This window comes from Pedobacter sp. R-06 (assembly GCF_049913135.1).
GTDB lineage: Bacteria > Bacteroidota > Bacteroidia > Sphingobacteriales > Sphingobacteriaceae > Pedobacter.
In genome coordinates this window covers 5,593,931-5,651,601 of sequence record NZ_CP183977.1, presented here as the reverse complement: position 1 = coordinate 5,651,601, position 57,671 = coordinate 5,593,931, and the positions used below count along the sequence as shown (strand labels likewise).

Sequence of the window (57,671 nt, the reverse complement as noted above, 5' to 3'; positions counted from 1 at the left end):
TGATTTTTTTAGTCTTCATGGATTAAACGGTAATAAACATTTATCTCTTAAAGATAGTTAAAGGCAAAACGGATTATCACATGTATTTAAAAATTGATTTTTTCAAATCTTTTTATCCTGCCCAGCCATCTCTATCCAAACTCCGATAATTAATCGATTCGGCCAAATGCTCGAGTTCTACATTTTCACTTCCGGCTAAATCGGCAATGGTTCGGGCCACTTTTAAAATCCTATCGTAAGCACGGGCTGATAAGCCTAACCTTTCCATAGCTGTTTTTAATAAATTAGTACCTGCTTCGCTGATCTGGCATACTTTACGCACCATTTTCGGGCTCATTTGGGCGTTGCAGTGCAGTTCTTCTTTATCAAGAAAACGTTTGTCCTGAATTTCCCGGGCTTTAATTACACGTTCCCTAATGAGGTTGCTTCTCTCTGTATCAACTGTGGAGGCTAGTTCTGTAAAATTAACCGGCGTTACTTCTACGTGAAGATCAATCCTGTCCAGAAGCGGTCCGGATATTTTACTCAGGTACTTTTGAACTACGCCTGGTGCGCAAACACAATCTTTCTCTGGATGGTTGTAAAAACCACATGGGCAGGGATTCATTGAGGCCACCAGCATAAAGCTGGCCGGATATTCTACCGAAAACCTTGCCCTTGCTATGGCCACTTTACGGTCTTCTAAAGGTTGGCGCATTACCTCTAAAACAGTGCGTTTAAACTCAGGTAGCTCATCTAAAAACAAAACGCCGTTATGTGCCAGCGATATTTCTCCAGGCTGTGGGTTCATTCCCCCGCCCACTAAAGCAACATCGCTAATGGTATGGTGTGGGGAGCGGTACGGACGGATCGTCATTAAAGCATCGGCAGCAGAAAGTTTTCCGGCAACAGAGTGGATTTTTGTAGTTTCTAAAGCTTCGTTTAAATTTAATGGTGGTAAGATAGTTGGCAGGCGCTTGGCTAACATGGTTTTGCCTGCCCCTGGCGGACCGATTAAAATAACATTGTGACCACCGGCTGCGGCAATTTCCAATGCTCGTTTAATATTTTCCTGGCCTTTAACATCAGCAAAATCGTGCTCGTAATTATTGATGTTTTTTAAGAATTCTTCTTTCGTTTTGATTTTAACCTGTTCCAGTGTTTCACTCTTATTAAAGAAAGCAATTACCTGAGCCAGGTTTTCTACGCCATATGCAATCAAATCGTTTACAATGCCAGCCTCGCGAACATTTTGTTTCGGTAAGATGAAACCTTTAAAACCATCTAGCTGTGCTTGGATCGCGATTGGTAAGGCGCCTTTAATGGGTTGAATGGTTCCGTCTAAAGAGAGTTCGCCCATTATGAAATAGTCGTCCAGTTCATCACTTGGGATCTGTCCAGATGCTGCTAAAATGCCTATGGCTATTGGGAGATCGTAGGATGAACCTTCTTTTTTGATATCTGCAGGCGCCAAATTGACTACAATTTTCTGCTTCGGCATACGGAATCCCGAAATATTAATGGCGCTGGCCACACGTTGAAGACTTTCTTTTACCGCATTATCTGGCAGGCCTACCATATAGTATTTTGTACCCGCACTAATATTCACTTCGATTGTTATGGTTAGTGCATTTACGCCATAAACAGCACTCCCGTATGTTTTTACAAGCATTGACTTTAATTAAAATAAATTTGGATGTAAATTATTCGGGATGAATATTGATTCTAATATACAGATTATTTAAAAAAGATCAAGTTTTAGTATCTATTGGTGAGTCGGTTTCACCAACTGCTGTTAAATAAATCTGATTGGACGATCCCGACTTTATGTCGGGACAGGGAAAGCAGGGCTGAAACTCCTATGGAATACTGAACCCCCATTTCCAAAACTTATAAAACAAAAATCCCGACCATTACTGATCGGGATTTGTATTTTCTCGAGGAATAAGACCTTCGCTACCCTAAACCGGCTAAACTACCTGCCAAATGGCATCTTAGGCATGCCTTTCATCATTGCTGCTGCGGCTGCCGGGTTCGAAAACTGCTTCATCATTTTACGCATATCTTCAAACTGCTTGATTAACTTGGTAACTTCTTCTACCTTGCTGCCCGAGCCTTTTGCAATACGTAAACGGCGGCTTTGCTGGATACTATCTGGGTTTTCTTTTTCAAACGGCGTCATTGAGTTGATAATCGCTTCAATTGATTTAAAGGCATCATCCTGAATATCTACGTTCTTCATCATTTTACCTACACCAGGAATCATACCCATCAAATCTTTCATGTTACCCATTTTCTTGATCTGCTGAATCTGGTTGTAGAAATCGTTGAAATCGAATTTATTCTTACGGATTTTCTTCTGCAATTCTGCTGCCTCTTTCTCATCGAACTGCATCTGTGCACGTTCAACAAGCGAAACCACATCACCCATGCCCAAAATACGCGATGCCATACGATCTGGATAGAAAACATCAAGTGCTTCCATTTTCTCGCCGGTACCGATAAATTTAATCGGCTTGTTTACGACCGATTTAATGGAAAGCGCTGCCCCACCGCGGGTATCGCCATCTAATTTGGTTAAAACAACGCCCGTAAAATCAAGCCTGTCATTAAATACTTTGGCTGTATTTACCGCATCCTGACCGGTCATCGAATCCACCACGAATAAAATCTCGTGAGGCTGGGTTTTGGCCTTAACTTCAGATATTTCGTTCATTAAAGATTCGTCGATCGCTAAACGACCTGCAGTATCTATAATGATTACGTTATTTCCATTTTGTTTACCATGTGCAATACCTTCTAAAGCAATGCCAACAGGATCGTTTGATGCACGGTTAGCATAAACTGAAACACCAACCGAGGTTCCTAAAACCTCCAACTGATCTACAGCAGCGGGGCGGTACATATCGCCTGCAACCAATAAAGGTTTTTTCCCCTTGCCTTTTAAATGCAGAGCCAGTTTACCTGCAAAAGTAGTTTTACCCGCACCGTTTAAACCAGCAATTAAGATAATGGTAGGATTTGCTTTAGTATCTAACTCTGTAACTTCGCCACCCATTAAGGCTGCAAGTTCATCGTTCATTATTTTAGTAAGCAATTGACCTGGAGAAACGGCCGTAAGCACATTTTGCCCCAAAGCTTTTTGCCTCACATCATCGGTAAATGCTTTTGCTGTTTTATAGTTAACATCGGCATCTAATAATGCTTTACGGATCTCTTTCATGGTTTCTGCCACGTTGATTTCCGTAATACTGCCTTGCCCTTTTAGTACTTTAAATGCTCTGTCTAGCTTGTCCTGTAAATTATCAAACATCTTTTTTTAAGCTAAAAGCTTCATGCCGAAAGGCAAAAAGCTAGTTGTTTTTAATAAAAGGCAAATGTATCAAATTTTGCTTGTAAATCTTAGCAACTCAAAGTCAAAACTTTAGGAAGATGAATATTAAATTTTCTTTTGGTGCAACATTTTGTTTAAGGCATAGTCTTATACCTAACTAACCTAAACGAATGAAACGCTGCATCCTCCTTTTTTTTATATTTATTTGTGCTTTTTCCCAGGCGCAGGATATTTCGAAACAGCGCCAACTGGAAGCAAAAAGAACACAACAAAGCCCCAAAATAGACGGTATTTTAGATGATGAGTGTTGGAATAATGTTCCAATTGCTACTGATTTTATTCAGATCAGGCCAAATCCGGGAAAGATAGAAACCCATGATCGGCGTACAGAAATGAAGGTACTTTATGATGATGTTGCGATTTATGTTTATGCCCGGATGTATGATCATCCTGACAGTGTTTCACACGAGCTGGTATCAAGGGATAATATTGGCAACGCCGATTTCATTTCGATTATTGTAGATCCCTTTTACGATAAGATGAACGGAAATGGCTTTTTTGTTACGGCTGCAGGTGTTCAGTTTGATGCCAAATACTCGCAGGTGGGTGATGAAGATGCAAACTGGAACGCAGTATGGGAAAGTGCAGTTAAAATTGATGATAAAGGCTGGACCTGCGAAATGAAGATCCCTTATTCGGCCTTGCGTTTCTCTAGTAAGGATGTCCAGAACTGGGGTTTGAATTTTAGCCGCAGGATGCAACGGAAAAACCTTCAAACCTTTTGGAATTTTGTAGACCCTAAAGTAAATGGCTTTATCAATCAGGAAGGATTGTGGATGGGAATAAAAGATGTTAAACCTCCGTTAAGATTATCTTTTTCGCCATATATTTCAGCCTATGTAAACCATTATCCGGTTAATTTGCCCGGGGTAAAAAACACAACGGCACGGTTTAACGGGGGGATGGATGTTAAATATGGGATTAACAACAGTTTCACACTGGATATGACCTTAGTACCCGATTTTGGGCAAGTACAATCTGATAACCGGATATTAAACCTCACTCCTTTTGAAGTGAAATTTAATGAAAACCGGCAGTTTTTTACCGAAGGAACAGAATTGTTTAACAAAGGCGATCTGTTTTATTCGAAGCGCATTGGTTCCATTCCATCTTATTATAATTACAGCGGGGTGGGCAGCAGTGATAAAATTGTAAAAGATCAAACTGAAGCCAAGGTATTAAATGCCACAAAAATTTCAGGACGGACAGCAAAAGGCCTGGGTATCGGGATATTTAATGCCATTACCAATAGCATGGAAACCGAGGTAGAGGATGCTCAGGGTAACCTTCGCATGGTAGAAACGCAGCCCCTCACCAATTATAATATTCTGGTTTTTGATCAATCTTTAAAAAACAACAGTTCGGCTACGTTTATCAATACAAATGTGCTTAGACAAGGTTCTGCTTACGATGCCAATGTAAGTGCCCTGCTTTTCAATTTAAACAATAAAGGCAATAAATATTTCGTAAACGGCGGGGGTAAAATGAGCTATTTAAGGGGTGAAGAGTCGAGCACGGGTTATAGCTACACCTTACGGTTTGGAAAACAGAGCGGCAATTTTACCTGGAGCTACAATCAGGTATATGCTGATGATAAATTTGATCCATCAGATATGGGTTTCTTTACCAATAACAACTTCTTAGATCAGCGGATAGGTATTGGTTACAACATATATAAGCCAAGCAAATGGTATAATCAATTTGAAAGTTGGCTTAATCTAAATTATTCCCGCAGGGCAATACCGAGTGCTTATCAAAAAATAGGTACAAATGCAGGGTATTGGGTTCAATTTAAAAATCAATGGTCGGCAGAATTAGACTTAAGCTGGGATAGAGAAAGTAACGATTTTTATGAGGCACGAAACGGGCAGCTATACCGTGCGCCAGAAAACTATGGCATAAGCCTCTATATAAATCCTAACCGCGCTAAAGCTTATAATTTCGGTGGAAATGTGCGCTATTTTGAACAGCATCTTTTCGGCGGGAAACAGTATAATTTTTACCTTTTCCAGAACCTGAGGTTAAATGATAAGATTGCCTTTGGTTTAGACCTGAATTTTAACCCAAACTATGATTATGTAAACTGGGTAACCGCACAAGGCGATCAGGCTATTTTTTCTAAATACGACCGCAGAACGGTAGAAAACTCATTTGATGCTAAATACACCTTTACCAACTTAATGGGACTAACGGTTGTACTAAGACATTATTGGAGTGATAGAAGAAATAAAGAATTTTATCTGCTTCAGCCTGATGGCCATTTAACCGATTATCAAGGACCAACATTAACCGGGATGGATAGAAACTATAATGTGTTTAACATTGATTTGATTTATACCTGGCAGTTTGCACCCGGTAGCACCCTTTCTGTTTCGTACAAGGATGCAGCCGAAACTTATGATACCTTTTACACACAACGTTACAACAAAAACCTAAGCGGAATTTTAAATGCCCCTCAGAATAACAGCCTTTCGGTGAAGGTTTTATATTATGTTGATTATCTCGATTTAAAGAAGAAAAGGAAAAAGGGATAAGTTAGGGTGTTCCTAGCCTTGGGTTTAAACCCAAGGCTAGGAAATGTGCACCTAAGACTAAAGATTGTGAACTAAGGACTAACCTTACCTTGCTTTGCCTGGGCTTACACCAAATTTTTTACTAAAAGCACTGCTGAAATGCTGTACGGAAGAATAGCCCAGTTCGTCGGAAATATTCTTGATATTTTTGCTGCTATCGGCCAGAAGTTCTTTGGCCCGCATCAATTTATAATCACTTAAATAGCCAAAAACGGTGTTTTTGAAAATTTCTTTAAAACCATGTTTCAGTTTAAACTCGTTTATGCCTGCAACCTTAGCCAATTCGGTTAAACATGGCGGATGGATGGCATTGGCTAACAGGTATTCTCGCGCATAATAAATGCGATCTTTATCGTAGGACGATTTAATGGTGAGGGTGTCGGTTTTTTTTGCTGCGAGTTCAAAAGCCTGAGCTTGCAATGCCAAAAGTTCGAGGCATTTAGATTGAAGGAATAACAACTTTAATCCGCCTGTAAAATGACAGTTCATAATATCGCTGATGCAGCTGTGCATTGCCAGACTGATCGGTAGGTTTTCTGCAGAAATTTCTACTGCACGATTGTTCATGATTTTTTCGGCAAAGTTTTTTAGCAAAGTGCTGCTTTCGCTGGTTAAATCAATAAAGCGGCCTCTTTCAAAGTTCACTTCAAAAAATTTATGCGGACCATTGGTGGAAAATTCCGCCATGCCATCAAAATCAGGACTATAAATAATATTGTGCTGATTGGCTTTTATATCCAGGCGTTTGTTGGTGAGGTAATTTTCCATAATCCCGCCGCCTGTGATTGAAAAATGAAGCTCAACCATATCGGGCTCATCAAAAGATTTAATACGCAGACGGTTCTTTTTCACGAGCATATCGCCGTAAACAATATAAATACCTGAAAAAGAGATCTCTACAATCTCTGCATCGCCAAAGGGAAAGCTGTATTTGTCCCTTCTTTCGGTTACCAGTGCCTGATTAAATTCGTTATTGTCGAACTTGTTACCAACAATATAGTATTTTTCGTCACCATCGTAAATGTTTAAAGCCATAAAATCCTTTTGATATAAACTTTAATCCTTTTGGTATAAAAAGATGCGTTTGTTAGACAATTACTTTTGTTCAAAGTTACTAAACAAAAGAATACGATGTCAAAATTACCATCATGGCTGGCCAATACTATGGAAAAAGTGATCAGCAATAAAATATATCAGGTAGAAGTTATAGAAACTAAAATGTTAAGCAGCAACTTAAAGTGCGTAACCTTTAAAGGAGATTTTTTCGATGCGAAATTTATTCCTGGAATGGAAGTGCTGTTTAGGGTTAATGCAAACGAGTACCGACATTATACCCTATCTGCCTTTGATCAAACGAGCGAAACCTGCGAGGTTATCTTTTATTTAAACAGACAGGGCCCTGGGCACAATCTTGCCGTGAACATTCAGAAAGGAGACACTTTAAGGCTTATTCTAGACCGTGCGCGGATTAAATATAAGGAGGAATCTAATCAGCATTTCTTTTTTGGTGATGAAACCAGCCTGGGTTTGTACGAATCGCTTGGAAAAAAAGTGATAGATGAAAATGTGGAATATTTTGGCATTTTAGAGCTACAGGAAGAAAACCTTTGCGCTGCTGAACAGCTAAAATTGTTGATCGATGTGGTGCCTTCTGATCTAAATACTCCAGCTAAAAATGCCATCAATTGGATGGAAAATATGCACCCGATGTGCTGGGAAATGTGGCAAAATGCTACTTTTTATCTAACCGGAAGAGCAAAATCGATACAGCAGTTTAAAAGGTACCTAAAGCAAAGGGGGGTAAGCTTCAGGCAGATTATCACGATGCCATATTGGGAAATCGGTAAAGTTGGAGGCGCCTAACCTATCTGGGAAAGGTAAAGCCAAAACCTAGCGCCAAAGTCTGGTTTGCCTGTATTTTATTTGTACCTGTATCATCATCGAATAAGAGTACGCCTGTTAAACTGGTGTTCATAAAACGGTTGATTTTTGCAGTTAAAGCGATATCTAGCCTGTGATCAATTTTACTTGCCTTAAAATCTTTATACGGAATGAACATGGCATATCGCGCTTTTAGATTTGTATTGGTAAAAATATCCTTATCGAAAGCACTTACAATCTGAAAAGCCAGCTCGTTTTTAAAGTTTTTTCCTTTTTCAACTGCATAAACCTCGTTTTTATTGTCATAAACCGCTGTGTCGAGTACAAAAGTTTGTCTGGCTGTACCTGTACCAATCCGGGTTGAGAAATATTTAACGGGTTTATACTCAAAACCGATTGATTCGGTTAAATAACCCGGTGCCATAAATTTAGAAATCAAAACCTGTTGTTCATCTCCATTCCCATCCCTAAAGTACCTGAAGCCTTTATCAAACTGAGATTCAAAACTTATCGATCCGAAGAAGAACCAGCTTTTGGAGAGTTGGAAAGAGGCTTTGTTATCCCAAAAAATACGGTCGTTGGTTTTCTTTTGCAACTGATCTTTATTTTTGATTTTACCATATTGCAAAACAAGTTCACTGATATAACTATAGCTGTTTTTATTATATTCTGCTTTCCAGTTTAACAAACCGCCAACCGCTACAGAGTTGGTACCCCCACCTTTCCAGTTGTTACTGAACTGGGCTTGGTTAACATTGATGCCGATGTTGGTTTTTGTTTTCCAGTAATTAATCTTAGCATTTACAACCAGGGGCTTAATTTTTACAGGTTCAAAGTTTAATGGCCCTTGTCTACTTGGCAAAGGACTACGCTTTAACTTTATATTCAGGTCTTTTGTATTGATCGGAATAGTATCAATTTCCTGTGCATATAATTTTGTAGAGCAGAAACTTAGAATCAGGATTATGGCAGCTAAACAGTTCTTCATTACCTACAAAGAAAAAGAAAAATTTTAGAGATAAAAAGCATTTAACAAAATGATTGTCAGATTGACAATTGAATTGGAGGCGAAAACTATTGTTTCAGATCTTTTTAAACCAGCCGTACCAATTACCCTTTTTTAGGTATTTTAAATCATTTTCATGGTCATAGGCTTCCTGCTCAAAAACGATGTTACGATAGGCTAAATCATGATTCCGGCATTTAATAAGATTAACGAGGTAGTTAATCAGGTATAAAATATAAAAAGGTAAAATAAGCAATTCTAATTGCTGACGTAAATGGATTTTTTCGTGGTTAATAATGATCGGATCGCTTTTAAAGCGCGGCGATTTTAACAGGATAAATGGAAAAATTGCCATGCCCGCTGCCGGGAGTTTTTTAACGATGATGATTGGCGTCCTCACAGCTTATCAATGGTTATTTTAGGCAATGGAGGTAATTGCAGTGCCTTTGGGTTTAATCTGTAGCTTTTATAGGCGTTTCTGATAAACAGATTAAATGAATAATCAGTAGCATCGAGCACAAACTGGTAAGTTGGACGGTATTGCTGCATAAAATCAGTGAGTTCAGCATCTTTTATACCTAATACCTGGCTAACCAGACTGGCGCTGAAACGATAATCGATCAGATCTTCACGATAGTCTTTTTCTAGAATTTTTTGAAGGTGACGGGCATTTCTTCCTTGCTTGCTTAACAGATTATAGATTGCATCGATGCCTAAACCAACACCACCGTTACCTAAATTCAATAAATCTTTACTACTTCCTTTCATGGTTTGGTAACGATATTCCTGAACATTTTTTTCGTATTGCTGTTGCGGACTTAACCTTTTTTGTTGAATAACTACGTCGCGCAGTCTTATGCCCAACGATCTGAGTTGAAAGTATGCGGCTGTTTGTCCCTTAAAAACAATAGTATCTACCCCGTAGCCCGATAAAGCTGCAACTAAGGTATCCCCGGGTAAAGCAAAAGTGCTAAACTCGCCTTTCGTATTGTTGTATAAGCCATCGCCTGTGCGGATGTTATAGATATAAACTTTGGCCAAACGCTGCTTGGTTTCTTTATCAATAACAATTCCCTGCACAGGTTTATTCTGCGCATGAAGCAACGTAGAGAAGCCGAAAGCAAGTATAAAGGGAAGAAAAAATTTCATTAAGTTACAAAACTACAAATATCTGGCAGGCTATGTTTGTACTTAACATTATTTAACCTTAAGTATTTGACCCAGTTTAATGGCGTCAGTACTCATTTCGTTCAACATTTTTAACTGATCAACCGTTAAATTAAAACGCTTTGCAATATTGTAGAGTGTATCTCCTTTAACAACGGTATAAGTACCATCGGCAAGAATGGGTTTAGCCCCTGCAGGTGGAGTTTCCACTGGCGTAAATTTAACCTTTTCCTGCGGGATATTCTGATTGATTTCTGAAAAGACACGATCCTCCCTGGCAATCTTTTGCTTTTCGCTTTCCGGTTGATCGTATTGGTAAAGCTGGTATTTTTCGATGGTATTGATCAATAAATCTGGATATTTTGGATTGGTGGCATATCCGGCTGTTTTTAACCCCTGCGCCCAACTTTTGTAATCGTTCTTATCCAACTGGAAGAGAAAGCTATAACGTTTGCGTTTTAAAAATTCAGAGTGATCCCTGAAAGATTCGCGGGCATCCTTATACACCCTAAAACAGTCGTTTTTTTGATCATCGTCCCGGAAATAGTTTTTTCCCTTCCAGTCTGATGTACATTTAATACCAAAATGATTGTTTGCATATTTGGCCAGGTCGCTATTTCCACTGCCCGATTCTAAAATTCCCTGCGCCAAAGTAATACTTGCCGGGATACCATTGGCATTCATTTCTTCAACTGCTACTCCCTTGAACTCATCAATATAACTTAAGGTATTGTAACTTTTGTACGAATTGTTATTGGCTTTGTTGGCTGCCTTTTCGATCTGTTTGTTGTTTTTGGAAAATTTTCGCGTGCCGCAAGAGCTAAAAAAAACAAGGGTAGCTACTATAAAGATGTAATGACTGTATGAACGCATTGATGTTGTGATTATGTTTAATCGGTTAATTGTTGGAATTGGTTAACTGTATGGCTTTATCGACTTTGGACTCACGACTCAAAACTTCAACTTCTGTCCAGGTTTTAAGTTCGCTTTTTTTATGCCGTTTTTCTGCATAAGGGCTTTAACGGTGGTGCCTTTCTTTTTGGCAATTATACTCAGGTTGTCTCCAGATTTTACGGTATAAGCTTTAGCTGTTCTTCTGCTTTTGCTGCGGTGGCGAACTGGCGCTGCATAAACAGGTTCTTCATATCCCTCTGGCCTTTCATCATATTGGTAGAGTTCATATTTTTTAATTAAGCCAATTACCTGGCTGGCCCAGCTTCTGCTACTGGCATAACCGCAACGGCGTATTCCGTAAGCCCAGCCTTTATAATCGTATTGGTCGTATTTTTCGAAAAGATTATTAAAAGGCTCGCGGGTTTCCATAATTTCTACAAAATGGCTGTAAGATTCATCCGCATTTAAGTAATCGCGATAGGATGAACGAATTTCGGTATTGTTGTTGGGGCCTTTTACTCCAAAATGATTGTTAAGGTGCTGTGCTATCTTGCTGTTTCCTGAAGCCGATTCGTGGATGGCAACAGCGAGGATAATGCTGGCTGGGATTTTATGATCACGCATTAAATCCTGTGCATATTCTACATGTTCAGAAATATATTCGTCAGTATCTTGTGCTCTTGCAACAATCCCTGTTAAAAGGAGCAGACAAAAAGTAAAGATTTTTTTAGTCATGGTTAACTGTACAAATTGTTTAATTGGTTAACTGTAGGATTAACCGATTAAAACAATTAACCGATTAACCATAATATGTTAAGCTTTCTTCCTAATTACAAACAAACCATCCCGAACAGGTAAAATCAATTTCTCAACCCGTTCATCTGCAGCTATTTTATCATTAAAACTAGTAATATTTCTGGTGTCTTTATCCTGTTTCTGCTGAAGTACTTTTCCACTCCATAACACATTATCCACAATGATAATTCCGCCCGGACGAACGCGATCAAAAATCAGATCGTAATAGGTGCCATTATTTTTCTTGTCGGCATCGATAAAAACAATATCGAAAACTTCGTCTAAACCCGCTATTGTGGTGGTGGCATCACCTAAGATGTAGTTGATCTGATCGTTAAATGCAGATTGGGCAAAGTTACGGCGGACCATATCTTCTAGCTCCTCATTAATATCCAGTGTATACAACAGGCCATCTTTGGTTAAGCCTTCAGCAAGGCATAAAGTGGCATAACCAGTAAAAGTGCCGATTTCTAAAATCCTTTTAGGGGAAATCATTTTGCTCAGCATGCTCAAAACCCGGCCCTGATAGTGACCGGATAACATACGTGGCATTAAAACTTTAAGATTGGTTTCGCGGTCTATCTGCTGTAGCAGTTCGCTTTCAGGTTCGCAATAGGCAATTAGTAAATCCTGTAAATCGTCGTTTATTAGGCTCATTTGTTGGTTATAAACGGTTACTTTCCATAAAATATTGTAAAATGATGGTTGCAGCAATGGTATCAACCCGGTCTTTATCTCTTCTGTCCATTTTTTTTAAGCCGCTTTGCATAATGGCCTGATGGGCAAGTTTAGAGGTAAAACGCTCGTCAACCCAGTGCCTGGGGATATCGGGGAATGATTTTTTTAACAGCGTAGCAAAACCCTTTACATGTTGTGCCGAATCGGATGGGGAGCCATCCATCTGTTTAGGATCGCCAAGTACAAAAGCCTCAACCTGCTCGCTGAGCATATACTTTTTAACATATTCGATCACATCTTTAGGATGTACCGTGTCCAATCCTGTTGCAATAATCTGCAAAGGATCGGTTACCGCAATGCCGATGCGTTTTGTTCCATAATCAAATGCGAGGATCCGTGCCATATATGCTAATCGTTTGGTGTAAAGCGTTTACCACCGTTTGAAAAAATAAAAACCAAAGGTAAGGTTTTTGAAATAATCGATAAGCTTAAGATGTAATGCTTTGGTAACGTGTGTGTTAGTGGTATTTGTGGCAAAAAAAAGATTTGTTCCATTTTTTGGAAAGCAAAACCTGTGGTACTTGGGAATGTCGGGCCTGCTGTATGCTTTAGCCCTCATGCTTCGGGGCTGCCGCTTCCATCAGGTTTAGTTGATGATACAGGTACGGTTTGGGTAAATTTGCAGGGTGTACTATTAGGTATTTCCGAAGAATTACTGACTTAGCTAAATAAACCTGATAAAGCATAGAGCCCGCAGCGTAGCGAGGACTTGAAGCGATAGCAGGACTTTCGGAACCGAAAAGCATGAGGCCTTGCTTTTCAAAATAATATTGACCAAAGTTAAACGGAAGTCATGACCTTTATTTAACGCTAAAAAATGTGGTTCAAAAGTAAGATCGTAACGACGAATGTGTGAATCTCATATCTATTTCTTATTTTGCACCAAATGCAGTTTAAAGAAATCATCGGACAGGAAAGAGTGAAGCAACAATTGGTGCAAACGGTTAAAGAAAACCGCATTAGCCATGCGCAACTGTTTTTGTCGCCTGCTGGTTCTGGCGCTGTACCGCTGGCTATTGCCTACGCACAATACATTAATTGCCTTAACAAAGGCGAAAATGATAGTTGTGGCGAATGTTCGAGCTGTAGAAAATACGAACGTTTAATTCATCCCGATCTCCATTTCTCCTATCCATTTTTTGCTTCTGCGAGTGTAAAAACAGCTGTAGATGTGTTAGAAGAATGGCGGGGCATGTTAATGCAGGATCCTTATTTCGATATCGATATATGGCGGTCGAAACTCGATGCAGCCAATAAACAAGCTAATATTAATATTGCCGAGTGCCACGATATTATTAAAAAACTAAGTTATAAAGCCTTTGAGGCAGAGACTAAAGTTTTAATTATGTGGCTGCCCGAATATTTGGATAAAGCCGGAAATGCGCTGCTTAAATTAATTGAAGAGCCACCTGCAAATACTTTATTTATTTTAATTGCGCAAAGTCAGGATCAGATTTTAACCACCATTTTATCCCGGACACAAATCGTGAAGATCCCAAAGCTTTCATCGGAAGAGGTTACCGGATATTTGTTAAATGCGAGTGGATTAACCGAGCATCAGGCCGTCGATTATTCATTTTTGGCTGATGGAAATCTAATTGAAGCAAAAGCATTGGCTGCGGATACGCAAAGCGACAGTTCGGGTACGTTTACGGCCTGGCTGAGGATGGGATTTGGGAATAAAGTACCCGATCTGATCGAGTTTACCGACGAGGCAGCAAAGTGGGGAAGAGAGAATCAGAAGAATTTTTTAAAATATGGCGTAAATTATTTACGCGAATGCTGTTTAATTTTAAGTGGTGCTGAAGAATTGGTGAAATTGCCTCCCCTAACCTTCGAAACGGCGAAAAAACTCAGTACACACGTCCTTACCCTGCCTATGGCGGAGGCTATAATAGGCGAACTGGAAAAGGCACATTACCACATTGAAAGAAACGCAAACCCGAAAATTCTGTTTTTAGATGTATCTTTACAATTGGTAAAAATTATCAAGTTTAAAACGCTCCCCGCGGGGACTCAATATATATATAATTAATATGGGATGTGGAAGTTGTTCAACAGGTGGTGGTTGCACCCCTAATGGATGCAAAAGTAATGGCTCATGCGGCACCGGTGGTTGCCAAACAATGGAAGTTCACGATTGGCTATCTAATTTGGATATGCCTTCTAATTATAAACCTTTTCAAGTTACAGAAATCAAATTTAAAGGTTCACGCAAAGAGTTTTTCCTCAATAACGATAATATTTACCTCGAAATTGGGGAACTTGTTGCCGTTGAAGGGCCAACTGGTGGTTTTGATGTGGGGCACGTTTCGCTTACTGGCGAATTGGTAAGGATCCAGATGAAACGCCGCAAAACTACGCTTGATCAGGTAACCAAAAAAATCTACCGTAAAGCTACCGAAGCCGATGTAGAAAAATGGAATGCTGCCAAAGGGATGGAATGGGAAACCATGCACAAAGCCCGTAAACTGGCATTGGATTTACGTTTGCAGATGAAAATCAGCGATGTAGATTACCAGGCCGATAAAACCAAAGCCACTTTCTTTTATACAGCGGATGGACGTGTGGATTTCCGTGAGCTCATTAAAAAAATGGCGGAGAGTTTCCGCATCAGGATTGAAATGCGCCAGATCGGGATGCGCCAGGAAGCTGGCCGTTTAGGCGGAATTGGCTCCTGTGGTAGGGAATTATGTTGCTCAACCTGGTTAACCAACTTCAAAACTGTATCTACGGCTGCGGCGCGTTATCAAAACTTATCATTAAATACTTTAAAGCTTGCGGGGCAATGCGGTAAATTAAAATGCTGTTTAAACTATGAGCTGGATACCTATCTGGATGCTTTAAAAGATATTCCCGATAGAATTGAAAACCTTGATACTGAGGCTGGTTATGCCCGTCACCAGAAAACTGACATTTTCAAAAAAATCATGTGGTTCAGTTACCAGGGTGACGAAAACTGGATCCCGGTGAAAGCTGCGCGTGTAAAAGAGATCATGGCGATGAACAAGGCAGGCAAAAAAGCGCCTAACTTAAAAGAAGAGGCCGTTCAAATTGCTGTGCCGGTTGTGGTAGAAAAATCTTTCGATTACGAAAATGTAGTCGGTCAGGATAGTTTAACCCGTTTAGATGAACGCTCGCGAGGTAAAAACAACCAAAACAAAAACAATAATCAGAAAAACAACCGCAACAACAACCAAAATAAAAGAGAAAGAATTCCTGCCGGAGAGAAAAATACAGGACCTAATAATAGGGCCCAGCAACCTCAACAGGGCCTACAGAAAGCTCAACAAGGCGGAAAACAACAGCATAACGGACCAAAGCCACAACAGGCGGTACCTAAACCACAGCATGTTAACGGGCCAAAACCGCAAAACAATAAGCCAAAACAACAGCAGTCACAAGGACAAAAGCCTGTAGTAAAAGCTGAAGGAAACGTAGCTGCGGAGGGTGTTAGGCCAGAACAGAGCAAAAATAAGAATAGAAATAACCGTAGGAAAAACAATAACCGCCGAAACAATAATAATGGCTCAGAAAATAAACCTGCTGCTGAATAAAAAGCAAATAATTTTGCTTGGCTTTTTATTAATGGTTACCCTATTTATGGGCTGTACGGTTAGCGTAATTGATAGTAATGTAGAAATTGCCAACCGCAGGTGGACCTACCGTAACCATATTTCGACACCTTTTGAGATTAAGGATAATACTAAGGCCTACAACATTTATTTTAAGCTTAGGCATACCGCCGATTATAAATATGCCAATATTTTTATCCTTGCCCATTTTAGAGATGGCAAAAAGATGATAACCCGGCGTTATCAATACAAACTCGCCAAAAATGATGGCGAATGGCTGGGAAGTGGTTCCGGAAATGTATTCAGTTATAACCTGCCGATGTTAACCAACTACCATTTTCCCCGAAATGGTAAGTTTGAGATCGAAATCGAGCAGAATATGCGCGATAATCCACTTTTAGAGGTAAGTGATGTGGGTTTATTGATTGAAGAGGCAAAATAAGTTTTGTTTTCCCTTAGGATTTCATTGATTATTTAATCTATTGTCATTGTTTATTTGTCTTTGAGTGTGTTTTTCGAAATTTTATTTGGAAAAATTAAATATCACGCTAAATCTTTGTAATAAAATTGTTATTATTGTTTATAAACCTATGAACTATGATACGAATTTTACTCAAAAACATCCTTCCCCTTCTCTTCTTTTTAATTTCTACTCAATTATTTGCCCAAGGCTTAAAGGGTAAGGTAACCGACTCTGCAGGGTTAGCTATTCCAGGTGCTACTGTTCAGGTAGTTGGCTCAAAAATTGGAACATCTTCTGATGGAAATGGGCTTTATGCCTTAAAGTTTCCTTCACCCGGGGCTTATAAAGTCAGGATTTCTTTTACCGGTTATCAAGTTTCCGAAGTAGCTGTTCAGATTGATAATACGGTAAAAACCATGGATTTTGCGCTGCAGGACACAAAAGAATTGTTAAGTGATGTAGTTGTGGTTGGATCAAGATCAACGCCAAGAACGAACATCGAAAGTGTGGTCCCTGTTGATCTGATTTCTGCAAAAGATGTTAAAGTGTTTGCCCAAACAGATTTAACGCAGATTTTAAACTTTGTAGCGCCATCTTTTAGCTCTAACCGGCAAACGGTTTCTGATGGAACCGATCACATCGATCCTGCGTCTTTACGCGGTTTAGGTCCAGATCAGGTTTTGGTGCTGGTAAACGGAAAACGCAGGCATACTACAGCATTGGTAAACATTAACGGTACTTTCGGTCGGGGTTCTGTTGGAACCGATTTAAATTCCATTCCAGTTTCGGCAATAGAACGCATTGAGGTGCTACGTGATGGTGCTGCGGCACAATATGGTTCAGATGCGATTGCAGGGGTAATCAACATTGTATTAAAAAAAGTTACTCCTTATAATTTTTCTACCTCTTTCGGGCAATCTTCTTCAAGTGCCCTGGGGCGCGATTTTAGCGATGGCAGAACCTTTCAGGTTGATTTTAGCAAGGGATGGGCATTTAAAAACGATAGAGGTTTCATCAATTTTGCGGCACAATACCTCCAAAGAGGTTATACAAACAGGGGTGGCTTAGATACCCGTCCGTTATTATATTCTGCGAGCCCAACTAAAGGTTCAACAGAAACAGAAGCCGCTTTTCAGGCCCGTTTTGCAAGTTTAAAGGCCGCTGATGATGCAAGGGCAAAAGCGAACGGTTTAGATAGAAACAACATGCGGGTGGGTAACTCCGATTCAAAAAATGGAGGAGGTCTCTTAAACGGACAGTTTAATTTTGGAAAAACTACCCAATTGTACTACGCAGCTGGTTTTACCCACAAAACAGGAAGTGCCGCGGGTTTTTATCGCTTACCCTCTCAAGCTGCGCAAGTAGATCTCTCTTTATATCCAAATGGTTTTCTTCCTTTTATCGATACCAAGATTAATGATTATTCATTCTCAGCAGGATTGAGAGGTAAGATAGGAGCTTGGGATTATGACATCAGTAATACCAGTGGTGAAAATACCATCGCATTCAATATCAATAATACGGTAAATGCTTCTCTGCCTACTGGAACAAGTCCTACATCGTTTTACGCAGGGGAATTGCTATTCAGACAAAATACCAGTAATCTTGATTTAAGCAAAAAACACACTTTTGACAATGGATTTTTAACTTCGTTAAACACTGCATTTGGTGCTGAATTTAGAGTAGATAATTATCAGATTAAGGAAGGAGAATTGTTATCCTATTCAAACGGTGGAAGATTGATCGGCATCGCCCCGACGGCATCGGGCGCTCAGGTATTTCCAGGATTTAAACCAAGTAATGCACTTGATAAATCGAGGCACAATGTTGGTGCCTATGCCGATTTAGAAGCTGAATTTGGACCAAGAGTAACTTTAGGGGCAGCCGGCCGTTACGAAAATTACAGTGATTTCGGTTCCAACTTCTCGTATAAATTTACGGGCAAGGTTAAACTTTTTGATGATATTTCTCTACGTGGGGCTTATGCCACAGGATTTAGGGCGCCATCTTTACACCAACAATATTTTAATAATGAGAGTACACAGTTTGTGGGCACTGATGCGACTCAGGTGTTAACAGTAAATAATGCAAACCCTATTGTTGCCCAATTTGGTGTTGGCGCATTAAAACCTGAAATATCTAAATCAGGAAGTTTGGGTTTAGCTGGCAAAATCGCCAAAACCTTTACTTTTACCATCGATGCCTATAACATTGATATCAGCGACCGTATTGTTTTCTCGAGCCAATATGCCCGTGAGCGAGTAAATAATATTCCGGTGCCAACAGGTGTAGTGAACCAGATTTTAAATACAGTAGATCCTACAGCGCAGATTAACAGTGTACAGTTTTTTACCAACGCCATTACCACCAATACCGCAGGTATCGATGTGGTATTAACCAACAGGTTTAATTTGGGTGCAAAAAGCAGCTTAATTTTAAGTATTGCTGGCAACGTAAACAAAACCGTGGTAAGAAGTATACAGGGTTCTGATAAAATTGAAAGTGATCCTACATTAAAAGCTAAACTTTTCGATCGTTTGGAACGCTCCCGTTTCGAAAGTTCAGTGCCTAAAAACAAACTGAATATTACCGCAACCTATAATGTAAATAAACTATCGTTTGTGGCAAGGACAGTTCGTTTTGGCGAGGTTACCTATTTAAATGCTATTGATCCAAATATTCCTGCCAATGGCTTACCAATACAATTGGATCAGACTTTTGCGCCGAAATGGGTAACTGATTTCTCGGTAAGTTACGCCGCAAGCAAAACCTGGTCGGTAACTGTGGGAGCGAATAACATTTTTGATGTTTACCCAGATAAATTATATATCAATCCACGTAATAATGAAAATAATTTGAGCGGAGACACTGCCAGTAATTATTCAGGTGGATTAGACAATACCTCGAACGGTAGATTTTTATATCCCAGGGCAGTAAGCCAGTTCGGCTTTAACGGACGCTATGTTTATGGTAAAATTGCCTGTACATTTTAATGTTACCTAAAATAAAAAAGTGTTTCGGGGTTAAATCCGGAACACTTTTTTGTTAATAATTTAAGGCTATAAATACTGTAATAAATTTTCAAGTTTCATTCCCCTCGAACCTTTCAGTAATACCAAATGATCCTGAACAGGATTTTCTTGTAAATATTGAGCTGCTTCTGCTGGGGTTTCGAAAAACACACCTTTAATCGCATCTCTAAATGCATAAAAATCTTTTCCAATAAAAATTATCTGGTTTAAACCGATTTCACTGGCCTGTTTAGCAATTATTTCGTGCTGACCAAGGGATTCTGGTCCCAATTCGAACATATCGCCCAGAATGGCGGTCTTTTTATCAGCCGATAATACAGCGATATTTTTCAGCGCTGCTGTCATGCTGCTTGGGTTTGCATTATAAAAATCGCAGATTACAGTATTCTTTTCTGTTTTGGTTAATTGAGAACGGTTATTCTTGGGCTGATAATTAGCAAGGCCAGAATTAATTTCGTCGGGGTTCATATCAAAGAAATCGCCAATACAGATTGCAGCAAGAATGTTTTCGAAATTATAGCTTCCTGTTAAATTGGTTTTTACTGATGATGAAATTTCATGATTGGTCCAGGCTACCTCAATAAAAGGATCGCTGCTTTTTAATTCGCCTTTAATGGTGTTGCCATTTTCTGTTCCATAATAAATAAGTTTGTTTAAGCCTGCAGCCGTACTCATTTCAAGCAAGTATGGATTGTCTCTATTGATAAAAGTATAACCATGGGTTTCTTTTAAATAGGCATAAAGTTCTGCTTTGCCCTTTTTTACCCCTTCAAATCCGCCGAATCCATCTAGATGTGCCATACCCACATTGGTAATAATGCCATGGGTGGGCTGGGCAATGGTACAAAGCAGCTCTATTTCCTTTTGGTGGTTTGCACCCATTTCGATTACTGCAATCTGCACCTCACCGGTGATGGATAAGATAGATAATGGAACACCAATGTGATTGTTTAAGTTGCCGAATGTGGCAAAGGTTTTATATCGCTCTGCTAAAACAGCATTTACCAATTCTTTGCTGGTTGTTTTGCCATTACTGCCTGTTAAACCGATTACCGGGATATTTAATTGTTTGCGGTGATGGCGTGCCAGATCCTGCAAAGTGCTTAATACATCTTCAACCAGCAGACATTGATTGTTTGTAGCATATTTTTCTTCATCTATAACTGCATAAGCTGCGCCCTTTTCAATAGCTTGAGCAGCAAATTCGTTGGCATTAAAAAGGTCTCCTTTAAGCGCGAAAAAGATACAACCTGGGCTAATGTTTCTTGTATCGGTAGAAATAATGTTGTGCTGTAAATAATGCTGATAAAGGGTTTCTATATTTGCCATTTTAAATAAGTTGCGAAGGTAAAATTAAGAATCAAGCTCAAATAAAACACTCTTTTTCGAATCTTCATTATTTCTTCATCGATTTTGCGAGAAAAAGTGAGTATATTCATATACCAATAAGAAAATTTAGGTTTGCTTATTGGTCATTATTAACTAAACTAGACATAAAACATGAAGAAACTATTACAAAGTTTGTTCGTTCTGCTGCTGTTTGCATCTATTGCGATGGCGCAAGAAAGAACTGTTGTGGGCACGGTTACATCAAAAGAAGATGGTGCGCCAATCCCCGGGGTAAGTATAAAAGTAATCGGTACCAATATAGGCGTATCAACCGGAGCAGATGGGAAATTCTCCTTAAAAATTTCCTCGGAAGCGAAAAGTTTGCAATTCTCTTCATTAGGATTCTCTACACAAACTGTAAGTATCGGAGCTTCCAATATAATTAATGTTGTGTTACTCACAGATTCGAAAATTTTAGGAGAGGTGGTAGTAACGGCTTTGGGTATAAAAAGAGAGAAACGGACACTAACTTATTCTACACAAGAGGTTAGTGGAGGCGCTTTGGTAGACGCGAAAGAAAACAATCTGGTTAATGCCTTAGCGGGTAAAGTGGCGGGTGTTCAGATTACAAACTCAAGTGGTGCAGCCGGAGGATCTTCAAAAATTGTAATCCGGGGTAATACATCATTGACGGGAGAAAATGGAGCACTTTTTATTCTGGATGGCGTGCCTATTGATAACTCTGAAGCAGGTAATCCTGATGGTGCGCTAAGTGCCGGAGGAACATCAAACCGTGCCATTGATATTGATCCGAATATTATTGAAAGCGTAACAATATTAAAAGGAGCAGCAGCAAGTGCTTTGTACGGTGCTGCGGCAGCTAGAGGTGTAGTAATTATTACAACTAAAACAGGAAAAGGAAAACCATCTGTAGCCTTAAGTTCTGGTGTAACGTTTGATAATCCTATATTTCCTGAGTTTCAGGACAAGTATGCGCAAGGTAGCAATGGCGTTTATGTTGATGGAAATAATGGCAAGCTAAGTTCATCTTCATGGGGACCACTTATCGATGGTTTAATGGTAAACGGACAGCCTGTAGAGAAACATGATCCCAGAAAGGAATTCTTTAAAACAGGTTTTACAACAGATAATACTTTAGCTGTAAATGGTTCAACAGATAATTCAACTTATCTCGTTTCTTACTCCTATTTAAAAACTAATGGAACGGTACCATCGACAGATTTTGGACGACATTCATTGTTTACAAAATTTTCTAACAAAATAACAAAAGACATTACCCTTACCGGTCAGTTTAACTATGTTAATTCTGTAAATAACCGTTTGGCTGAAGGTAATGGATTAGCTAGCCCATATTGGACTGTTTATGCTGCTCCTATCTCATGGAATCCGTTCCCGACAACAAATCCTGATGGTTCACAGCGGGTATACCGGGCGGCCAGGAATAATCCATACTGGTTGGTGGATAATACCAAGTTTGTTTCTGCGGTTAACCGTTTTTTACCGGTACTTACTGTGAGCTACAATCCTTTACCATGGTTAACCATAACCGAACGCGGAGGCGCTGACATTTACAATGATGTTAGCAACTATCATGAAGCACCAGGAATAGTAGGTGGAGAATCTGCAGATGGTAAAATGTATAACCGTGAAATAAATTACAAGCAGTTTAATAATGACATTATTGTTGAGGCCAAAAAGAACTTTAATGAAGATTGGTTTGGTAGCATACTTGTAGGTAACAATATTTTAAGCAATTCTCAAAGGAATGTGTTCGATAAAGGAGTAGGCTTATCTGTTACTGATTTTTACAACATCAATAATGCCTCCACTCAAATATCATCTATAAATAATTACACCAAAAGAAAAGTTGGCTATTATGCTCAGTTAACAACAGAGTATAAAAGAATGCTATCGTTATCATTAACTGGGCGTTATGACGGAACTTCGGTGTTAAGCCAGGATAAAAACTATTATCCTTACGGCTCTGCCTCTGCAGCCTTTATTTTTACGGAACCACTTCATCTAGAAGATAATGCCATATTGAATTTCGGTAAAATCAGGGTGTCGTATTCTTATGTAGGAAATGATAATGTAGGTCCTTATGCTTTAAATACCACTTATGTACACCCGGTAATTTCAAATATAGAATTCCCTTACCAAGGTCAAAATGGATTTTTGCTAACCAATACTTATGGTGATCCAAATCTTAAAAATGAAGGACTAAAAGAGTTTGAAACAGGGCTTGAGCTAAAGATGTTTAGAAGTAGATTAAGTATAGAAGCCACTTATTTCGACAAAAAAAGCGTTGATTTAATCACAACTACACCCATTACACCATCTTCGGGCTTTAATGCAGCTACGATCAATGCAGCAAGTATGTACAATAAAGGGATAGAGTTAATACTTAACGGCACACCGGTTAAAACAAAGGATATTACCTGGAATATTGGCCTTAATTTCTCTAAAATCAAAAATGAGGTTACTGAAATTGGCCAGGGCCTTGATAATATACAATTTGCAGGTTTTACAAACCCAGGTATTTTTGCCTATAAAAACCAACCATATGGAGTAATATTCGGTTCCAGGTATAAAAGGAATAATGACGGCAAAATGCTAATTGATGATGAGGGTTATCCAATTATTGATGACCAACTTGGCGTAATTGGAAATACAACACCAAAGTGGAATGCAGGGCTAACAACAACTTTCACTTATAAAGGATTGAGCCTGTCTGCAGTATTTGACATGAGGTATGGTGGTGATGTATATAATTTAGATGGCCATTATTTAGATTTTTATGGAACAACCAAAAAAACTGAAGATAGAACAGCAACTAAAGTATTTGATGGAATTAGAGAAAGTGATGGTGCGGTAAATACAACTGTGGCAAAGCTTGATCAGGGGTATTATCAAAATAATGAAAGTGTAGTTGATGAAACTGGTGTGGAAGACGGTACTTATTATAAATTAAGACAGGTAACGTTAGCCTATACCTTTAATCCGTCCTTTTTAAAGAGAACGCCGTTTAAAGGATTAAGTATCTCAGCTACAGGTAGAAATTTATGGCTTTACGCACCACATTATACGGGTTCAGACCCAGAGGTGAGCTTGTATGGAACGGGCAATGGGGCAAGTTTTACCAATTTTGTTACGCCAACCAACAGGAGCTATAATTTCGCTATAAAAGTTACTTTTTAATTTCGAAGAACATGAAAATCATATATTATTCAATAACAATTTTATTACTGCTTTCTGTTACTAGCTGTAAGAAATTTCTTGATGTTAATCAAGACCCAAATAATCCGACAAAGGTGCAGGAATCGTTGATTTTGTCACCGATTGAGCTTTATACTACTACTCAAATTGCGGCTGGTTACCCGTCGGTTACTACAGCTTATTGGACACAGCAGTTGGCCTTAAATCAGGAATCGCCAAACATCGACACTTACCGCATTACCCCGACAGACGTAAACAATACCTGGAGTTTTGATCTTTACCCAGCTATCTTTTATAATTTACGTACGATGATTAGTAATGCCGATCAGAAAGGTAACACAGGCTATTCGGGTGTAGGAAAAGTATTACTAGCTTATAATTTAGCTGTTTGTACTGATTTATGGGGAGATGTTCCTTATACACAGGCTTTCCAAGCTTTAAATGGTGTAAAACCAGCATACGATTCTCAAGAAAGTATCTATAAAATTATTCAATCAACTCTTGATGAGGCTATTGCTAAATTGAATACACCTCCTGGAGGCAAACTTGTAGGTTCTGATGATTTTATTTATGGCGGAAATTTAGCTGCGTGGAAAAAGTTTGCCTATACACTTAAGGCACGATACTATCTTCGATTAAGCAAAGCGGCAGGTTACAATGCAGCAACACAAGCAGATCTGGCGCTAACAGCCCTTCAGAACGGTTTTGCTTCAAATGCAGATAATGCTTCACTAACCTATGCAGGAACGGCGAAAGCTGAAAACCCATGGTATCAGAATACATTACCAGGTGCGGGAGGGGTTGTCTTATCTTCGTATTTAGTTAATATTCTACAATCAAATAATGATCCAAGACTACCGATATTGGCAAATCAAGGCTCGGGGAGCAACTATATTGGAAGAACAAGTGGTACTGCTGCTGCAACAGATCCAACTATATATGCGACCGTGGGAACATTTTACGGTGGATTTATAGATGGAAACGATAGCGGCTCAGCAGCTCCGGTATTCCTGGCAACCTATGCTGAAGCATTATTTATTAAAGCAGAGGCTACACTTTACAAATCAGGAGCAGCTGCGGCCACACCGATATACAATAGTGCCATTGCCGCTCACATGGATATGCTAAAAGTTGCTGCAACAGATAAGGCTACTTATCTTGCTGCTCATGCAACACTTGATCCTTCAGTGCCTTTAAAAACAATAATTGGCGAAAAATACATTGCCGATTTTTTATCGCTGGAGGTGTATAACGATTGGCGTAGAACAGGTTATCCTGCCTTATCTGTGGTTCAAAATGCATTTAAGCCTTATATCCCACAGCGCTTTCCTTATCCTTCGCAAGAAATCACCTCAAACCCGCAACCACAGCAAAGTATAGCCACTTCAACTAAGGTTTGGTGGGCTAATTAACTTTTTTTGACCTTTTTTAAAGGCAATCCGGTTCTGGATTGCCTTTTTTTGTTTCAAGGTCTACTTATACTGAGTTTAAACCACAAGAATGATATAATTTGCCAGATTAAAATCAAGATTATTTTATGTATAATTGATTCAACAATTAATTTTTCATGAGATACGTTCTGTTTTGCATTGCATTATTCATTAATCTAAGTGTTTATGGCCAAATAAAAAGTCCCGACGATTTTTTGGGATATGAGCTAGGTTCGCACTTTACTCCTCACCATAAAGTAGCCGATTATTTTAGGCAAACTGCTGCAGCTGCTGCTAAAAATATGAAGCTGATAGAATATGGTAAAACCAATGAAGGCAGACCGTTAATGGTTGCAGTCATTTCTTCGGCAGAAAATATAGCCAGACTGGAACAGATCAGAAATAACAATTTAGTTTTGGCAACAGGTACAAATAATAGCGTCGATTTAACAAATCAACCTGCCATACTTTGGTTAAGTTATAATGTGCACGGTAATGAGGCAAACTCAACTGAAACTTCAATGAAGATGCTTTATACCTTAGTTTCGGGTAATAATAAACCCGCAACAGAATGGTTAAAAAATACAGTTGTTGTGATTGACCCTTGTTTAAACCCCGATGGAAGAGACCGTTATGTGAATTATTTTAATAGTGTAGTGGGTAAAACACCCAATTCCGATCCATTATCCAGAGAACACATAGAGCCGTGGCCGGGCGGCAGGCCAAATCATTATTATTTCGATTTAAACCGCGATTGGGCCTGGCAAACACAGGTTGAAAGCCAGCAAAGGTTAGCGCTGTATAACCAATGGATGCCTCAGGTACATGTCGATTTTCATGAGCAAAGCTATAATGAGCCTTACTATTTTGCACCGGCAGCAGAACCGGTTCACCAGGACATTACACCTTGGCAAAAAAGTTTCCAGGTGGTAGTAGGTAAAAATAACGCCAGGTATTTTGATGCAGAAGGTTGGCAATACTTCACCAAAGAGCGTTTTGATTTGCTATATCCATCTTATGGTGATACTTATCCCTTGTACAACGGATCAATAGGTATGACCTATGAGCAGGGTGGAATCAGGGCAGGATTATCGGTAGTAACCAATGATGGCGATACCTTAACCTTAAAAGACCGTATCGCGCACCACTTTACAACAGGAATGTCGACCCTTGAAGTAACCTCCTTAAACCATCAGAAATTATTAGAGGAGTATAAAAAATATTTTCAGCAGGAATTAGCCAATAGTCCTGGGGTTTATAAAAGTTATATCATAAAAGCGACGAATTTGTCCCGCTTAAAAAAATTGGCCGAACTGCTAAGCAAAAATAAAATCGAATTTGCTTTTGGTGGCGATAAAACGGGAAGAGGTTATGACTATGATACCCAAAAGGAAGAAAATTTTAGCATCGCGCGTAACGATTTAATTGTTAATATTCAGCAGCCAAGGGCAGTTTTGGCTAACGTTTTATTAGAGCCCCAAACCCTCGTAACCGACTCTAATACCTATGATATTACAGCATGGGCCCTACCTTATGTGTATGGATTAAAAGGCTATGCCAGTAAAGAAAGTATTAAAGGAAAATATTCAGCTATTGAAGAGCCAAAGATAATCAATAATGAACTTGAGAAGCCCCTAGCCTGGTTATTTAGCTGGGGAACAAGCGAAGATGTTCAGGTTTTAACGGCACTGCAAAAAGAAAATATAAAAGTTAGACAGGCCGATCAGCCTTTTTCTGTAAATGGTAAAGACTATCCTGCCGGAACCCTAATTGTGTTGAGGGCAGAAAATGAAAGGCAGATCAAAGGGATGAAAGATAAGGTTGCATCGATCGCCAAAACCTTGAACAGGCCAATTCAGGCAATTAGCAGTGGTTTTGTAGAGAAGGGAAAGGATTTTGGCTCTAATGTTTATCCATTGTTAAAACAGCCTAAAATTGCCATTGTATCTGGTATGGAGGTTTCTTCTCTCGCGTTTGGCGAAGCTTGGTTTTTTCTTGAACATGATCTAAATCTTTCACCAAGTATTATTAATGCTAAAGATCTGAATAACCTGGATATTAATAAGGTAAACACCTTGATTTTGCCGGATGGAAGTTATAGTGCTTTTATTGGTGATGGTTTAACCGCATGGCTAAATAAAGGAGGAAGATTGGTTTTGATGGAAGATGCAATCGAAAGTGTATTCGAGAAAAAAGGATTTGATATTAAAAAGAAGGAAGCGGCTGTGAAAAAAGATGAAAAGCCAGAGGCAAACAAACTTCTTTTCAAGGATAAGGACAGAGATGATTTCGAAACTACCATACCCGGTGCAATTTATCGGATTAATCTCGATGCTAGTCACCCGTTTTCCTATGGTTTGGGTAAAACTTACTACAGTTTAAAAACAGACCGTAAGATTTATGAACCTTTTGTTAAAGGTTGGAATGTGGGTTTAATTAACGAAAAAAGTTTAATGGCCGGCGTAGTTGGTAAAAAAGCAAGGGAAGAGCTTAAAACCGGGCTTTTAATTGGTGTCCAGGATTTCGGGCGGGGTCAGGTAGTTTATTTGGCTAACGACCCACTGTTTAGAAACTTCTGGGAGGGTGGAAAAACCTTATTCGGGAATATAATTTTTTGTGGATATTAGTCATTTTTAATCAATTATACCAAAAATAACCACTAAAATAATACAAATGTATCTTTTTGATTATTAATGAGATATGCTTTCAGTAAGTGGGTTATGTTAAAAAATGTTAAAAATATCTTGGCTTGAGCGATAGCAAAGCCTAAATTTACCGAACATTTAACTAACCTATTTAAAACGATGAAAAAACTTCTACAGAGTTTGTTCATGCTGATGCTGCTTGCGATTTCCGCGAATGCACAGGATCGAACAATTACGGGGACAGTTACGGCGCAAGATGACAAATTGCCCATTCCTGGAGTCAGCATTAAAGTACTAGGAACAACATTAGGAACATCGACTGATCCTAGTGGAAAGTACACATTAAAAGTTCCATCTACAGCAAAATCATTAGAATTTTCATCTATTGGTTTTGCAACTCAAACACGGGAGATTGGCTCTCAAACTGTAATTAATGTAGCTTTATCTTCAGATTCTAAACAACTTGGAGAAGTAGTGGTTACCGCTTTAGGGGTTTCCAGAGAAAAGAAAACCTTAGGTTACTCTTCTACTCAAGTTGGAACAGACGACATCAACAGGGGTGCCCCAACCAACGCGGTTGCAGGCTTGCAGGGTAAAGTTGCCGGGGTAGACATTTCTACTACTTCAGGCTCTCCGGGCGGATCGAGTAAAGTGATCTTAAGAGGCTTCTCTTCGGTTGGTGGTAATAACCAGCCGCTTTACGTAATTGATGGGGTTCCAATCAATAACTCAAGGCCAGGAGGTACGTCAGCAGATGGTTCTGTTGGAGATATTTCTGAGAACTACGACTTTGGAAATGGTGCGAACGATATCAATCCAAACGATATTGAGACGATCAGTATCCTTAAAGGAGCAGCAGCAAGTTCATTGTATGGATCTAGGGCATCAAATGGTGTAATCTTAATTACCACTAAAAAAGGCAAGGCAGGCGCGTTAAAAATTGACCTGAGCTCGGCAGCTTCTTTTACTAATGTTGCTATTGTACCAAGTATTCAGGATCAATATGGTCAAGGTTGGAGCAAGCAGAACTGGTTAGCTGAAAACGGAAGCTGGGGGCCGAAATTGGATGGTATGACCAGACCCTGGGGCCCAATTGTTAACGGCGATCAGGAATCAAAACCATTTGTAGCTGTTAAGGATAATTTCCGTGATGCATTTGATACAGGCCAGGAGTTTAACAATACTTTGGCACTGAGCGGCGGTAACGAAACCTCAACTTTCCATTTTTCTTACGGTAACATCTATAGCGATGGTATTTTACCAGGATCGAACGACATGTATAAGCGTAATAACTTGTCATTAAATGCTTCAACCAAGTATAAAGGACTTACTATAACCGCTTCTGCAAATTATGTTGGCAAGAATACCAGGGCCGTTCAAACTGGTCAGGCAGTATCTGGTATAGGGTCGTCATTTTATGAAGATTTATTACAAATTCCTGTAGATTATCCGTTTACCAATTTTAAAGATTACAATAATAAATTCTACAATGTAGATAATTATTTTAGTCCATTTGCGCAAAACCCGTATTACTCTATTTACGAAAATGGCTCGCGTTTTAAAAGTGATCGTTTTTATGGGAACGTAGATGCTAAATTTAAAGTAACAGATTGGCTATCGTTCCAGTTCCAACAAGGAGCCGATCTAACCAACAACGCAACTAAGTTCTGGAACGCAAAAAACAATCCTGCTATTGGTAGCTGGGCTGGCGGTGGAAATGATGAAGGTGCTGTTAGGCAAGAGAGTGTTGGTAACGTAGTTGAAGGCGCAGAAAGATACTTTGAATACGATTCGAAATTCAATGCCCTTTTTACTAAAAAGTTCGGAACCGATTTTGATCTCAATGGCTTAATAGGTGTTAACTATAACGATAGAGGCTACCGTTCGCTTTATACTGGAGTAGAGAATTTAGCTATCCCAGGTTTTTATCAGATTAACAATAGTGCAAACGATCCAACTAGTACAAGTGCAGAAAGTGAAAGAAGATTATTTGGTGTATATGCTTCTGCTACATTAGGCTATAAAAACTATGCCTTTTTAACTTTAAATGCCAGAAACGACTGGAGTTCTACCCTTCCTGCTAATAACAGAAGCTTCTTTTATCCTGGCGCAAACTTAGCTGTTGTGGTATCAGATGCTGTAGATTTATCATCTGCAAACATCAGTTTCCTGAAAGTTAGGGCTGCGGTTGGTCAAACCGGTAGTGATACTGATCCTTACCGCATTTTCAATACTTTATCCAGAACAAGCGCAGCATTAGGCTTTGGTAACATCATCTTCCCAATTGCCGGCGTACCAGGCTACTCTGTTTCTAACGTGTTAAATAATCCGGATCTAAGACCTGAGATCAGTACAGAAACAGAGTTTGGTGGAGAGATCAGATTCTTTAATAACCGTTTAGGTTTAGATGTTTCTTATTATAACCGTGTAACTAAAGATCAGATTATCCCTGTTGTTACTGCGCCATCATCAGGTGTAACTTCAAGAGTAGTAAATTTTGGTAAGGTTCGTAACCGTGGTGTGGAGATCGCATTAACAGGTACACCAATTAAAAACGAGAACTTTACCTGGGATATTGGCTATACCTTTACAAGAAACCGCAACCTGGTATTGGAGCTGCCTGATGGATTAGATAAACTAATTTTAAACACCGCATACGATGCTCAGTTTGTGGCAAGAGTAGGACAGCCATTAGGCGTTTTAGAAGCCCCTGTTGCAAAATACGATCCACAAGGTAGAATCGTTGTAGGCAGTAATGGTTTCCCGTTGCTTGCTGACAATAATGGAAGTTATGGAACTTCACAACGTGACTTCATTATGGGTTTAACCAACTCTTTTAAATTTAAAGAATTTACCTTAGGTTTTACCTTAGATTATCGTAAGGGTGGCGTGTTTTATTCAGGAACAGCAGATTTGTTGAATTTCGTGGGTAATGATATCAAAACCTTATACAACGATAGAAGAACATTTATTATTCCTAATTCGGTTGTTCAGGTTAATAACCCTGGAGGTGGAGTAAGTTACGTAGAAAATACAACGCCTATTACTGAAGGAAACGTAAATGCATTATATTATACCAATAATGGTAAAGCAATTGCCTATCAAAACAGAATTTTAGATAAAACCTTCTTAAAAGTAAGAGATATCACATTATCTTATTCATTGCCAAAATCGATTGCTCAAAAAATCAGAGCAGATAGGGCTACACTAACTGTTTATGGCCGTAACCTGATTACCTGGTTGCCAAGAGAGAACAGGACTATTGATCCAGAGGTTTCTAACTTTGGTAATGATTTAACCAGTGAGTTTGGAGAGTTCAGAACAGGGCCATCTGTTCGTAATGTTGGTCTTTCTTTAAACTTAACCTTTTAATCGCATCTAAGTATGAAAAATATAATAAGAAAAACGCAAGTTTTAGCTTTTTCGACTTTGTTGATTGTTGCGAGTTGTAAGAAACTCGACATTAACCAAAGTCCGAACAACCCCCCTGTTGAATCTGCTACGGTTGAGACTCTGTTTCCCTCTGCAGTTATTTCGACAGTATCCAGAACTGGTGGCGACTTGTCGATTATTGGAGGCTTATGGGCACAGTTTTGGACCCAAAACAGTAATTCAAGCCAGTTCAGAACCGTAGATTCTTATGACGTTCAGGCAACATCTAATTTCATTAACGGACCTTATTCTGAATTATTTGCAGGTGCTTTGACCGATTATCAATTGGGTATTACCAAATCAGTGGAAATGCAAGACTGGAGATATAATCTGATGAATACGGTAATGAAAGCCTATACTTACGAAGTATTGGTCGATTTGTTTGATAAAGTTCCTTATTCGGAGGCGCTTAAGGCTGGTGCAAATCTTCAGCCTAAATTTGATGACGGTTATACTATCTACACTTCATTAATTGCTGAAATTAATGCTGCGCTGGCTAAAGATTATAAAACAGCGCCACTTACAGATGCCCAGATTAAAACAGATTTTGTTTTCGGAAAAAAAGGAACATCTGCTGATGTTATGGCTAGCTGGGAAAAATTTGCAAATACCTTAAAACTGAAAATGTATTTAAGAATGGTTAATGCTAAACCTGCTGAAGCACAAGCTGGCATATTAAAGCTTTACCAGGATGGGGCTAAATTTCTTGATGAAGATGCAAAAGTGGATATATTTACAGATGTACCTAATAAGAGTAATCCTTTTTATGAGTATAATTTCAGGAGGTTAAATACACCTGATAACTTAAAAGCAAGTGTTACATTTACTTCATGGTTAATTAAAAACCAGGATCCAAGAGTAGAAGTGTATTTTGGAGAGGCCACCCCGATTTCTATCAATCAGGGAGATTACCTTGGAGCGGCAGCTCATCCCGAGTACAATAATGCTGTTAATGTTGTAGTAAACGCAACAGATGCTGTTCCGCTAATTTCCAGAGACGAATCTTATTTTATGCAAGCCGAAGCACGTTTGCGCTATTTTGGTGGTGCCGGAGCTGAAGTACTTTATAACGATGGGGTTAAAACAGCATTTAGTAAACTTGGTTTAGATGGAACTACTTTACTATCGACAACATATAAATATCCGGCATCAGCTGATAAAGAAGTAAATCTGGAAGCGATTATTGTTCAGAAATGGGCATCCTTATTTGGCTCGCATGCTTTAGAGGCTTTCTTTGAGCAAAACAGAACCGGATATCCTAAAACCACCACAGTCTATTCGACAGAAGCAGGTTATACCCCGGGTCAATTGGTTTATACACCAAATGGCGTAACAGGTGCAGGCAATTTTCCGAGGAGATTTGTGTATCCTGATTTTGAGAGAAGCAGAAACTCTAATACACCTGCACAGGTTCCTATTTATACAAAAGTTTGGTGGGGTAAATAATTGGTTTAATAATAAATTGATATCATGAAAAAGATTAATATAATATTCATTTTTATAGCACTCATCACGGTTGCAATAAGTGCTTGTAAAAAAGATCCCGAACCGGGCGGTACAGCAGTTCAGGATATGGCTGGCGACTGGCATGTTAAAGTAAACGAGGCAGGTGCTTATTCTACCTTATATACTTTTAACACATCAGAAAATACACCTAATGTAATGTGGGTACAGGCCGCAGGATTAAAATCTGGGGCTACAGTTTTGGCTATTAAGGGAAAAACCGGGGTAGATTATCCAAATAAACTTTTCTCAGGTGCAAACATCGCCAATGTATCTACCACTGCCGGGAAGCCCGCAAGTTTTTCCATTGCAAATGGAAAGATTATTCCGAATGGTACCAAAGGCCCTGTTTCTAAAAGCCCAACAGATTCAATTTATTTTGAATTAAATGTAAGCGGAACTGTATATAAAGTAAGCGGCTACCATAAAACGGGATTTTTGGAAGACCTTCCTTAGATGCTAGTTAATTATAAAGCGCATTGATGAGCAGTTGTAAAAAAAGAGATTTCCTTGATGGAAATCTCTTTTTGTTTATAGTAAGAGTTGTGTAATGAGTTTTACAAGAATTATATTTTGGCACAGTTTTTTGAAAATGTATTAATTGCGTTTAAAATGTCTAAATGGCAATTTTCGCTAATTTTGAGGTAAAATATGATTATAATATGTTACATTTTGTAGATAATCTCCCCAAATCCGCCTTTTTAATCAGACAATAATATTGTCAAAATAAGGTCATTATGTGCGTTTGTTTTGTTAAATTTTGTTAAAATGTTAGTTAACTCAGTTATATTTAACGCTTCAAATAACTATATCATTAACTAACTTAAATTTCATGAAAAAACTTCTACAAAGTTTGTTCGTTCTTTTGTTTGTAGCGTCGGCTGCATTTGCGCAGAACAGAACAATTACAGGTACAGTTACATCTGGAGACGATGGATTACCTTTACCTGGGGTAAGTGTTAAGGCTGCCGGAGCCAAGATTGCTGCTCAAACAGGATCTGATGGAAAGTTCTCTATCAGTTTACCTGCCAACATTACCTCTTTAGAATTCTCTTACCTTGGTTTTATTTCTCAAACAAAAGCAGTTGGGGCATCGGGGGTGGTAAACGTTATTTTAGCTGCTGATTCTAAAACATTAACAGACGTACTTGTTGTGGGTTACGGAGTTAAAGCTGTAAAAGACGTTAACGGTTCAATCTCAAAAGTAAAAGGATCTGATCTTGCAAGCCTGCCTATCGAAAGTTTTGATAAAGCTTTATCTGGTAAAGCAGCTGGTGTACAGATTTCTAGTTCCGGTGGTACTTTAGCTGATGGTGTTTCTATCCGTATTCGTGGTATTAACTCAATCTCAACAAGTTCATTGCCTCTAGTCGTAATTGATGGTATTCCTGCTAATACACTTGAAAACTTGAACCTTTTCAACGGAGGTAATGGTACACGTTTCGATCCATTAGCTTTGATCAATCCAAACGATATCGAATCTATTGAAGTATTGAAAGATGCGGGTGCATCTGTACTATACGGATCAAGAGCTGCAAATGGGGTAATCTTAATTACAACAAAGAAAGGTAAAAACGGAACTACTCTCTTTACTATCGATTCTAAAACTAATTTTGCAACGGCTTCAAAAGTTCCAGATCTTTTAAATGGCGATCAGTTCAATTTGATCAACAATGAAAAAGCAACTAATAGATACGGTGCTGCTGTAGGTGTTATTGCTAAAGATAGTGATATTGATGGCGACGGCGCCCCTGATAGAACGGACTGGATGAAACAAATTTTCAGAACAGGTAAAACTTTTGATAATACCGTATCTATTTCGGGTGGTACTGATAAGGCAACTTATTACGGTTCTGTTAGATATGCTGATCAAGAAGGTATCCTTTATGGTAATAAATTAAAAACAGGATCTGTTAGAGCGAACGTTGATGTTAGGCCTAAAAAATGGTTAAGATCTGGAGTTGAAATTTCTTACACAAAAAGTATTAACTATGGTGTATTAACTGATGGTTACTTGGCTGGTGCTTCTATTTCTGGTTATAATGCTGCTCCTACTGTTGCCGTATTCAATCCGAATGGACCTAAAGGTTATAACTTAACTTCAACTTCACCTGTAGGTTATTTAGGTTTAGGAAATAACGTTACTTCTTATTTAGGAACTAGTTTCATTGGAAACCGCGTTTACAATCCAATTGCAACTGTTGATTTACAAAGAAATCAAAATACACCACAAAACTTTGTTGGAAATGCTTATGTAGAAATTCAACCAATTAGTGGTTTAAAAATTACATCGAAATTTGGTGTTGATTATCAAAGCAATTTTGAAGATCAGTACTCTAACCCACTTATTGCTGGTTTAGGTCTGTCGTACTTAGGTTTAGTTCAGGATTATATTTTAACTAGAAACCAATGGGTTTGGCAGAATTTTGCAACATATGATAAAACAATTGCTCAAAAACACCGCATTAGCTTAACAGCAGGTGCCGAATATCAGTATACTAAACAACAGCAAATTTATGCTTCGGCAAATAACTTTGCTGATCCATTCTTTCAGAACATTATTGATGGTGCTTATACAGGTGCAGATCCTTCATCTGGTACTGTATTACTTGCATCAGGTGGTAGTTTGTTCTCAAATGGCCTAGAGTCATATTTTGGTAGAGCTGGTTATACTTATGACGACAAATACTTTATTGAGGGTGCAGTGAGAGCAGATGCTTTCTCTGGTTTCGGTGCTGCTTACCGTTGGGGTAAATTCCCAAGTGTATCTGCAGGCTGGATCGCCTCTCAAGAAAGTTTCTTAAAGGATAACAAATATATTAATTACTTAAAAATTAGAGGTAGTTATGGTTTAGTAGGTAACTCTAGAGGTGTAGGTTCTTATGCAGCTAGAACACTTTATTCAGGTGGAAGTTATACTACAGTTAACGGTTTTTCAAGCAGCCAGTTAGGAAATGCTGATTTAAGATGGGAAGCCTCAAAGAAATTAAATGTTGGATTTGATGCAAACATCCTTAACAGCAGAATTGGTATTACTTTGGATTATTTCAATACCAATGTATCTGACTTAATTTTAGCTGCTCCGGTTCTTTATACTGTGGGTGTGCCAAACTCATCAATTACAACCAATATTGGTTCGATGAAAAATGCTGGTATTGAGGTAACTTTAAACACCAAAAACATCCAGACTAAAGATTTTAACTGGACTTCATCATTCAACTTTACAAGAATCAAAAACAGAATTACAAGTTTAGTTGCTTCTAACAACAATGCAGATATTGCTTCAGCAAGTACAGTTGCAAGTGTTGGCCGTGCATTAGGAACTTACAAATTGGTTCAATGGGCGGGTGTAGATCCTCAAACTGGTTATCCAACCTGGTATGCAGCTGATGGTGTAACTAAAAAAATATGGAACCAGGCTACTCAAAAATATACTTTAGCAGACGGAACAGCTACATCTCTTACTGCTGCAGATCAGGTATATTTAGATGGAAAAACTGGCGCACCTAAATGGTATGGTGGTTTTGATAACACTTTTACTTATAAAGATTTTGATTTCAATATCTCATTGGTTTACCAAGGAGGTAACTACATCTATAACTCTACACTATCTGGTTTATTGGTAAATACTTTCCAAAACAATGATGCCAGAATTTTAGATCGTTGGACCACCCCAGGTCAGATTACTGATATTCCGAGATTGAATATGTTGGATCAAACAGCCAATCAAGCTTCAACCAGATTCCTTGAAAAAGGTGATTTCTTAAGAGCAAGAGCAATTTCATTAGGTTATAGATTAAAAGGCCAGTATCTTCAGAAATTGGGTATGACTAATTTGAGAGTATCTGCGCAAGTATATAACGCATTTCTTATTACAGGATATAGTGGTATAGATCCTGAGGTTAACAGTAACAGAAATAACACAAATATTGCTGTTGGTTATGATAACAGAGCCATTCCTCAGCCAAGAACATATACTATCGGTTTAACAGCAACTTTCTAAGAAAAATATCATGAAAATAAATTATAAATTCAGAAATATAAAGACTGCGCTATTTGCAGTATCGATTTTGGCACTTTCATCTTGTCAAAAAGATATCTTCGAAGAGCCTTTAACCAGTCTTTCTCCTTCTTCGGCTTTTGAGACAGCTGATCGTGTAGAAAAAGCCTCTGTGGGTATGTATGATCAATTGCAGAATGCTGAGTATTTTGGCGGTCGTGTATTGATTTATGCTGATGTACGTGGTACAGATGTAAATCCATCATCTTATTTTAACCCGCTACCACAGTTTACAACGGTTAATTCTAACAGTGCGTTCATTGGAACAGCTTGGCAAGCTGCTTATAGAACCATTGGTGAAGTAAACTTGTTTGTTAAAAACTTAGCAGCTTCTGGAAACATCGTTTCTGGTGCTAAAGTTAATCAGTACACAGGTGAAGCTAAATATATCCGTTCTTTGTGCTATTTCTATTTAGTGAATTTGTATGCACAGCCATATAAATTTACGGCTTCTGCAACGCATCCAGGTGTTCCTTTGGTTTTAACTAGTTCTGACGCGCCTTTCTCTGATGCTAATCAGGTTTCGAGATCAAGTGTAGCTGATGTTTACAATCAAATAGAAGCTGATTTACTTGATGCTGAAGCTAAGCTTCCGGTTGATTATGGAGATCCTACTTTATTAAACGTTGCAAGAGCAACCAAAGGCGCTGCTCAGGCGCTATTAGCTAGATTGTATCTTTACAAAGGAGATTATACCAAAGCAAATACTTATGCTGATAAAATTATCTCTTCAGGTAAGTATGGATTGAATGCAGATCCGTTAACTGCATTTAGAACTTACACTACAAAAGAAAGTATCTTTTCTGTAGCAATGAATGGTGGTGATAACCCAAATACCAATAACGCTTTGGGTCAGCACTATGCACCATCAAAAAGAGGCGATATTACAGTAAGTAATGAATATGTTGCTTTAATGGATCAAGCTAAGGATTTAAGATTTAAAAACTTGATTATTCAACAAGCGGGTTCTTACTGGACTACTAAATACTTAGGTGTTACGGATTGGGTTCCGGTTTCAAGATATTCTGAAATCTTATTAATTAAGGCAGAAGCTTTAGCCAATTTAGCTACTACAATTGATGTAACTGCATTAGGCTTATTAAACCAAGTAAGAGCAAGATCATTAGCTGATCCTGTTGTTGCAGCTACTAAGGCAGATTTAATTGCGGCTATTTTAAAAGAAAGAAGAATTGAACTTGCGTTTGAAGGACAGGGATCATTTGATTATTTACGTACAGGACGAGGAATACCTGCTCATAGTGTAGTTGCCGCACAAGCGTACGGATCTAATTATGTAATTTTTCCAATTCCATTTTACGATACTCAAAAAAATCCAAACTTGGCTCAAAACCCAGGTTACTAATAAATGATGTTAAAAGGCTAGGTTAATCACCTAGCCTTTTTTATTCTTATATGATGAAAACTAATAGATTTGTCTTCTTATCTCTGCTAGCTTTAATTTGTGTGCCTCATTTATTAAAAGCACAAGCTGAAGTTTTTATTGCGGATGCAGTATCTGGTAACCCACCAATGAAATCAATGCGGTATACTGATGTACACGGCTCTCCGTTTTTTAATGATAACTGGCTCGATGCTGTTGTAAAGCTAGCTGATGGTAAACTTTATAAAGGTGTAAAGTTAAAGTACGATCAGGTATTGGACGAAGTGTTTTTCTTAGGTCAGAATGACGCTGTTATGGCTTTTAAAAGCCCTGTTTTGGAATTTAAGATGGCAACGGTTTCTGTTGATGGACTTTTCAATGAAACTTATTTTGTTAATGGATTTGCGCCTATCGATGGAGCAACAGAGAAATCATATTACCAAAAGTTAGTATATGAGAACAATTCCAGAATACAACTAATAAAAAGAACTATAAAGAAAATTTATGAGTCAAGAGTATATAATTCGGCTGTAACAGATAAAACAGTAGAGCCAATTGTATATTATTATTTAAGCGATGGTAAGGCGGTATTAAAAAGAATAAAGCTCGATCGTAAATCCATAATTGCTGGTATTGGTAATAAACAAGACGAACTTGAAAGATTTGCAGAAACAAATAAGCTTAATCTTAAAAAAGAAGAAGATGTAATTAAATTGCTAATTTATTATAACTCTATTTAACCTGTTGTGGTAATTTTGTGAGTTTTCCAGGCGTGGCAGGCATCCTGAAATTTAAATTTGAGTGTATTTGATTCGATAATTTTTAATATAACAAAGCGTTTATATTAACCTTGCGACTGCCGCTATTGATTTGCTATTAACCAATCTTAAGAGCTGGTTCATCTCGCTCCTAGTCCCTTTCTCCTAGGCAGGCCTTGTATGTTTTCTGCATAAGGTTTAGCCTTTTCTGGTTTTATATATATTGTCTATAGCTATTGATATAGTGTTTTAGCTTTCTAAACCTTGTTTCCGAGACCTTTAATTGGGAATTATAAAAATTAGCTTATTTCGCCACGAGTATAATAGGTTGTTTAAAATATTTAAGTAAAACCATTATTTATAAGCTATTTATTTTTCTAAACCTTTACTGTCAGCTTTATCTTAATATTTGTTTAACTCGTCGGTGCCTTATTTGTTATAATATTCATTGTTTTTGTTGATTTTTTTTTGAATTTTATATTTATACGCTGTGTTTCCTGGTTTATATAGTTTTTTTTGTTTGTATTGGTTGCTATAAGTGCTATATTGTAGAATATTATTAACTAAAATAAAATTTTTATGAAAAAACTTATAAAAAGTTCGTGGGTGTGTTCTTTTATTGCAAATTTTTCAACAAATTACGGTCGAACTACTGAAAAAATCCCTATTGTGCGCATGATCCATCAGCTCTTTCTGATTTATGTATTAAAATGAAATTTCAATTGACAGAGCCACAACAGTTGGAAATTACGAAGCATATCTCATCATTAACAAATATTATTTCTTTTAATTTTACAAAAAAGCAGGTTGTCTGACTAAATAAAGCTAATCTGTTCTTTAAGGGTACTTTGATTTTTGGTTGAATAATGCAAATTTAAAAATGTAAAATTTGCATTACAGAATACTAAATCATATATTGGATTATTATTAACTAAACTAAATTATTTTTATGAAAAAACTTCTACAAAGTTTGTTCATATTGCTATTTATTGCCACCTCAGCAATAGCGCAAGATCGAACAATCACAGGAACAGTTACGGCCAGCGAAGATGGATTGCCACTTCCAGGTGTTACTGTTAAAATCAAAGGTGCATCAGGCGGAACCACTACTGGTGCAGATGGTAAATTTTCCCTTAAAGTTGCACGGAGTATAACATCATTAGAATTTACGTCTATTGGATTTATTTCTATAACCAAAGTCATTGGTTCTTCAAATACATTGAATGTAGCATTAGAAAGTGATTCAAAGACATTAACAGATATTGTTGTAGTGGGGTATGGTACCCAAAAGCGTGGAGAAACTACCGGAAGTACTGCATCGGTAAGTGGAGCAGCTATTGCGCAAAAACCTATTCAGAGCTTGGAGGCGGGTTTGGCGGGTAGAGCCTCGGGCGTGCAGATCACTGTCCCTGCGGGTGTGTTAAATACTCCGCCTGTATTCAGGATAAGGGGAACTAACTCTATTTCGTTAAGTTCTCAGCCTCTATTCGTAATTGATGGTGTGGTAGCAACCACAGGCGACCAAGGTTTAACTGCCTCTGCTGCAAACCCTTTATCGAGCATTAACCCAAATGATATTGAGAGTATCGATATTGCCAAAGACGCAGCCTCAACCGCTATTTATGGTAGCCGTGCAGCCAACGGTGTTGTGTTTGTTACTACTAAAAGGGGTAAAACAGGCTTGCCGAAGGTGAATTATGATTTTTGGGTGGGCTGGTCAGAAGCCTACCGCTTACCAAAATTACTTAACGCTTTTCAATATACCGATTATAAAAACGAAGCTATTGCTAATGCAAACGCTATACGCCCGGGAAGCGTGAATGTAACTTTCAACGGTGTTTCGCAGATTCAGAAATTCGTTTTAACCAATGGCCCCGACGGACAGCCAATCAACACCAACTGGTATGATTACGCTTACCGTACTGGTGTTTCACAAAACCATAATGTAAATGTTTCTGGCGGAACTGAAAATACCAAGTATTATATGGGTTTTGGCTATACAAACCAACAAGGTATTTATCAGAAAAATGATTTCAAGAGATTAAATGGATTATTCAATATAGATAGTAAATTGAATAAATTCATCACCATCGGTGGTAAATTATCTTACTCTAATGAGAAAAACTTAGCTGCAATTTCATCAGGTTCATTAAATGGAGAAGCTTATGGCACATCAGGCTTAGCCAGAACAACATTGGTAAATTCGCCAAATGTGTCGCCATATAACAATGATGGTAGTTTTAACTTAGGAGCTACATTTGTTGGCCCAATGAATAATATTGTAACAGGTAACCAGGTTGGTTTTTACAATTTTGCTCAGGTACTTTCTTTAAACAGGGAAAATAATGAGCTAGACCATTTACAATCTAATGCTTATTTACAAGTTAGTCCATTCAAATGGTTAAACCTGAAATCAATGTATGGTATTGATTATATTAATAGTGATAACGATATTTTCTATAATCCTGTTCATGGCCCTGGTCAGGGTGTGAGTGGTGAAGCCATTGGTGCTTTCCGTAAAAGGAAAAACTGGACCTGGACCAACACTGCGCAAGCAGACTACGAAATTTCTAAGCACAGTTTCAATTTGCTGGTTGGGCAGGAACAACAAAGAAATACGGTTACGGGTTACGGTATAGACCGCCAAGGTTTAACAGATCCGGCTTATGATGTTGTTCAGGCTGGTTTTACATTAAATAACTCTACAGGGGCAGCTTACGGCGAAAATTACTTATTATCTTATTTCGGCCGTTTGAACTACAACTACGATGGTAAATATTTCTTGAGCGGTAACTTAAGGCAAGATGAGTATTCGGCTTTAGGGATTAAAAAAGGAACGTTTTGGGGAGCATCTGCTGGCTGGGAAATTACTAAAGAGAATTTCTGGGCAAGTGCTGGTTTAGATAAGATATTTAGTAGCTTTAAAATTAAAGGAAGTTATGGTAAGGTTGGTAATATCTCCGGCATTGGAGACTATGCTACTTTCTCTACTTATGGCTCTGCTTTATATGGTGGTATTCCGTCATCTATCTACAGTGCTGCCGGAAACAAGGAGCTTACCTGGGAAACCAGTAAAAAGACGGATATTGGTATTAACTTCGGTATCTTAAAAGGCAGGATCGATTTTGAAATTGATTACTACAAAAATAACATCGATGGTTTGATCCTTAACGTATCTCAATCTCCATCAACGGGTGTTCCATCAACTGTTGCTACCAATATTGGTTCTATGTACAACAAAGGTTGGGAGTTTAATGTAAACGCTTCGCCGCTTAAATCTACAGATTTTTCTTGGACCAGTAACTTCAATATTGCCTACAATAAAAATGAGGTTACTTCCTTAGCGCCTGGTTTAACTGAAATTATAACTCCAACAGGCTCTACCACAACAGGAGAAAATGTTAACCGGTCTATTCCTGGTTATTCTATTGGTTATCTTTATGTGGTGCGTACTGGCGGTGTAGATCCAGCAACTGGAAGAAGAATATTCTATAACAAAGCGGGTAGAGCAGTTACTTATCAACATATCGTGCCTACTGGTCAAGCAAACTGGACTTATCTTGATAATGGTACTACTGCACCAGCTATTACCCAAAGTGCTGACGCGGAAATGTACCACAATACTGCACCTAAGTTCTATGGTGGTTTTGATAATACTTTCCGTTACAAAAATTTTGATCTTAATGTAATGTTAACCTATCAATTGGGTTTCTGGGTATCTTATGGAACAAATGCAGGTTTGCATGATCAGAGGTATTGGAACAATGCTGTTGATGTGTTGAACCGTTGGCAAAAACCTGGTGATATCACCGATTTCCCAAGGGCAGTATACACTGATAACGTTTCTTATGGTAATACTATTCCATTGGATATTAATATTTTCAAAGGAGATTTTGTTAAATTAAGAAATCTAAGCCTTGGTTATACTATTCCCCAAACTGCGTTCGGAAAATCAGGCATTAACCGTCTTCGTGTTTATGTAGCAGGTCAAAACCTTGCCATTATAACTAAATACCCTGGTCCAGACCCAGAAGTTTCTTCAAATGGGGCAACCTCTTCTGGTCAGGGGTCAGATAGGAACTCTGGTCCAAATGCGAGGACTTATACCATGGGACTTAGCTTAGGTTTTTAAAATATAAAGGAAAAAATCATGAACAAAAGAAATTTATATATAGCAATACTGTGTTCGGCGGTCGTATTTACAAGTTCTTGCAAAAGAGAATTTCTAGACCCTGCACTAAAAACTTCTGTGGCTGCAGAAAATGCTTTCGATACACAATTCCGGATTGAAAGTCAGGCAAATTCATTATATGGGTCATTAAAAAACGGCTCCTTTTACGGAGGTAGATATTTGGTTTACGGAAGTATAAGAGGAGAAGATTTTATAAACGAAACCGGAAACTTGGTAACGGCATCCGATGTTTGGAGCATGAATCTTGCCAACAGTGCAACTTCGGTTAAAAGTTTATGGTCTCAGGCCTATGTAACCATTAACAGATGTAATGTTTTTATTGATGGTATGGCTTCCAAGGGAAATGCTGTAGTTGGTGATGCCCAAGGTGCAAAATATACTGCCGAAGCGAGATTAATCAGGGCTTTATCTTATTACAGTTTATTACAGGTTTTTGCGAGGCCATATGCCGATGGAAACGGCAGTAAGCCAGGCCTACCACTGCGATTAACAGGGATTACAGGCCCTGGTTTTTCAGATTTAGAGAGAAGTACCGTAGATCAAGTATATACCCAGATCATATCTGATTTAAATTATGCAGAAGCAAATCTTCCAGCTACAAATGCCACAGCTTTGCTTAACACTACAAGGGCGCATAAAAATACCGCCATCGCCTTGAAAACGAGGGTTTATTTAAGTATGGGCAAATGGGCCGATGTTATTACAGAAGCAAATAAATTGGTGCCAGCTGTAGCGCCGTTTAAAGCGAAGGTAAATGTGCCGAATGATTTGGTCGCGGATATTACTACTGTATTTAAAACGCCATATACTACCGCAGAGTCTGTATTTTCATTACCAATGACTTCTTCTGCCAGTCCTTTGGATTATCCTGGAACACAGAACTCTTTAGCATCGTATTTTTACTTTACAAATGCCACTCCAGGCACAACAGAGTTTTCGTTGAACCCTGCTGGTGTTATCGCTAATACGGGTTGGAAATCTACAGATAAAAGAAGAGCTTTAATTTTTACCTCAGCAGCATCAAAACAGTTTGTAGCTAAATTTACCACCGCAAGTCCATATACCGACTATGTTCCCGTAATTAGATGGGCTGAAGTGCTTCTCAATCTAGCAGAAGCAAGGGTTCGTAGTACAAATACTGTTGATGCCCAGGCATTGTTGTTATTAAATGCTGTCCGTCAACGTTCAGATGCAACTACAGTGCTTGCTCCTGCTACTGTTAGCGATTTTACGGATGCTTTATTATTAGAAAGAAGAATAGAGTTTTTAGGAGAAGGTTTAAGAGCCCCAGATTTAACGCGTTTGTTGCTAACTATTCCATTAAAAGGAAGTGCACCAGCTAAGTCGCCAACCGAAACCGGTTACATTTGGCCAATATCTTCAGAAGAGTTATCATTAAATAGATTAATGACAGATAATTAAAATAAAAAGGGGATTGTAAATCTACAATCCCCTTTTTATTTCTTAAGCATTTTTTTATTTCTTATCCACACTGCCTCCCTCCTCCTCCTCGGTAATAATGCAAGAAAGAACAATTACGCCTCAGGAAAACGGATTACCCCTCCCCAGAGTAGGTGTAAGAATTAAAGACGCATCAAACTCTGGCGTGTCTACAAATGCCGCAGGTAAATTTTCTATTAAGGTAAGTGCATAAACCAAGATGCTAATTTTTTCTCTGGTTAGGTTATTCCACACAAGAAATTGCTATTACAGGTTGTGTTGTTAATGCATCTTTAGAAACAGGCTCAAAGTCTCTATCAAAAGTTGTGGTAACCGCATTAGTCCAAAAAAGAGAAACCAAACCGATAGGTTACGTAGCTGTAAATTATATGGGATAAATCCTATGATCTGGCTGAAGGATGCCCTGAAACAGTTGTCTAACAATCCCAACAACCAGTTTCAGGAGTTTTTTACCTCACAACTGGAAAAAATCTCAGAAAATAAAAACTGAAGGTCAGGGTGAACTTGCTCAAAATCGCCTAAATGCACTTCAAGGCAGGCCTATAATATCGGATGTACAGTAAGGTTAGCTTACGATTCAGAAAAATAATATAAAAGCTAATAGAATGCCATGTCAGGTAAGTTTGCTTGGACTATGAGAAAAAATATTAAATATATCTTGTAAAAGCGTATCGATATAAAAATGTTAAGTTAAAAAAGCGTAATTAACAGTATTTTAATCTCGTTTTAATATATTTGTATCTTTTTTGATAAAATATTTGCAGATTTTAATTTGTTTAAATGTTGTTTTTAGCCTTTTGAGTATTTAAAATGCGGTTTTTGGTTGATTTTTTTTGTCTTTTTTAAAAATTAGTATAAAAAATTAGATGATTTTTGTTTTTTAAAACTTGTATAGCGTTTTTCTAAGTGCTATATTGGGTTGTTAAACGGAAACTAAACTATTATTTATGAAACAACTCGCCCAGAGTTTGTTCTCATTGTTATTCATTGCACCCGGAGCAATAAAACAAGAAAGAACAATCAAAAGCACTGATGTGGCCAGAAGAGGCTACAAAGATCCCCCTGTAAGAGGCATTCAGATTAAAGATGCGACTTAAGAACCACCATAGGCGCATTTACGAAATTTAAAATAAATCATCCTATTCATTCACTCAAATATCCCAGTCATTAATCATTAAGCTTTAAACAGCCGCAGTAAAAATATGTGCAGTTTTTATTGTTGAATTTGTATTGCAGAATACAAGACCAATGCACGATTATTAACTAAACTAAACTAAATTTTTTATGAAAAAACTTCTACAAAGTTTGTTCATATTGCTATTTATTGCCTCCTCGGCAATAGCGCAAAATCGAACAATCACAGGAACAGTTACGGCCCGGGAAGATGGATTACCCCTCCCCGGAGTAAGTGTTAAAATTAAGGGCTCCAATGGGGGGACCATAACCGGAGCAGATGGTAGATACTCGATCAGAGTAACCTCAGAAGCCACCTCACTAGAGTTTTCTTTTATTGGCTTTTTGCCACAGACCAAAACGATTGGATCAGGAAATGTAATCAACATCGTTCTGGTAGATGATTCAAAAACACTTTCAGATGTAGTTGTAACAGGTGTTGGCGTAGCTACTCAAAAAAAGCTCGTGCCAATTGATGTTGCAACATTAGATGCTAAAGATTTCCCGAAAAGTGCAACAACAAATGTGACACAGGCATTGCAGGGCCAAATAGCAGGTGCTCAAATCATACAAAGAAGTGGTCAGCCGGGAGCCAATGCGCAGATCATTCTGCGTGGGTTTACCAACCTTTCTAGTGCTTCTCCTTTAATTTTGATAGATGGAGTACAGGCAAGTTCCGATCTATTAACCTCTATTGATCCGAACACAGTAGATCGTGTGGAGGTTGTTAAAGGGTCAGCCGGCGGGATGTTATATGGCGCTCAGGGTGGTAATGGTGTAATTCAGATTTTTACGAAAAAAGGGGCTAAAAACAGTAAATTGATTATTGATGTAGCCTCTAGGTACAGCAACGACAGGATTGTTAGATTAAATGATTTAATTGCAACTAACCATCACTGGGTTACCGATGCAGCTGGCAATATTGTGGCGAGTAATGGCGCCATATTAGCGCCTAGTGCTATTGGTGTATGGCCGAACCCAACTGCATTACCTTTTGGTACAGATAAAACAGTTCAAAACAACAAACCTATTTTATTACCAGTTTATGATCACATAGACCAGGGAAATAAAGTAGCGAACACCTTTACTAATTCGCTAACAATTAGGGGCGGATCAGAAAAGACTGATTATTCATTCGGAGCTTCGAACCTTTCTCAGCAAGATGTATACAGTAATAAGTACAACAGAACAAATTTGAATCTGAATTTTGGGTTTAATCCTGTTAAAGGGCTAAATTTTAGAAGTGCTACACAGCTCATATATACAAAAGAAGATTTATTATCGTCCAACCGTTTCAACTTGGTTAACTCTTTGCAATGGATCGATTTTACATTCCAAAACCCAACAAACGGACAATATGTAGTTAAGCCAAGCACTTTAACTGATGGAAATAATCCTCTAGCAGAACGAGAAGCCAGAAGTCGCTATAGTAAAACACCGAGGCTTGTACAAAACTTTAACCTGAATTATAAATTTCCTAAATTCTTGGAATTCGACGTTAAGTACGCGTTAGACACCCGGCGTTGGGAGCAAGGTGATTTTTATTTCAACCAGGTAGGAAGGGCTCAAACTGTTTTCTATGGTTCTGTGATTGAAGGAAGCATCCTTAAAGAATATGAAAATTCAGCAGTGAATTATGGCAACGCCAGTGCGTACTTCAGAACTGATTTTCAAAACGACTTCAAGCTGAAAGTACCGATAAAAACCACTACTCAGGTTACTTATGACGCCAGGAGATTCAAAAGTAATTATTTCTATGCCCAAGGCGTAACCTTGCCCGCTTATCCACCATTTACCTTATCAAGTGCAACAACAAGAACCGGTGGCGAAAGCTTTGAAGAGTCTTTGATCTATGGTTTCTTAGTAAACCAGACTGTTGAGTATGGTAACCTTTTTGGTATCTCTGCTGGCTTTAGATCTGATTATTCTTCTGCTTTTGGTGGCCAGGGCACGGCTGCTACTTTTCCAAGGGGAACTGTTTTCTTCAACCCATCAGAATTCTTTACAAATAAAAGCTTCGTATCCAACTGGAAATTGCGCGCAGCATATGGAGAGGCAGGTGTTCAACCGGGTATATATGACAGGCAGGTAACATTCAGTAGGGGGAATTTTGGAGAAAGTGGATCAACACTTTATACTAGGGCTACTGCAAATAATCCAAATCTACTCATTCAAAAAACAACAGAATTAGAAATAGGTACAGATCTAAACTTAACTCCATTAAAAGGTAATTGGTTAAGTAGCGTGGTACTGAACGGAACTTATTGGAGCAGAAAATCTAATGATGTTATTCAGGAAGCACCTGCTGCCCCTTCTTCAGGTGCAACAGGAGTGAGAGACAATTTAGTGAGCTTAAAAAGTAGTGGTTTTGATATTTCAATGGATATAAGCGCGTATAAATCTAAAAACCTGGATTGGAATTTTGGCTTTAGATTAGGAAAGTCTAAGACTGAAGTAACAGCCGTATCTAATAATGTGCCGATTACAAATGGTGTGTTCTATCTCGCTCCGGGTGGAAATTTAGGAGATTTATATATGCAAAGGCCATTAACCAGCATAGATCAGTTAAGACCCAATGGCACAAGGTATATCCCTGAAGCCAGCGCGGCAGGTTATGCTGTAGCCAGTAATGGTTATGTGGTGAACTTGGCTAACTATAATGTTGTATTAACAGGTGCCGACGATTTGGCTGTAGCAGGTAATGTGAATCCTGATTTCACCAGTTCATTCATTAATAACTTTACATTATTTAAAAAATTAAGCATAGGTGTCCAATTTGACTGGGTGCAAGGTGGTGATGTGTATAATCAAACCAGGCAATGGATGTACAGGGATAGGTTACATAAGGATTTTGATGAGCCTGTTACTATCGCTGGGCAAGAAGGTTCATTTGTCGCATTTTACAATAGTCTTTACAATACCAATACTCCATTATCTCATTTTATTGAAGACGGTAGCTATTTAAGGTTAAGAGATCTGTCAATAACGTATGATTTAACAAATGTGCTTAAACAAAAGTGGTTAAGAACGATATCAGTTACTGCTACAGGCAGAAATTTAGCTACCTGGACTAAGTATAAAGGATTAGATCCTGAAGCTACATCGGCATTAACCAATCAGGGGGGTACAATTTCTGGTATGGGCTCGTTCACTGGCGTAGATTACTATGGTGCGCCTAACTTGAAATCATTTCAGTTCAGTCTCAATATTGGTTTCTAATAAATGGTTTATAGAACTTTTAATTTAAAAAAGATGAAGAAAATAATAGCATTTTTTGCAATAGTCGTGTTTTTGACTAATTGTAAAAAGTCCGAATTGCAGTTGGATGATCCCAACTCGCCAACACCAACAGGTTCATTGGCTTCGGTAAAGGGGGTAGAGCAGTTTGCATTGGGGATTTGGAGTAAGTTGTACGTTGGAAACAATTTGCTTGTACATGCAATGAATATGCATAGTTTCATGGGTGATGAACAGTGGTGTTCTGCTGGTAACTGGGGATGGAGATATGTGAACCAGGTAGATAAAATTACTTTACCGGCACCGTATAATAAAGTTATACCAGGTGTATTGGTAATTGATCAACCTACGCAATTGAAAGCTTTAAATAATCTCTCGGCAACCAACGGCTCTCAAACAAATGCTTTGATTTATGAATGGAACCTAGCTTATTTTGTTAACGGACAGGCCAATTTCTTACTCCAGGCTATAGAGAATCCGGCAATTACAATTCCGGCAACAGAGAAAGCTACATTACAGGCGTGGGCGTATTGGTGGAAAGGTTTCGCTTATTCGCGCATTGGTTCAATGTATGTTGCTGGGGTAATTAATGATAAAACTGATGGTAGTACAGATTCTCAGTACAAAACACGTCAACAGATGATCACCGAGGCGAATGCTAACTTTGATAAAGCCATCGCTTTGTTAACGCCAATTGCCGCTGCTGATGCTGTGTACAACTCAACAATGAATGCAATTATCCCTGCTTTCAATAAACCAACGCCTAATGTTGCCATTACGCCGCAAATGTGGATCAGGGGCTGTAATACCTACAAAGCCAGAAACATTTTGGTAAACAAGAAAGTTGGCGAACTAACCGCCGGCGATCTAACCACCATTAAAACGCTGGCCACTGCTGGCTTAATTCAGGGAGATATTACTTTCCTATTGGGAATCTCAGCGGTTGCTGCCGAAGGAATTTCTCCAAATAACCAACAGCATATTTTATTGTGGAACTCTCATGCTAATAATCCAGGTTGGATGTATCCATCTGAACGGTGGGCGCAAGACTTTAAACCAGGTGACCAACGTTTTGTAAAAGGTGTTAGCACATTGCCACTTGCCGAAGTGAACAGACAGGCCAGAGGATATCAATTCGGTGGGCGTTATTTCTTCACTGCAATTCAGAATGGAGGGTACTGGTCTACAAATGCTAGAACAGGTTTCGCAAATTTTGCAGGATCTTGGGAAGAAAATGCACTTATGCTTGCTGAAGTTGAAATTAGAAACAACAATATCGATGCCGGATTACTGTTTGTTGATCGCGTGCGTACTGCTAACGGTGCTGGTTTGGCTGCTACAGTTGGAACCGGTTTAAACCAGGCGCAAGCACTTGAGGAATTGAGGAGAGAGCGTAGAATTGCACTTACCCTGAGAGGACTGGCATTTTACGATGCCAGGCGCTGGGGTGTTACCACAAAAGCGAGTGCAGGTGGAGGTAGAGCAAATGCAAATGTAGTTGTTCCAAATGCAGAGATCGGAGCAACGCCGGCAGGAAGCTGGACATTGTTGCCATGTTTTATAGACTATAACTATTGGGATTACTGGGATGTTCCTGTACATGAGTATAGTTACAACAGTCCAGGTGCTGGTAGTCCTGCAATTGCAAACTAAAGATTCTTTTAGTATTTATTTGAATAAGCGGCAGGTATTTTCTCTGCCGCTTTTTTTAAGACTGATTCAGAGTCTTTAAGATAGGAACAACTATGAAAATTGCGCCAAGTTCACTTCTTATCCACACTATACTTCCCCGGGCCAATAAAAATCAGCCCGAAAAATACAATGCCTAATTCTATAGCATGACTGGCACCGCCCAATCCGTCTCCCTTACCAAAATGAACCAGCGCTGCTATAATCATCGTAAAGATTAGTAAAATTAGCGCCGGACGGAAAAACAACCCTACAATTAGCAAGAAACCACCAAAGGTTTCGGTAGCAGCGGCCATAAAGCCCCAAAATATAGGTAAAAAGTCTATGCCGATTACCTTCATACTCCCTCCTAAGCCAGTCCAGCCGTTTGGGCCGCCCGCAAGTTTCGGGAAACCATGAATGATAAACATTACACCTAAACCAATGCGTAGCAGCAACAAGCCTGTATTGCGGTATTTTCCTAAATTATCTAAAATTGCCATCCTATAAATATTTAAATTGAACGTTATTTGTTTCTATTTTTAAGTTTACCTCAGCACCTAAAACCATACTGAGGTTGTTATTTATGTGTCCCGTTGGAAAATTAAAGCAGACCGGAAAATCATAGTCCTTAACAATATCCCAGATTACCTCATCGGCCGTTTGCCCGAAAGAAATCTTTTCTTCTTCAATTTCATTAAAGGCACCAATAATCAAACCCTTTAAGGCTTTTATTTTACCCGCTCTTTTCAGCATACGCAACATACGGTCTATACCGTATTCCTGTTCGCCAACATCTTCCAAAAAGAGAATTTTATCTGTAAAATCCATTTCCGAAACCGAGCCCTGTACCATGGTGAGTAAACTTAAATTCCCCCCAATCAAAAGTCCGGTCGCCTCTCCTGCCCTGTTTTTAAAGGCACTTTGGTAGGCATACGCCTGTTTTTCACCAAATAGCGCCTTTTTTAAAGAGATTAAAGCTTCTTCAGTAGATTCATCAAAAGTATAGGGCATTTGCGCATGCATGCACTGGGTATTACATTGCGCAATAAGGTGTGATAATAGCACGGTAATATCGCTGAAACCTACAAACCATTTAGGGTTCTTGTTAAATTCTGTAAAGTCCAGGTCATCAATAATCCTGATGGTACCATAACCGCCACGGCCCGAAATAATCGCTTTTATAGCCGGATCGTCTAAAAAATGCTGAATGTCTTTGGTTCGTAAAGCATCAGTTCCTGCAAACTGGTGGTGGCTGGCATATACGCTTTCGCCAACAATAACCTCCAGGCCCCAGCTTTCTAATCGTGCTATGGCATGGTCTATAGGTTTGGGTAATTTCTTTGCCGGACATACCAGGGCAATCTTATCTCCTTTTTTTAAATACGGGGGCTGCTTAATCATCTTCAAAACACTTATCTTTGCCAAATTAATAAAAATTGTTTTGGATAATAGTAAAATAAAAAGATATACCGTAACTGCAGCGCTTCCATATACCAATGGACCAGTTCATATTGGGCACCTGGCTGGTGTTTACATCCCTGCAGATATTTATGCCCGTTACTTAAGGTCGAATAAACGCGATGTAAAGTTCATCTGTGGATCTGACGAAAATGGTGTGCCCATTACTTTAAAAGCCAAAAGAGAAGGGATTACGCCCCAGGAAGTGGTAGATAAGTACCATAAGATTATTGGCGATTCTTTTAAAGAGTTCGGCGTATCTTTCGATATTTATCACCGTACCTCATCGCTTACCCATCACCAAACCGCTGCCGATTTCTTCGAAACCCTTTACAATAAAGGTGTTTTTACCGAAGAAATTACCGAACAATATTACGATGCCACCGCAAAACAATTTTTGGCCGATCGTTACATCACCGGTACCTGCCCCAAATGTGGTAACGAAAATGCTTATGGCGACCAGTGCGAAAACTGTGGCTCTACGCTCAATGCGACCGATTTAATCAATCCAAAATCGACCCTATCAGGTGATAAACCAATTTTAAAGGAAACGAAGAACTGGTTTCTGCCGCTAGATAAATACGAAGACCGTTTACGTACCTATATCGAAAGTCATAAAGAATGGCGCCCTAATGTATATGGCCAATGCCAAAGCTGGTTAAATGCAGGTTTACAGCCAAGGGCCATGACCAGAGATTTAGATTGGGGCGTTCGTGTACCGCTTCGCGATGCAGAAGGTAAAGTGCTTTATGTGTGGTTCGATGCTCCTATTGGATATATTTCTGCAACCAAAGAGCTTTGTAACTATGCCAAGCTCGATGTGTGGAACCCTAAAGCCGAAGAATATTACATCAGCAGTTACGAAAACGATAAATGTGGTTGGGAAGAATACTGGAAAAGCGACGAAACCAAATTGGTCCATTTTATCGGTAAAGATAACATCGTTTTCCACTGCATTATTTTCCCGGCAATGTTAATGGCGCATGGCGAATATACCCTGGCCGATAATGTGCCGGCAAACGAATTTTTAAACTTAGAGGGGCAAAAAATATCAACTTCTAAAAACTGGGCCGTTTGGCTGAACGAATATTTAAGGGAATTTGAAGGCAAGCAGGATGTATTGCGATATGTATTAACCGCAACCGCTCCCGAGACCAAGGATAACGATTTTACCTGGAAAGATTTTCAGGCCAGAAACAATAATGAATTGGTAGCCATCCTGGGTAATTTCGTAAACAGGGTTGTGGTACTTACGCATAAATACTTTGGTGGTTCAGTGCCTACCTGCATGGAAATTACGGATGTAGATCAGGCTGTTATTGATGAACTGGCCGGGTACCCTGCTAAAATCTCTGCGTCAATCGAGAATTACCGTTTTAGAGAGGCCTTATCAGAAGTAATGAATGTTGCCCGTTTAGGAAATAAATACCTGGCCGAAACCGAACCATGGAAATTGATTAAAACGGATGAAGACCGGGTAAGAACGATATTGAATATTGCGCTTCAAATTGCCGCCAATATTCAGATCCTGATCGAACCTTTCTTGCCATTTACAGCAGAAAAGTTAATGAAAATGCTTCAAAACGGCGGTCATGATTGGGATGATGCTGGTACGGTAAGCCTCTTAAAACGTGGCCACGAAATTGGCGAAGCCGTGCTCCTGTTTGATAAAATTGAAGATGCGGTGATCGATTTCCAGATTGAGAAATTAAACCAAAGCAAGGCGAGTAACGCGGCCAGTAATGTAGTTGCTGTTCCGGCAAAAGAAAATATCCAGTTTGACGATTTCTCGGCAATGGATATCCGTGTAGCCACCATTGTTGCTGCCGAAAAGGTAGAGAAAACAAAAAAACTTTTAAAATTAAAGGTAAATACCGGTATCGACGAAAGAACAGTGGTTTCGGGCATCGCCGAATATTATAAACCTGAAGATGTTATAGGGAAACAGGTAAGTATAATCGTAAATCTTGCCCCACGCGAAATCAAAGGGATTTTATCACAGGGAATGATCCTGATGGCCGAAAATGCCGAAGGCAAACTCACTTTTGTGGCACCTGTAGAAAAGTTCACAGAAGGCAGCGTAATTAGATAGTGTTTACTTGCCGTAATTAAAATATAAAGCCATTTGATTAATTTCAAATGGCTTTTTTTTATTGCTTATCCCCATTCAATAATCCTAAAAGGGCCTGTTGTAATTGATTTTTTATGTTTTTAAAGACAATTATCCTTAGATAAATGCTTGTTAAAATGAATTCTCTTGCGACAAAACTTTTGTTATATTTGCGCAACAAATGGTCCCGTAGTTCAACGGATAGAATAGAAGTTTCCTAAACTTTAGATATGAGTTCGATTCTCGTCGGGACCACTTCCTTAGATTCAAACCAGAACATTGTCGTGTAAATCGTTGATTTTCAAGACTTTGTTTTGGTTTTTATAACGCATTAAGACTCGTTTTTGACCATTTTGAATGGTTAATTTTAGTGAGTCGAAAATTGACTATTTTTTGTAAAATACTGTAGGTCAGTAGATTGATTGAGAGCGCTTAAGCAGATAGAATCCCCCATCATTTATAACAACCTTCTTACGGTAGTCATTTTTATTTTAAGATTTTTGAAAAGACCTATTTACTGTATATGGTTCTCAAAAAATCTTTTAAACCGATCGGACTCCTGCCTAACAGTTGTTTTACATCACTTTTATTGGTATCAAATTCTCCTTTGGCAATCGCACCAGCGAACCTGGCAAGATATGCTGCATCATCTTCAGAAAATCCCTCCTGTACGAGCTGTGCAATATATGAACTCACTTTAGGCTGGTAATAAGCGATCGTTTTTCCTGTAATATCTGATAGTAGGTGAGCAATCTCCGCGAAGGAGAAAGCGGTTTCTGCAGCGATGATGTATTCTTTGTTTTCGTGACCTTGAGTAGTCAGTACAACAGCATTTGCTTCAGCCATTTCTGTTATTGGCAAAAAGGGAGTTTTGCCATCTCCGGCAGGAATGGAAATACCATTATTTAATATATCTTTTCCAGAAAGGAAGGGAATCATATCAGCATACATGGTGTTATCCATTAAAGTATAAGGAACGGCTATTTGTTTTAGATAAGCAGCTGTGTGTGCATGATATTGAACCTCTTTACCCATTATACTTTGTTGTAAATTTTTCATGTCAAAGCTCGTATAGATAATATGTTTAACGTCAGTTTCCTTGGCTGCATTAATTACGTTTTTGTGCTGCTCAAACCTGTTAGCGATGTCTGATGATGAAGATATGAGCAGTAGCTTATCTACACCCTGGAACGCACTTTTTAAAGACCCGAAATCCTCGTAGTCGCCAACCTTCACCTGAATGCCTTTTGATTTAAATTCTGCCGCTTTGGTTTTATCTCTTACCAATGCAGTAATGTTATTTACCGCTATGCCTTTGTTTAACAGCGAATTAATGGTCGCTTTGCCTAAATTGCCTGTTGCACCAGTTACTAAAATCATATTTTTTGTTTTAAGAATTGATTAATTACTTTTGTTTCGCAAAGGAACTGATTTTGACTTTGTAAAATACCAGATCCTTTTGATAACAAAACAAATAGTGGTAACCTAAAAGTGACTAATGGAAAATAAATCAGACCATGCTGACTGCCCTGTTATAGATACTTTAGCTTTGATTGGAGGACGGTGGAAATTGATTATTCTGCATGTGCTTTGCAAACATACCAGGCGTTTTGGGGAAATTAATGTTCGGATACCCTCTATTTCAAGAAAAGTATTAACCGAACAATTGAGAGAACTTGAAGCTGATGGCTTAATTAGCAGGAAACAGTACAAGGAACTTCCTCCCCGGGTAGAGTATGCGCTCACAGATTATGGGGAAAGCCTCCGCCCTTTGTTAACTTACATGTCGGCTTGGAGCAGAAAAAAAAGTGTTGAATAATTTAACTCAAAATATAAAAATCTCTTTCTGGCACTTGGAGAAACTGCATTTGGAGTTTACTTTAGGGTAATCAGCGCTATATGCTGTTTTTCCAGTCACGCTTCACTTTTATTCGAAACTACTTCTATCTGCTTTCCATTAGCATATAGTTTGCCCCAGTTGCAAAGGTTGTCTAAAATAGGTACGAGATCTTGGCCCTTATTGGTTAGGATATACCTTTTGCCTGCCGGAACCGTATCGGGAATTTCCTTTTTAACCAGGATGGCATGGTTCTCCAGCTCTTTGAGTTGTCTTGCCAAAACTGTTTCGGAAATGCCCGGCAATTGCTGTAGCAACAGGTGAAACCTGTCATTGCCCAGAAAAATATTAAAGACAATTTGTGATTTCCAGCGACCGCTCACTATACTGATCGCCGAATTGCGTTCGCAGATCTGTGCCAGGCGCTCTTCATTAATATAATTCGAAGATTGTTTTTTTCTCATGTTTCAGTTACTGCTTTAACTAACAATTTTGTTAGTTATTGAACGTAAATATACCAGTGAGCATATTTGTAAAAATACGAAAAAAATGAAAATCAGTATCTACATCGCCACATCGGCAAATGGTTTTATTTCTAATTCGAGAAACAATCCAGACTGGCTATCTCCTGCATATGGGGAGGGGTTTTATGCCATTAGCCAAAAGACAAAGGCAGTGGTTATGGGTAAAACCACTTACAACATTTTGGCTCCAGACTACCTTCCACTCAAGATTGAGGGAACAACGGTGGTGCTCACATCCAAAAACGACCTGGTACCACCCAACCAAACAGTCGTTTTTACCAGGGAGAGCCCGTCTGAAATAGTCAAGAGGCTAGAAAGTGCCGGTCATGATGAAGCTGTTATTATTGGTGGGGCCATGACCATGAGTGCCTTTTTAAATGCAGGACTGGTAAATGAAATTTATTTTGTAGTTGAGCCGACACTTTTTGCCACAGGTTTGCCATTACTACAGGAAGTGAAAACGGATATTAAGTTGAAATTAATAGCTGTAAATAAACTGAACGATGATACCGTACAGTTACACTACAAGGTTAATTGATCATTAATTGAATGGGCATGAATAATAAGTTAAAACCAGTTACTGTTGTGATAAACTGTGTAATCAGGCATGATAAATTGAAAATAGCAAAGCAGGAACTTTATAAAGTTATTGGGATTGTTTTATTAAAAGAAAAAGCTTGTAAAGGTATCCATGTGCACGAGGATCCCGAAAATCCGAACGAATTATTGATTATAG

Annotated in this window: 41 protein-coding genes and 1 tRNA gene (2 of these 42 running past the window's edge); 26 read left to right on the top strand and 16 right to left on the bottom strand. The window is 38.7% G+C overall.

The annotated features are described in order from the left end of the window. From ACN9MR_RS22860 to ffh, 3 genes are all read right to left on the bottom strand, one after another. Positions 1 to 19: the beginning of a SanA/YdcF family protein gene (locus tag ACN9MR_RS22860; RefSeq protein ID WP_426326839.1), read on the bottom strand. The gene continues 638 nt to the left of window position 1, outside the view; the window shows 19 of its 657 coding nt (coding positions 1-19); it begins with the start codon at positions 17 to 19; its stop codon lies off the left edge, out of view. A 93-nt stretch (positions 20 to 112) separates the two neighbouring features. Next, entirely contained in the window at positions 113 to 1,651 is a 1,539-nt protein-coding gene (locus ACN9MR_RS22855) for a YifB family Mg chelatase-like AAA ATPase (RefSeq protein WP_426326838.1), read from the bottom strand. Positions 1,652 to 1,954: 303 nt separating this feature from the next. Then, positions 1,955 to 3,292, bottom strand: coding sequence for a signal recognition particle protein (gene ffh / locus ACN9MR_RS22850; RefSeq protein WP_057930942.1), 1,338 nt, complete (start codon positions 3,290 to 3,292; stop codon positions 1,955 to 1,957). 191 nt (positions 3,293 to 3,483) lie between these two features. On the opposite strand from ffh, the gene ACN9MR_RS22845 reads away from it, so the two are divergent. Further along, complete coding sequence (locus ACN9MR_RS22845) at positions 3,484 to 5,907, top strand: DUF5916 domain-containing protein (protein WP_426326837.1); 2,424 nt, start codon at positions 3,484 to 3,486, stop codon at positions 5,905 to 5,907. A gap of 84 nt (positions 5,908 to 5,991) precedes the next feature. On the opposite strand, the gene ACN9MR_RS22840 is transcribed toward ACN9MR_RS22845, so the two are convergent. Then, complete coding sequence (locus ACN9MR_RS22840; RefSeq protein ID WP_426326836.1) at positions 5,992 to 6,981, bottom strand: helix-turn-helix transcriptional regulator; 990 nt, start codon at positions 6,979 to 6,981, stop codon at positions 5,992 to 5,994. Positions 6,982 to 7,077: 96 nt separating this feature from the next. On the opposite strand from ACN9MR_RS22840, the gene ACN9MR_RS22835 reads away from it, so the two are divergent. After that, on the top strand, positions 7,078 to 7,809 hold the full coding sequence (locus tag ACN9MR_RS22835; protein ID WP_426326835.1) for a hypothetical protein: 732 nt from the start codon (positions 7,078 to 7,080) through the stop codon (positions 7,807 to 7,809). Position 7,810: 1 nt separating this feature from the next. On the opposite strand, the gene ACN9MR_RS22830 is transcribed toward ACN9MR_RS22835, so the two are convergent. The 7 genes from ACN9MR_RS22830 to ruvX form a co-directional block, all read right to left on the bottom strand. Beyond that, entirely contained in the window at positions 7,811 to 8,815 is a 1,005-nt protein-coding gene (locus ACN9MR_RS22830) for a DUF3078 domain-containing protein (protein WP_426326834.1), read from the bottom strand. A 94-nt stretch (positions 8,816 to 8,909) separates the two neighbouring features. Then, the gene (locus tag ACN9MR_RS22825) at positions 8,910 to 9,233 is read right to left on the bottom strand and encodes a hypothetical protein (RefSeq protein WP_426326833.1); all 324 of its coding nucleotides are present in this window, start codon (positions 9,231 to 9,233) and stop codon (positions 8,910 to 8,912) included. Then, entirely contained in the window at positions 9,230 to 9,982 is a 753-nt protein-coding gene (locus ACN9MR_RS22820; protein ID WP_426326832.1) for a hypothetical protein, read from the bottom strand. Before ACN9MR_RS22820 ends, ACN9MR_RS22825 begins: the two co-directional genes overlap by 4 nt. A 48-nt stretch (positions 9,983 to 10,030) precedes the next feature. Next, complete coding sequence (locus ACN9MR_RS22815; protein ID WP_426326831.1) at positions 10,031 to 10,873, bottom strand: glucosaminidase domain-containing protein; 843 nt, start codon at positions 10,871 to 10,873, stop codon at positions 10,031 to 10,033. A 78-nt stretch (positions 10,874 to 10,951) separates the two neighbouring features. Then, entirely contained in the window at positions 10,952 to 11,629 is a 678-nt protein-coding gene (locus ACN9MR_RS22810) for a glucosaminidase domain-containing protein (protein WP_426326830.1), read from the bottom strand. Between the two features lie 78 nt (positions 11,630 to 11,707). Next, complete coding sequence (locus tag ACN9MR_RS22805; RefSeq protein ID WP_426326829.1) at positions 11,708 to 12,346, bottom strand: O-methyltransferase; 639 nt, start codon at positions 12,344 to 12,346, stop codon at positions 11,708 to 11,710. A gap of 7 nt (positions 12,347 to 12,353) precedes the next feature. Further along, the gene (ruvX, locus tag ACN9MR_RS22800; RefSeq protein WP_057930933.1) at positions 12,354 to 12,770 is read right to left on the bottom strand and encodes a Holliday junction resolvase RuvX; all 417 of its coding nucleotides are present in this window, start codon (positions 12,768 to 12,770) and stop codon (positions 12,354 to 12,356) included. A gap of 543 nt (positions 12,771 to 13,313) precedes the next feature. Between ruvX and ACN9MR_RS22795 the strand changes: the two genes are divergently transcribed. From ACN9MR_RS22795 to ACN9MR_RS22780, 4 genes are all read left to right on the top strand, one after another. Beyond that, positions 13,314 to 14,462 carry an ATP-binding protein gene (locus tag ACN9MR_RS22795; protein ID WP_426326828.1) on the top strand — a complete coding sequence of 383 codons (1,149 nt, stop codon included), beginning with the start codon at positions 13,314 to 13,316 and terminating at the stop codon, positions 14,460 to 14,462. Position 14,463: 1 nt separating this feature from the next. Beyond that, positions 14,464 to 15,984 carry a PSP1 domain-containing protein gene (locus tag ACN9MR_RS22790; RefSeq protein WP_426326827.1) on the top strand — a complete coding sequence of 507 codons (1,521 nt, stop codon included), beginning with the start codon at positions 14,464 to 14,466 and terminating at the stop codon, positions 15,982 to 15,984. Next, positions 15,953 to 16,444: a gliding motility lipoprotein GldH gene (locus ACN9MR_RS22785; RefSeq protein ID WP_426326826.1), complete on the top strand. Its 492-nt coding sequence runs from the start codon at positions 15,953 to 15,955 to the stop codon at positions 16,442 to 16,444. Before ACN9MR_RS22790 ends, ACN9MR_RS22785 begins: the two co-directional genes overlap by 32 nt. A gap of 155 nt (positions 16,445 to 16,599) precedes the next feature. Further along, positions 16,600 to 19,458, top strand: coding sequence for a TonB-dependent receptor (locus tag ACN9MR_RS22780; RefSeq protein WP_426326825.1), 2,859 nt, complete (start codon positions 16,600 to 16,602; stop codon positions 19,456 to 19,458). Between the two features lie 66 nt (positions 19,459 to 19,524). Here ACN9MR_RS22780 and ACN9MR_RS22775 read toward each other — a convergent pair whose 3' ends face one another. Next, positions 19,525 to 20,826, bottom strand: a complete 1,302-nt coding sequence (locus tag ACN9MR_RS22775; protein ID WP_426326824.1) for a UDP-N-acetylmuramoyl-tripeptide--D-alanyl-D-alanine ligase — start codon at positions 20,824 to 20,826, stop codon at positions 19,525 to 19,527. Between the two features lie 171 nt (positions 20,827 to 20,997). On the opposite strand from ACN9MR_RS22775, the gene ACN9MR_RS22770 reads away from it, so the two are divergent. The 15 genes from ACN9MR_RS22770 to ACN9MR_RS22700 all read left to right on the top strand — a co-directional run bounded on the left by ACN9MR_RS22770 (position 20,998) and on the right by ACN9MR_RS22700 (position 50,988). Then, positions 20,998 to 24,045: a SusC/RagA family TonB-linked outer membrane protein gene (locus tag ACN9MR_RS22770; protein WP_426326823.1), complete on the top strand. Its 3,048-nt coding sequence runs from the start codon at positions 20,998 to 21,000 to the stop codon at positions 24,043 to 24,045. Between the two features lie 11 nt (positions 24,046 to 24,056). After that, positions 24,057 to 25,475 (top strand): SusD/RagB family nutrient-binding outer membrane lipoprotein, encoded by a 1,419-nt coding sequence (locus ACN9MR_RS22765; protein WP_426326822.1) that lies wholly within the window; start codon positions 24,057 to 24,059, stop codon positions 25,473 to 25,475. A 155-nt stretch (positions 25,476 to 25,630) separates the two neighbouring features. Next, positions 25,631 to 28,120, top strand: a complete 2,490-nt coding sequence (locus tag ACN9MR_RS22760; RefSeq protein WP_426326821.1) for a M14 family metallopeptidase — start codon at positions 25,631 to 25,633, stop codon at positions 28,118 to 28,120. Positions 28,121 to 28,297: 177 nt separating this feature from the next. Continuing rightward, entirely contained in the window at positions 28,298 to 31,510 is a 3,213-nt protein-coding gene (locus tag ACN9MR_RS22755) for a SusC/RagA family TonB-linked outer membrane protein (RefSeq protein ID WP_426326820.1), read from the top strand. A 12-nt stretch (positions 31,511 to 31,522) separates the two neighbouring features. Then, positions 31,523 to 33,016, top strand: coding sequence for a SusD/RagB family nutrient-binding outer membrane lipoprotein (locus ACN9MR_RS22750; RefSeq protein WP_426326819.1), 1,494 nt, complete (start codon positions 31,523 to 31,525; stop codon positions 33,014 to 33,016). A 24-nt stretch (positions 33,017 to 33,040) separates the two neighbouring features. Continuing rightward, positions 33,041 to 33,529 (top strand): lipid-binding protein, encoded by a 489-nt coding sequence (locus ACN9MR_RS22745; protein ID WP_426326818.1) that lies wholly within the window; start codon positions 33,041 to 33,043, stop codon positions 33,527 to 33,529. A gap of 376 nt (positions 33,530 to 33,905) precedes the next feature. Then, positions 33,906 to 37,076, top strand: coding sequence for a SusC/RagA family TonB-linked outer membrane protein (locus ACN9MR_RS22740; RefSeq protein ID WP_426326817.1), 3,171 nt, complete (start codon positions 33,906 to 33,908; stop codon positions 37,074 to 37,076). A gap of 10 nt (positions 37,077 to 37,086) precedes the next feature. Next, a complete protein-coding gene (locus ACN9MR_RS22735; protein ID WP_426326816.1) occupies positions 37,087 to 38,496 on the top strand; it encodes a RagB/SusD family nutrient uptake outer membrane protein in 1,410 nt (469 codons plus the stop codon). 50 nt (positions 38,497 to 38,546) lie between these two features. Beyond that, positions 38,547 to 39,254 carry a hypothetical protein gene (locus tag ACN9MR_RS22730; RefSeq protein WP_426326815.1) on the top strand — a complete coding sequence of 236 codons (708 nt, stop codon included), beginning with the start codon at positions 38,547 to 38,549 and terminating at the stop codon, positions 39,252 to 39,254. Positions 39,255 to 40,221: 967 nt separating this feature from the next. Then, a complete protein-coding gene (locus ACN9MR_RS22725) occupies positions 40,222 to 43,404 on the top strand; it encodes a SusC/RagA family TonB-linked outer membrane protein (protein ID WP_426326814.1) in 3,183 nt (1,060 codons plus the stop codon). A gap of 18 nt (positions 43,405 to 43,422) precedes the next feature. Next, positions 43,423 to 44,886, top strand: a complete 1,464-nt coding sequence (locus ACN9MR_RS22720) for a RagB/SusD family nutrient uptake outer membrane protein (protein ID WP_426326813.1) — start codon at positions 43,423 to 43,425, stop codon at positions 44,884 to 44,886. Positions 44,887 to 44,983: 97 nt separating this feature from the next. Then, positions 44,984 to 45,118 (top strand): hypothetical protein, encoded by a 135-nt coding sequence (locus tag ACN9MR_RS22715; protein ID WP_426326812.1) that lies wholly within the window; start codon positions 44,984 to 44,986, stop codon positions 45,116 to 45,118. Positions 45,119 to 45,872: 754 nt separating this feature from the next. Then, positions 45,873 to 46,022 carry a hypothetical protein gene (locus ACN9MR_RS22710; RefSeq protein WP_426326811.1) on the top strand — a complete coding sequence of 50 codons (150 nt, stop codon included), beginning with the start codon at positions 45,873 to 45,875 and terminating at the stop codon, positions 46,020 to 46,022. Positions 46,023 to 46,209: 187 nt separating this feature from the next. Continuing rightward, entirely contained in the window at positions 46,210 to 49,317 is a 3,108-nt protein-coding gene (locus ACN9MR_RS22705; protein WP_426326810.1) for a SusC/RagA family TonB-linked outer membrane protein, read from the top strand. A gap of 33 nt (positions 49,318 to 49,350) precedes the next feature. Beyond that, positions 49,351 to 50,988 (top strand): hypothetical protein, encoded by a 1,638-nt coding sequence (locus tag ACN9MR_RS22700; RefSeq protein ID WP_426326809.1) that lies wholly within the window; start codon positions 49,351 to 49,353, stop codon positions 50,986 to 50,988. 110 nt (positions 50,989 to 51,098) lie between these two features. Here the strand turns inward: ACN9MR_RS22700 and ACN9MR_RS22695 are convergent, their stop codons facing one another. Next, a complete protein-coding gene (locus ACN9MR_RS22695) occupies positions 51,099 to 51,506 on the bottom strand; it encodes a DoxX family protein (protein ID WP_426326808.1) in 408 nt (135 codons plus the stop codon). A gap of 1 nt (position 51,507) precedes the next feature. Next, positions 51,508 to 52,431, bottom strand: a complete 924-nt coding sequence (locus tag ACN9MR_RS22690; RefSeq protein WP_426326807.1) for a S66 peptidase family protein — start codon at positions 52,429 to 52,431, stop codon at positions 51,508 to 51,510. 16 nt (positions 52,432 to 52,447) lie between these two features. Here ACN9MR_RS22690 and metG point away from each other — a divergent pair, with 16 nt between their 5' ends. Together metG and ACN9MR_RS22680 are read left to right on the top strand one after the other, a co-directional pair. Continuing rightward, positions 52,448 to 54,556, top strand: a complete 2,109-nt coding sequence (gene metG / locus ACN9MR_RS22685) for a methionine--tRNA ligase (protein WP_426326806.1) — start codon at positions 52,448 to 52,450, stop codon at positions 54,554 to 54,556. 201 nt (positions 54,557 to 54,757) lie between these two features. Then, a tRNA-Arg gene (locus ACN9MR_RS22680) sits at positions 54,758 to 54,829 on the top strand. A 255-nt stretch (positions 54,830 to 55,084) separates the two neighbouring features. On the opposite strand, the gene ACN9MR_RS22675 is transcribed toward ACN9MR_RS22680, so the two are convergent. Further along, complete coding sequence (locus ACN9MR_RS22675; protein ID WP_426326805.1) at positions 55,085 to 55,954, bottom strand: SDR family oxidoreductase; 870 nt, start codon at positions 55,952 to 55,954, stop codon at positions 55,085 to 55,087. A 118-nt stretch (positions 55,955 to 56,072) separates the two neighbouring features. Here ACN9MR_RS22675 and ACN9MR_RS22670 point away from each other — a divergent pair, with 118 nt between their 5' ends. Next, on the top strand, positions 56,073 to 56,393 hold the full coding sequence (locus ACN9MR_RS22670) for a winged helix-turn-helix transcriptional regulator (RefSeq protein ID WP_426326804.1): 321 nt from the start codon (positions 56,073 to 56,075) through the stop codon (positions 56,391 to 56,393). Positions 56,394 to 56,488: 95 nt separating this feature from the next. On the opposite strand, the gene ACN9MR_RS22665 is transcribed toward ACN9MR_RS22670, so the two are convergent. Next, a complete protein-coding gene (locus ACN9MR_RS22665; RefSeq protein WP_426326803.1) occupies positions 56,489 to 56,875 on the bottom strand; it encodes a winged helix-turn-helix transcriptional regulator in 387 nt (128 codons plus the stop codon). A gap of 85 nt (positions 56,876 to 56,960) precedes the next feature. On the opposite strand from ACN9MR_RS22665, the gene ACN9MR_RS22660 reads away from it, so the two are divergent. Together ACN9MR_RS22660 and ACN9MR_RS22655 are read left to right on the top strand one after the other, a co-directional pair. Beyond that, complete coding sequence (locus ACN9MR_RS22660; RefSeq protein WP_426326802.1) at positions 56,961 to 57,473, top strand: dihydrofolate reductase family protein; 513 nt, start codon at positions 56,961 to 56,963, stop codon at positions 57,471 to 57,473. Positions 57,474 to 57,490: 17 nt separating this feature from the next. Then, positions 57,491 to 57,671, top strand: partial view of a putative quinol monooxygenase gene (locus ACN9MR_RS22655; protein WP_426326801.1) — the 5' portion only. 155 nt of this gene lie beyond the right edge of the window; only the first 181 of its 336 coding nucleotides appear in the window; it begins with the start codon at positions 57,491 to 57,493; the stop codon falls past the right edge of the window.

What these genes read in the sequence shown, in the direction of transcription:
- ACN9MR_RS22760 (WP_426326821.1), top strand. Translation starts at nt 25,631, where the DNA reads ATGAGATACGTTCTGTTTTGCATTGCATTATTCATTAATCTAAGTGTT.
- ACN9MR_RS22720 (WP_426326813.1), top strand. Translation starts at nt 43,423, where the DNA reads ATGAACAAAAGAAATTTATATATAGCAATACTGTGTTCGGCGGTCGTA.
- ACN9MR_RS22695 (WP_426326808.1), bottom strand. Translation starts at nt 51,506, where the DNA reads ATGGCAATTTTAGATAATTTAGGAAAATACCGCAATACAGGCTTGTTG.
- ACN9MR_RS22675 (WP_426326805.1), bottom strand. Translation starts at nt 55,954, where the DNA reads ATGATTTTAGTAACTGGTGCAACAGGCAATTTAGGCAAAGCGACCATT.
- ACN9MR_RS22740 (WP_426326817.1), top strand. Translation starts at nt 33,906, where the DNA reads ATGAAAAAACTTCTACAAAGTTTGTTCGTTCTTTTGTTTGTAGCGTCG.
- ACN9MR_RS22750 (WP_426326819.1), top strand. Translation starts at nt 31,523, where the DNA reads ATGAAAAATATAATAAGAAAAACGCAAGTTTTAGCTTTTTCGACTTTG.
- ACN9MR_RS22735 (WP_426326816.1), top strand. Translation starts at nt 37,087, where the DNA reads ATGAAAATAAATTATAAATTCAGAAATATAAAGACTGCGCTATTTGCA.
- ACN9MR_RS22820 (WP_426326832.1), bottom strand. Translation starts at nt 9,982, where the DNA reads ATGAAATTTTTTCTTCCCTTTATACTTGCTTTCGGCTTCTCTACGTTG.
- ACN9MR_RS22775 (WP_426326824.1), bottom strand. Translation starts at nt 20,826, where the DNA reads ATGGCAAATATAGAAACCCTTTATCAGCATTATTTACAGCACAACATT.
- ruvX (WP_057930933.1), bottom strand. Translation starts at nt 12,770, where the DNA reads ATGGCACGGATCCTCGCATTTGATTATGGAACAAAACGCATCGGCATT.
- ACN9MR_RS22815 (WP_426326831.1), bottom strand. Translation starts at nt 10,873, where the DNA reads ATGCGTTCATACAGTCATTACATCTTTATAGTAGCTACCCTTGTTTTT.
- ACN9MR_RS22660 (WP_426326802.1), top strand. Translation starts at nt 56,961, where the DNA reads ATGAAAATCAGTATCTACATCGCCACATCGGCAAATGGTTTTATTTCT.
- ACN9MR_RS22670 (WP_426326804.1), top strand. Translation starts at nt 56,073, where the DNA reads ATGGAAAATAAATCAGACCATGCTGACTGCCCTGTTATAGATACTTTA.
- ACN9MR_RS22845 (WP_426326837.1), top strand. Translation starts at nt 3,484, where the DNA reads ATGAAACGCTGCATCCTCCTTTTTTTTATATTTATTTGTGCTTTTTCC.
- ACN9MR_RS22830 (WP_426326834.1), bottom strand. Translation starts at nt 8,815, where the DNA reads ATGAAGAACTGTTTAGCTGCCATAATCCTGATTCTAAGTTTCTGCTCT.
- ACN9MR_RS22855 (WP_426326838.1), bottom strand. Translation starts at nt 1,651, where the DNA reads ATGCTTGTAAAAACATACGGGAGTGCTGTTTATGGCGTAAATGCACTA.
- ffh (WP_057930942.1), bottom strand. Translation starts at nt 3,292, where the DNA reads ATGTTTGATAATTTACAGGACAAGCTAGACAGAGCATTTAAAGTACTA.
- ACN9MR_RS22700 (WP_426326809.1), top strand. Translation starts at nt 49,351, where the DNA reads ATGAAGAAAATAATAGCATTTTTTGCAATAGTCGTGTTTTTGACTAAT.
- ACN9MR_RS22755 (WP_426326820.1), top strand. Translation starts at nt 28,298, where the DNA reads ATGAAAAAACTTCTACAGAGTTTGTTCATGCTGATGCTGCTTGCGATT.
- ACN9MR_RS22795 (WP_426326828.1), top strand. Translation starts at nt 13,314, where the DNA reads ATGCAGTTTAAAGAAATCATCGGACAGGAAAGAGTGAAGCAACAATTG.
- ACN9MR_RS22810 (WP_426326830.1), bottom strand. Translation starts at nt 11,629, where the DNA reads ATGACTAAAAAAATCTTTACTTTTTGTCTGCTCCTTTTAACAGGGATT.
- ACN9MR_RS22805 (WP_426326829.1), bottom strand. Translation starts at nt 12,346, where the DNA reads ATGAGCCTAATAAACGACGATTTACAGGATTTACTAATTGCCTATTGC.
- ACN9MR_RS22790 (WP_426326827.1), top strand. Translation starts at nt 14,464, where the DNA reads ATGGGATGTGGAAGTTGTTCAACAGGTGGTGGTTGCACCCCTAATGGA.
- ACN9MR_RS22715 (WP_426326812.1), top strand. Translation starts at nt 44,984, where the DNA reads ATGCAAGAAAGAACAATTACGCCTCAGGAAAACGGATTACCCCTCCCC.
- ACN9MR_RS22705 (WP_426326810.1), top strand. Translation starts at nt 46,210, where the DNA reads ATGAAAAAACTTCTACAAAGTTTGTTCATATTGCTATTTATTGCCTCC.
- ACN9MR_RS22710 (WP_426326811.1), top strand. Translation starts at nt 45,873, where the DNA reads ATGAAACAACTCGCCCAGAGTTTGTTCTCATTGTTATTCATTGCACCC.
- ACN9MR_RS22665 (WP_426326803.1), bottom strand. Translation starts at nt 56,875, where the DNA reads ATGAGAAAAAAACAATCTTCGAATTATATTAATGAAGAGCGCCTGGCA.
- ACN9MR_RS22770 (WP_426326823.1), top strand. Translation starts at nt 20,998, where the DNA reads ATGAAGAAACTATTACAAAGTTTGTTCGTTCTGCTGCTGTTTGCATCT.
- ACN9MR_RS22730 (WP_426326815.1), top strand. Translation starts at nt 38,547, where the DNA reads ATGATGAAAACTAATAGATTTGTCTTCTTATCTCTGCTAGCTTTAATT.
- ACN9MR_RS22765 (WP_426326822.1), top strand. Translation starts at nt 24,057, where the DNA reads ATGAAAATCATATATTATTCAATAACAATTTTATTACTGCTTTCTGTT.
- ACN9MR_RS22785 (WP_426326826.1), top strand. Translation starts at nt 15,953, where the DNA reads ATGGCTCAGAAAATAAACCTGCTGCTGAATAAAAAGCAAATAATTTTG.
- ACN9MR_RS22835 (WP_426326835.1), top strand. Translation starts at nt 7,078, where the DNA reads ATGTCAAAATTACCATCATGGCTGGCCAATACTATGGAAAAAGTGATC.
- ACN9MR_RS22840 (WP_426326836.1), bottom strand. Translation starts at nt 6,981, where the DNA reads ATGGCTTTAAACATTTACGATGGTGACGAAAAATACTATATTGTTGGT.
- ACN9MR_RS22725 (WP_426326814.1), top strand. Translation starts at nt 40,222, where the DNA reads ATGAAAAAACTTCTACAAAGTTTGTTCATATTGCTATTTATTGCCACC.
- ACN9MR_RS22780 (WP_426326825.1), top strand. Translation starts at nt 16,600, where the DNA reads ATGATACGAATTTTACTCAAAAACATCCTTCCCCTTCTCTTCTTTTTA.
- ACN9MR_RS22745 (WP_426326818.1), top strand. Translation starts at nt 33,041, where the DNA reads ATGAAAAAGATTAATATAATATTCATTTTTATAGCACTCATCACGGTT.